This window comes from Teichococcus aestuarii (assembly GCF_003116135.1).
In the GTDB taxonomy this organism is placed as follows: domain Bacteria; phylum Pseudomonadota; class Alphaproteobacteria; order Acetobacterales; family Acetobacteraceae; genus Pseudoroseomonas; species Pseudoroseomonas aestuarii.
Window position 1 is genome coordinate 443,733 of sequence record NZ_PDOA01000002.1, and the last position, 57,404, is coordinate 501,136.

The window sequence follows — 57,404 nt, forward strand, 5'->3', positions numbered from 1 at the left end:
TCGGTCGCCACGCCGGCGATGCGCGAGGGGTCGAGCAGCGCGGCATCCGCCGGCGTCAGCTCCTCGGCCACCAGGATGGCGCCGGCGGGCACCTCCTTCAGGCTGCGGAAGGGGGTGGCGGTGAGGTTGCGCGTCAGGCGGCGGGCGATCTCGCGCACCTCGCCGGCGCGGCGCCTCAGCCCGGCCTTGTCGTCGTCCTTGGCGGCGAGGATGATGGCGGCGATCGCCTCCGCCTCGTCCTGCACCGCCGTCTCGGCCGCCAGCAGCTCCTCGCCGATGCGGCGGCGGGCGCCGCGCAGCAACCGGCTCTCGCCCAGCATCATGGCGTAGGCGTCGAGCAGCGGCTCCAGCTCCTCCTGCGCCTCCTCGGGCAGCACGCCGAGGCGCGCCTTGAGCTTGGCCACCTGCTTGCGGCTGGCGGTGACGGCGGCGGCCAGGCGCTGCCGCTCCTCCTCCACCTGCGCGGCCACGATGGCGCGGCGCGGCGCCACGGTGGGCTCCTCGCTGGTGTCGTAGACCGCGCCGATGGCGACGCCGGGGCTGATCGGGATGCCCCGGACGGTCATCTCGCGCTGGCGGCGCGGGGCGCGGCGCGGTGCCTCGGCGGCCTTCGGCGCCTCGGGCTTCTCGGTTCTCTCTGTCTTCTCAGTCTTCATGGAAGCCGGCCTCGATCAGGCCGGCCACTGCGTCGAGAGCTTCCCTGGCATCCCACCCTTCGGCTTCCACCACGACCTCGCTGCCTTTGCCGGCACCCAGCATCATCAGCCCCATGATGGAGCATGCGGGCACCGCCTGACCATCGCGCGCGACGGTCACGCAGGCGGAAAATCGCTCGGCGAGGGAGACCAGCTTGGCCGCCGCCCGCGCGTGCAGGCCGCGGCTGTTGGTGATCCGCAGCGCGCGCCGCAGCGCCATGGGGTTGCCGGAGGGCGCCGCGGCCGCCGCGGGCGCGGCGCGGAACATGTCGGACGGCGCATGGGCGGCGGCGGGGCGGGGGGAAAAGGTCACGTCGGCTTCCTTGACTGGGGTCCGGGGCGTCACGTCCCGGGGGTCATGCCCTGGCCCTGCTGCGCCATCTCGCCGGGGGGGGCGCAGCGGGCAGGGGTGGCACAGGCGATATAGTGACGCCCGGCGCGGATCGCATGCTCCACGGCGGGGCCCAGCGGCTCGGCCCCGCGCACGCGGGCGAGCTTGACCAGCAGCGGCAGGTTGACGCCGGCGATCACCTCGATCGCCCGCGTGCCGCTCTCGGACTGCGCCACGGCGGTGGCGAGGTTGGAGGGCGTGCCGCCGAACATGTCGGTCAGGATCACCACGCCGTCGCCCTGGTCAACCCCGTCGACGCAGCCGAGGATGCCGCGCTTGCAGTCCTCCATGTCGTCCTCCGGGCCGATGCAGACCGTCGCGACCTGCGTCTGCGGCCCGACGACATGCTCCATGGCCCGGCGGAACTCCTCAGCCAGGCGGCCATGGCTGACCAGTACCAGCCCGATCATCAGGGATACGCCATCATGCTGTGCAAGGAGGGGCCTCCCGACCCGGATATGTCGATGGCGCCTGGGCGCCGGTTGGGGCATCCTGCCCCGTGGATGGCGCGTTGGCGGCCGCGGCGTGGCGGCCGGCGGCATCCAGTTCGCGGTGGCTGAGGTCGACCCGCCAGCCCTGGGCGGTCAGATGCGCCGAGAGCAGTTCGGCCAGCAGCACGGAGCGATGCTTGCCCCCCGTGCAGCCGAGCGCGACGGTGAGGTATTTCTTGCCCTCTGCCGCGTAGCGAGGCAACAGCGGGTCCAGCAGCGCCGTCATGCGTTGCCAGAATGGGCCAAATTCGGCATCGGCCTTGATATAGGCAGCCACCGCCGCGTTGTGACCGGTGTGCGGCCGCAGCAGCGGGTCGTAATGCGGGTTGCGCAGGAAGCGCACGTCCAGCACCAGGTCCGCCTCGCGCGGCAGGCCGCGCGGGTAGGCGAAGGACATCACCGAGACGGCCATGCCGTGCCCGTCCAGCACGCGGAAGCGCCGCTCCACCAGGCGGCGGAGGTCGGGCAGCGGCAGGTCGGTGGTGTCGATGACGAGATCGGCCGCGTCGCGCAGGCCGCCGAGCAGCGCCTCCTCCCGCGCGATGCCGTCTGCCACCCGGCTGCCGAGCGAGCCGCCCGGCGCCAGCGGGTGGCGCCGGCGCGTCTCGGAGAAGCGGCGCAGCAGCACCGGCGCCTCGGCGGTGACGTAGAGCAGCTGCGGGGCGATGCCGGCGCTCTCCCGCAGGCGTTGCAGCAGGCCGAGCAGCCCCTCCGAGTCGAAGCCGCGGGTGCGGGCGTCGACGCCGGCGGCGATGGGCATGGTGCCGCCCTCGCGCACCACCTCCTCCAGCACCGAGAGGGGCGGGTTGTCGATGCTCTCGAAGCCCAGATCCTCCAGCACCCGCAGAATCGAGCTTTTGCCGGCGCCGGAGAGGCCGGTCACCATCACCACCGGCCGGCTGGCGCTCATGCGGCGAAGGCCCCGGCGCGCTGGCGCAGCCGCGCCTGGGCGGCGGCGAGGGCCAGCTCCAGCTTGGCCGGGGTGGAGGCGTCGAAGGCGTGCAGCGAGAGCGCCGGCAATTCGCCGCCGGGCGCCGCGAAGCCGCGCGGCTCCGGCAGGCGCGGGATGGCGGCGCGGGGGGCGAGGTCCACCACCAGCCGCAGCGGCGCCGCCCCGTGCGGCAGGCCCTGGAACAGGCCGACGCCGCGCACCTCCAGCAGCCCGGCCAGCGGCGGCGGGGCGCTGGCGCGGGCACCTTCCGCCGTCTCCTCCAGCACCACCTGGTCATCGGCCACGAGCTGCCAGCCCCGCTGCATCAGGCGCAGGACGAGGTCGGATTTGCCGGACCCCGAGGGGCCGAGGAACAGCACGCCCGCCCCCTGGAATGCCACGCAGCTCCCGTGCAGCATCATCCGCCGGTGCCTCCCTGAAATCTGCTGAAATATGGCAGGATCGAGGCGGCTGTAAAAGGCCGACCCGATTAGCACCTACGGTTGCGGTGGCGGCCCGGTTTCGGGTGCCCGCGCCGCCACTCCATTGCTGTCGCTCCAGCCCGGTGCCACGCTGCGGCGCCATGAGCGACTCCTCCCTGCCCGGACGGGCCCTGCCGCCCGATGCCGCCGCCATCCAGGCCGCCGCGGCCCGCATCGCCCCGCATATCCGCCGCACGCCGCTGCTGCGACTCGCCGCCGCCGACCTCGGCACGCCCTGCGACGTGACGCTGAAGCTGGAGCTGCTGCAGGCCGCCGGCTCCTTCAAGCCGCGCGGCGCCTTCAACCGCATGCTCTCCCACCCGCTGCCGGCGGCGGGGGTGATCGCCGCCTCGGGCGGCAACCACGGCGCGGCGGTGGCCTATGCCGCCCGCGCGCTCGGCGTGAAGGCGGAGATCTTCGTCCCCGAGATCACCGGCCCGGCCAAGCTGGCGCGCATCCGTGCCTATGGCGCCACGCTGGTGCAGGGCGGCGCCACCTACAACGAGGCGCGCGACGCCAGCGAGTCGCGCGCCGCCGGGACGGGCGCGCTGATCGTGCACGCCTACGACCAGCCCGAGGTGCTGGCCGGCCAGGGCACGCTGGCGATGGAGCTGGAGGAGGATGCGCCGGAGCTGACGCACATCCTGGTGGCCACCGGCGGCGGCGGGCTGATCGGCGGCATGGCCGCCTGGTATGGCGAGCGCGCCGAGGTGGTGAGCGTGGAGCCCGAGGGCTGCCCCACCCTGTTCACCGCGCTGCGCGAGGGCGCGCCGGTGCCCGCCCCGGTGGGCGGCGTGGCGGCCGACAGCCTGGGCGCGCGGCAGGTGGGCGGGCTGATGTTCGAGGTGGCGCGCCGCAACATCGGCACCGCGCTGCTGGTGCCGGATGCCGCCATCCTCGCCGCGCAGAAGACGCTGTGGGATGTCTGCCGGCTGGTGGCCGAGCCGGGCGGCGCCACGGCGCTGGCGGCGCTGCTCTGCGGCGCCTTCGTGCCGCCGCCGGGCGCGCGGGTGGGCGTGGTGGTTTGCGGCGCCAACACCGACCCGGCCAGCCTGGCGTGATGGGCGGGGCACCACCCCCGGCGGCCACGATCCGCCCCGCCCGGGCGGCGGACCTGCCGGGGATGCTGGCGCTCTACCGCCACCTGAACCCGGAGGACCCGCCACTGTCGCCGGAGGCCGCGGCCCCAGCCTGGGCGGCCCTGCTGGCCCGCGCCACCGTCTTCCTGGCGGAGGCGGAGGAATTTCCAGTGGCCTCCTGCACGCTGGTGGTGGTGCCGAGCGTGCTGCGCGGGCTGCGGCCCTACGCGCTGGTGGAGAATGTCGTCACCCATGCCGGCTGGCGGCGGCGCGGCCTGGGCCACGCGGTGCTGCACGCCGCGCTGGCGGCGGCGCGGGCGGAGGGCTGCTACAAGGTGATGCTCGCCACCGGCTCGAAGGAGCCCGGCACGCTGCGCTTCTACGAGACGGCCGGCTTCGCCGCCGGCACCAAGACCTTCTTCGAGTGGCGCGACCTGCCGCCGCGCCACGGCGCCTGAGGCTGGGGCCGCCTCACCCCAGCGGCAGCCGTACCACGAAGCGCGCCCCCGTCACCCGGCCGGCCTCGTCGCGCTTGTTCTCGGCGCTGATGCGGCCGCCCAGCCCTTCCACGATCTGCCGGCTGATCGACAGGCCGAGGCCGGAATGCTGGCCGAACTCCTCGCCCTCCGGCCGCTCGCTGTAGAAGCGGGCGAAGATGCCCTCGAGCTTGGCCTCGGGGATGCCGGGGCCCTCATCCTCCACCATGAACTCCATCATCGCGCCGGTCGGGCGGGCGCGCATCGTCACGCGGCCATTGGGCGGCGAGAAGGAGAGGGCGTTGCCCAGCAGGTTGCGGATCACCTGCACCAGCCGCCCCTCGACGCCGCGCACCACCAGCGGGCCGGGCGCCATGTCCAGCTCCACCGACGGGCCGTCGGCGGCGCGGGTGGTGTTGTGCAGCTCGGCCAGCGCCGAGAGGATGGGGGCGATGTCCACCGGCTCCGAGGCGGTGCGGGAGAGCTCCGCGTCGACGCGCGAGGAATCGGCGATGTCGGCGATGAGGCGATCCATCCGCACCGCGTCATCGGCGATGATGGCGAGCAGGCGCTTCTGGTGCTCGGGGTTCTCGATGCGGCGCAGCGTCTCGATGGCGCTGCGCACGCTGGTCAGCGGGTTGCGCAGCTCGTGCGCCACGTCGGCGGCGAAGCGCTCGTTCTGGTCGATGCGCGCCCACAGCGCGGTGGCGGAGGATTGCAGGTCCCGCGCCAGGATGCCGATCTCGTCGGAGCGCTCCATCAGTGGGGCGGGCACCGAGCCGGCGCGCCCCTTGCCCTGGCGCATCGCCGCCGCCGCGCCGGCCAGCGCCAAGATCGGCGAGGCGATGGTGCGGGCGAGGTAGAGCGAGGCCGCGACCGTCAGCACCAGCGCCAGCAGGAACAGGCCGAGCACCGAGGAGCGGATCTCCAGCAGGCGCTGGTCCACCTGCCGCGCCTCGCGCGTCAGCAGCACGATGCCGACGCTCTGGCTGCCGCGCCGCGCCGGCACGGCCACCGAGACCAGCAGCCGCCCCTCCCGGGTGCGGCGGATATAGGGGCGCACGCCGCCTTCCAGCGCCAGGCGCAGCTCCTCCCGCCGGTCGGGGCCGAGGGCGGGCTGCCAGTCGAAGGAGGGGGCGTCGGGGCCGACATCGACGAACACGGCGTCGTCGGCGCTGCGCGGGCCGTAGACCGAGCGCGGCAGCAGGGCGAGGATGCGGTCGTACAGCCCGGCGATGGTGCCGGCGAAGGCGCTGCGCTGCTCCGGCGGCGGCAGCGGCTCGGTGACGATGGCGCCGCCCTGGCCCTCCCGCACCCGGCTGTCGGCCACCAGCAGGCCGGTGGTGTCGAACAGCTTGGCCTGGGTGTTGGGGCTGGGCTCCACCAGGCGGCGCAGCAGGGGGCGGGCGGTGTCGGGCACCAGCACGGCGCGGTCGTCCTGGATCCGCACCGCCGCCTCGGCGATGCCGCCGGCATAGATGCGCGCCTGGGTGCGCAGCGCCTCCACCTCGGCCGAGAGCAGGCCGTTCTGGTACTGGTCGAGGTAGAGCAGCGCCGCCGCCAGCAGCGCCGGCGCCATGATATTCAGCAGCAGGATCCGGCGCAGCAGCGGCGAGACCCGCCGCCGCGCGGCGCGCGGCGCCTGGAGGCGGGGCGGGGCGGGCAGGGCGGCGGTGCCGCCGGGAGGGCCGCTGGCGTCGGGCAAGGATCAGGCTTCCTTGTAGCGGTAGCCGATGCCGTAGAGGGTCTCGATCATCGAGAAGTCGTCGTCCACGGCGCGGAACTTCTTGCGCACCCGCTTCACGTGGCTGTCGATGGTGCGGTCGTCCACGTAGATCGCCTCGCCATAGGCGGCGTCGATCAGCTGGTCGCGGTTCTTCACCATGCCCGGGCGCTGCGCCAGCGCCTTCACCAGCAGGAACTCCGTGACGGTGAGCTGCACCTGTTCGCCCTTCCAGAGGCAGGTGTGCTTGGTCTCGTCCAGCGTCAGGTCGCCGCGGGTGATGACGCCGGAGGGCGGCGCGCCGCTGCCCTCGGCGCGGCTGGCCTCGTTGCGGCGCAGCAGGGCGCGGATGCGCTCCAGCAGCAGGCGCTGGCTGAAGGGCTTGGTGATGTAGTCGTCGGCGCCGAGGCGCAGCCCCATCAGCTGGTCCAGCTCCTCGTCCTTCGAGGTGAGGAAGATCACCGGCATCGAGGAGCGCTGGCGCAGCCGCTGCAGCAGCTCCATCCCGTCCATGCGGGGCATCTTGATGTCCAGCACCGCGAGGTCCGCCGGGCGGGAGAGCAGGCCCTGCAGGGCGCTCTCGCCATCGGTGTAGGTGCGCACCTGGAAGCCCTCCTGCTCCAGCGTCATGGAGACCGAGGTGAGGATGTTGCGGTCGTCATCGACCAGGGCGATCGTGGCGGGCATGTGGTCTGGCTCCTGCGGCCTCCCGTGTCGAGGCATTGTCCCTGCGGATGCGGCCGGGATGCGCCGGGATTGTGGCACGGGCCGGGCCGCCGCATGCGCATTAGGAGGCGAGGGGGATGAACGACAAGCCCGAAGCCGCGCGCGCCGCCGCCATCCGGCAGGCGCGGGCGCTGCTGCGCGGGGCGCGGAGCGCGACTCTGGCGACGCAGCAGGAGGGCCAGCCCTTCGCCAGCCTCGTCACGCCCGCCATGGCGCCGGATCTTTCGGTGCTGCTCTGGCTCTCCGGCCTCTCCGAGCACACGCGGCAGTTGTCGCGCGAGCCGCGCTGCGCGCTGATGGTGCAGGGCCGGGCCGAGGGTGCCAACCCCCAGACCGCGCCTCGCGCAACTGTGACGGGGCTGGCGGAGCGCGTCTCGGGGGATGAGACGGCCGCCCTGAAGGCACGCTGGCTGGCTTTGCACCCCTACGCGGCGCTCTACGCCGGCTTCGCCGACTTCGCGCTCTGGCGCATCCGGCCGCAGGCGGCGCTGCTGGTTGGCGGCTTCGCGGCGGCCACGCGGCTGCGCGGCAGCGAGTTGCGGCCCAGCCCCGCGGCGGTGGCGGCGATCGCCGCGGCAGAAGCCGGGATCTGCGCGCACATGAACGAGGACCATGCCGAAGCCATTGAAATCATTGCCGTCCATTTGTGCGGCGGGGAGGCTGGGCCGTGGCGCATGGTGGCCGCCGACGTGGATGGCTGCGACCTGGCGCTGGGGGAGCGCGTGTGCCGCCACGACTTCCCGGAACCCGTGGCGGACCTTGCCGGAATGCGCGCGGCGCTGGTGGAGGCCGCCCGGCGGGGGCGCGTGGCACGAGGCCAGCAGGCAGGAAACGGGTCGTGATCTTGTCATATAATATGACGACAACACTTACATTGACCAATTGCTAGGCAAGCTTCTAGGTTCTCTCCACCACCCGGTTCGCAGAGCATGTGGCACGCGGTTGTGCGGGATGCCGCGCGGCCCGGGGGCCTTCAATGGCTACTGCCCCACGGATCTTCCGCTGGAGGAAAAGCGCCTTGATCTTGGAGAATGCTGCCAGATGACAGCGTCGAACCCCGCCCTGGAGGCTCTCGCCGGCACCGGCGTGACCGCCACCCCCGAGGTCCATGCCAACCTGACCGCCGCCGGGCTGTACGCCCAGGCGCTGCGCCGCGGCGAGGGCCGGCTCTCGGCGGATGGTGCCTTCATCGCGGTGACGGGCCAGCACACCGGCCGCTCGGTGCAGGACAAGTTCGTGGCCGACGACCCCGAGGTGACCAGCGAGATCTGGTGGGGCAAGGTCAACCAGAAGCTGGACCCCGCCAAGTTCGAGGCCTTCACCGCCGATGCGCGCGCCTGGCTCGGCAGCCGGGAGGAGCTGTTCACGCAGGACCTCTACGCCGGCGCCGACCCGGAGCACCGCATCCGCGTGCGGCTGGTGACGACGAATGCCTGGCACGCGCTGTTCGCGCGCAACATGTTCATCCGCCCGCCGGTCGAGGAACTGGCCTCCTTCACGCCGGACTTCACCATCCTGCACGCGCCGGAGATGGAGGCGAAGCCGGAGCATGGCGGCCGCGCCGGCTCCACCACGCTGATCGCGCTCTCCTTCGCCAAGAAGGTGATCTGCATCGCCGGCACCAGCTACGCGGGCGAGATCAAGAAGAGCATCTTCACGGTCATGAACTGGCTGCTGCCGGCCAAGGGCGTGCTGCCGATGCACTGCTCCGCCAATGTCGGCAAGGCGGGCGACACGGCGCTGTTCTTCGGCCTCTCCGGCACCGGCAAGACCACCCTCTCCTCCGACCCCGAGCGCGCGCTGATCGGCGATGACGAGCATGGCTGGTCGGACAAGGGCGTCTTCAACTTCGAGGGCGGCTGCTACGCCAAGGTCATCAAGCTCAGCCAGGAGGCCGAGCCGCAGATCTGGAACGCCTCGCACCGCTTCGGCGCCGTGCTGGAGAACGTGGTGGCCGATGAGCGCGGCAACCTCGATCTCGACAATGGCTCGCTGACCGAGAACACCCGCTCCTGCTACCCGATCGAGTTCATCCCCGGCACCGCGCCGGGCGGGCAGGCCGGGCTGCCGAAGAACGTGGTGATGCTGACGGCCGACGCTTTCGGCGTGCTGCCGCCGATCGCCAGGCTGACGCCGGCGCAGGCCATGTACCACTTCATGTCCGGCTACACCGCCAAGGTGGCGGGCACCGAGAAGGGCCTGGGCAAGGAGCCGCAGGCCACCTTCTCCACCTGCTTCGGCGCGCCCTTCCTGCCGCGCCACCCCGAGGTGTACGGCAAGATGCTGGCCGAGCTGATCGCCAAGCACGGCGCGCAGGTGTGGCTGGTGAACACCGGCTGGACCGGCGGCAGCTACGGCACCGGCCACCGCATGAGCATCAAGCACACCCGCGCCCTGCTGCGCGCGGCGCTGGACGGCTCCCTGGCCCAGGCGAAGTTCGAGACCGACCCGTTCTTCGGCCTCGCCGTGCCGCAGGACGTGCCGGGCGTGCCGGCCGAGGTGCTGAACCCGCGCGAATCCTGGGCCGACAAGGCGGCCTACGACAAGACCGCGGCGCACCTCGTCTCGCTGTTCGAGAAGAACTTCGAGACCTTCGCCGGCACGGTGAGCGACGAGGTGAAGGCGGCGGCGCTGCGCGCGGCGGCCTGAACCTGCCGATGTGAGCCTGCCGATGTGAGCCTGGCGAACTGACAGGGCGGAAGGGGCGGGGGAAGCGATTCCCCCGCCCCTTCGTCTTTTCCGGCTTCTCCCGGCCCCGATTCGCGCGGCCCCGATTCGCCCGGCCCGGCTTCTCCCGGGCCCGGAATGCCGGCTCAGGCCAGGGCCTTGTCCCATTTCTCCGCCACCAGGGCATGGCCATAGGCCTGCTCCGGCACGCTCTCCCGCAGGCTCCAGCCCGCCGCGGCGTAGAGGCCGCGCGCCTCCGTCAGGCAGGAATAGGTCCACAGCACCATCGCGCGGTGGCCGGCGGCACGGGCGAAGGCCTCGGCCTCGCCCAGCAGGCGGCGGCCCAGCCCCTGGCCGCGCGCGGCCGGCTCCAGCAGCAGCAGCCGCAGCTTGGCGACGCCCGGCGCCTCCGCCACCACCGCCACGGAGCCCAGGAACTGCGCGCCCCGCTCGGCCACCCAGATGCGCTCCCGCGCCGGGTCGAAGCGCGCCAGCATCTCCGCCACGATGCCGGCCACCGCTCCCTCGAAGCGGATGTCCCAGCCCCGCTCCTCGGCATAGAGCGCGGCGTGGCGGGCGATGATGGTCCCGAGATCCCCCGGCCGGTGCGGGCGCAGCGTGACGGGGAGCGCCTCCTCCGGCTCCAGCTGCGCCAGGATCTCGGCCATGGCGGCCAGCAGGCGCGGGCGGTCGGCGGCGGGGCGGGCGGCCAGCAGGGCGGTGGCCCGGGCGTCGGCGGCGGTGTCCAGCGCGGCGAAGCCCGCCAGGCCGCCGGGCGTCAGGAACAGCCGGTGCTGCCGCCCATCCGCCGGGTCGGGGCGGCGCTCCAGCCAGCCGCGTGCCTGCAGGCGGCGCAGCAGGCGGGAGAGGTAGCCATCATCCAGCCCCAGCCGGGCCGCGAGCGCGGCGGCGGCGCTGCCGGGCTGCTGCGCCAGCTCATAGACCAGGCGCGCCTCGGCCAGGGGCAGGTCGCCGCCGGGCAGCGGGCCGAGCGCCTGCGCCTGCCGCGTGACGGCACGGTGGAAGCGGCGGATGAGGGTCTCGGGCAACATGCCTGACAGAGGCAGGAATATGCCTGCCTCTGTCAAGCATTCCGGAGGGAGGAGATATCCTGGCCTTGGCGGGCCGGTGGCCGCCCGGCGCCGGGAATCCCGGCCCGCATGCCGCTCCGTGGCAGGGGCGGGCGGGCGGCGCCGTGATTTTTCCGTAGCATCCGGCCCGCCGACCGTTCATAACCCGGCGCGGGCCGCCCCACCGGGCCGGCCCGGACCCGCGAGCGTGCGGGAAAGAACAGCGGCTGCGCCAGGCGCGACCCCATCCGTTTCGAGGGGCGTGGCGGCGTTTCCGGCCACATGGTGCGTCCCGCGGTTCCGCCGTGCGGCCACCCCATGCCGCCCGAGACGCCGAGAGCCTTCCATGGGGAAGGCGGAGACCTGGTCTGGCACTGCAATTCCCGCATCGCTCTTTCGGCACTCCGCCACGGCCATGGGCCCGGGCGGGGAGAGGCAGGACCCGCAGCCATCCATGCGCGGGCCGCGATGCTAAGGACGATCCATGTTCGACAACTACTTCCGCAAGGACATCGCCTGGGGCGGTAAGACGCTCACCCTGGAGACGGGCAAGGTCGCCCGCCAGGCGGACGGCGCGGTGATGGCGCGCCTCGGCGACACCATCGTGCTCTGCACCGTGGTCGGCGCGCGCAGCGTGAAGCCGGGGCAGGATTTCTTCCCGCTCACCGTGAACTACCAGGAGAAGGCCTTCGCGGCGGGCAAGATCCCGGGCGGCTTCTTCAAGCGCGAGGGGCGCCCCTCCGAGGCGGAGACGCTGATCTCCCGCCTGATCGACCGCCCGATCCGCCCGCTCTTCCCCGAGGGCTTCCGCAACGAGGTGCAGGTCATCGCGACGGTGCTGTCGCATGACATGGAGAACAGCCCGGACATCGTGGCGCTGGTCGGCTGCTCGGCCGCGCTGACGCTCTCCGGCATCCCGTTCTTCGGCCCTGTCGGCGCCGCGCGCGTCGGGCTGATCGAGGGCGCCTATGTCCTCAACCCGACGCTGGAGCAGATGAAGTCCTCCAAGCTCGACCTCGTGCTCGCCGGCACCGCCGAGGGCGTGCTGATGGTCGAGTCCGAGGCGCATGAGCTGTCCGAGGACGACATGCTGGGCGCCGTGACCTTCGGCCACAAGGGCTTCCAGCCGGTGATCGAGGGCATCATCGAGCTGGCCGAGCGCGCCGCCAAGGAGCCCTGGGACCTGCCGGAGGAATCGGCCGAGACCGCCGCTCTGAAGCAGAAGCTGGCCTCCCTGGGCTCCGCCCCGATCGGCGAGGCCTACAAGGAGACCCAGAAGCTCCTCCGCCAGAAGAAGGTGGGCGAGGCCAAGAAGGCGATCCTGGCGCAGCTCTCCGAGACGGAGGCCGAGGCCGCCAAGGGCCTGCTGAAGGAGCTGGAGGCGACGGTGGTGCGCGACGCCATCCTCGACACCGGCATCCGCATCGACGGCCGCGACACCAAGACCGTGCGCCCGATCGTGGCCGAGGTCGGCGTGCTGCCGCGCGCCCATGGCTCGGCGCTGTTCACCCGCGGCGAGACGCAGGCCTTCTGCGTGGCGACCCTCGGCACCGGCCAGGACGAGCAGATCATCGACCAGCTCGCGGGCGAGTACCGCGAGAACTTCATGCTGCACTACAACTTCCCGCCCTACTCGGTGAACGAGACGGGCCGGATGGGCAGCCCCGGCCGCCGCGAGATCGGCCATGGCAAGCTGGCCTGGCGCGCCATCAAGCCGCTGCTGCCGGAGAAGTCCACCTTCCCCTACACGATGCGCGTGGTCTCCGAGATCACCGAGTCGAACGGCTCCTCCTCGATGGCCACCGTCTGCGGCACCTCGCTGTCGCTGATGGATGCGGGCGTGCCGCTGAAGCGCCCCTGCGCCGGCATCGCCATGGGCCTGATCAAGGAGGAGCGCGGCTTCGCCGTCCTCTCCGACATCCTGGGCGACGAGGACCACCTCGGCGACATGGACTTCAAGGTGGCCGGCACGGAGGAGGGCATCACCTCCCTCCAGATGGACATCAAGATCACCTCGATCACGCCCGAGATCATGCGCATCGCGCTGGAGCAGGCCAAGGGCGGCCGGCTGCACATCCTGGGCGAGATGGCCAAGGGCCTGACCGGCGCCCGTACGGACGTCGCCTCCAACGCGCCGAAGATCACCGTGATCAACGTGCCGAAGGACAAGATCCGCGAAGTCATCGGCACCGGCGGCAAGGTGATCCGCGACATCGTCGAGACCACCGGCACCAAGATCGACATCGAGGATGACGGCACAATCAAGATCGCGTCGACCAGCCCCGAGGCGACCCAGGCGGCGATCGACCGCATCCGCGGCATCACCGCCGAGCCCGAGATCGGCGTGATCTACAACGGGACCGTGGTGAAGACCGCCGAGTTCGGCGCCTTCGTCAACTTCCTCGGCGCCAAGGACGGGCTGGTCCACATCTCCGAGCTGGCCAATGAGCGCGTCAGCAAGACCACCGACATCGTCAAGCAGGGCGACAAGGTGAAGGTGAAGGTGCTGGGCTTCGACGACCGCGGCAAGGTGAAGTTGTCCATGCGGGTTGTGGATCAGGCCACGGGTGCCGACATCAGCGATCAGGTCGGTGCCCGCCGTCCGCGTGACGAGGGCGAGGCCGAGGGCAATGGCGAGGGCCGGCAGGAGCGCCGCGAGCGCCGCCCCCGCCGCGACTGAGGACCGGTCCGGTTCCCCCTCTTGCGCGCAACGGCCGCTGGCCGTTGCGCGTTTTCAAACGCCGGGGCTGCGAAAGCGCCCCCGGCGCGCTATATGACGATATCGTGATAAACAGCTTCTGGGACGGTAGGCTGCGGTGAAGGCGATCAACGCGATCCGGATGGGCGGTGTGGACGTGCTTCCGCTGGTGGAAGGCGGCAAGGGCGTGGCCGTGTCCACGGGAGCTTCCTGCGGGGAATGGGCGGGCGCCGGTGGCGTCGGCACCTTCTCCGGCGTGAATGCCGACAGCTACGATGCCGAAGGCAACGTCATCCGGCAGGTCTATCATGGCCGCACCCGGCGCGACCGGCACGAGGAACTCGTGGCCTACGGCATCTCGGGTGGCATCACCCAGGCGCGCGAGGCCTATGAGCGCTCGAACGGCCAGGGCCGCATCCACATCAACGTGCTGTGGGAGATGGGCGGCGCCGAGCGCGTGCTGCGCGGCGTGCTGGAAGGCGCGCGGGGGCTGATCAACGGCGTCACCTGCGGCGCCGGCATGCCCTACAAGCTGGCCGACATCGCCCGCGAGTTCGGCGTGTTCTACTACCCCATCGTCTCCTCCGGCCGGGCCTTCGCGGCGCTGTGGAAGCGCAGCTACTCCAAGGCGGCCGAGCTGCTGGGCGGCGTGGTCTACGAGGACCCCTGGCTGGCCGGCGGCCATAACGGCCTCTCCAACTCCGAGGACCCGAACAAGCCCGAGGCGCCCTATGCCCGCGTGCTGAAGCTGCGCGAGCAGATGCGCGCCTTCGGCCTGGGCGACGTGCCGATCATCATGGCCGGCGGCGTCTGGTGGCTGGAGGAGTGGGAGGACTGGATCGACAATCCGGAGCTCGGCCCCATCGCCTTCCAGTTCGGCACCCGTCCGCTGCTGACCAAGGAAAGCCCGATCAGCGAGGCCTGGAAGCAGCGCCTGCTGACGCTGAAGCCCGGCGACGTGCTGCTGCAGCCCTTCTCGCCGACCGGCTTCTACTCCTCCGCCGTCCGCAACGACTTCCTGCGCGACCTCGAGGCGCGCAACGAGCGGCAGGTGGCGATCAGCCCTGAGCCGGTGGGCGAGCACACCGCCGAATACGGCGTGGGCCCGCGCAAGCGCCTCGTCTGGCTGGCGCCGGGCGACCTGGAGCGCGTGCATCACTGGGAGGCGCAGGGCTACACCGAGGCGCTGCGCACGCCGGACAACACGCTGGTCTTCGTGACGCCCGGGAACGCCCGCGAGATCCTGAAGGACCAGACGGACTGCATGGGCTGCCTCAGCCACTGCCGCTTCTCCAACTGGACGCAGCACGGGCCGGACTACAGCAACGGCAAGAAGGCCGACCCGCGCAGCTTCTGCATCCAGAAGACGCTGCAGGACATCGCGCATGACGGCGAGATCGAGCACAACCTGATGTTCGCCGGCCACAACGCCTATCGCTTCGGGCAGGACCCGTTCTACTCGAACGGCTTCATCCCCACTGTGCGGCAGCTGGTCGAGCGGATCATGTCCGGCCGCTGAGAAGGCAGTTCACCACCTTGTTACCGCGCTCCCGCCTGTGCGGGAGCGCAATCCTTTCGCGGGCGGAAGCATAATGCCGCTTCCGTTCCGTATGAGGCAGGGGAAGCTGCTGTGCCGAAGCTGATCGAATCCATCCTGAGCCACCCGCTGGTCGAGATCCTGGCCAGGGTGGTGCTCTGCTTTCCCTTCTGGGGCAGCGGGCTCAGCAAGCTGCTGGACTTCCAGGGCGGCGTCGCCGAGATGGCGCATTTCGGCCTGAACCCGCCGGTGCTGTTCAACATCCTCGTCGTCATCACCCAGCTCGGCGGTTCGGCGCTGGTCATCCTCAACCGCTGGACCTGGCTCGGCGCCGGGGCGCTGGGCGTGTTCACGGCGCTGACCATCCCCCTGGTGCATCATTTCTGGCTTCTGGAGGGGGAGCGGGCCATCATCGCCTTCCACACCGCGGGCGAGCATGTCGGCATGATCGGCGCGCTGGTGGTGGTCTCCATCCTGGCCGCGCGGCCGCGCAGCCGTTCCTCCTCCTCCTCCCGCATGGCGGCCCTTCCCGCCGAGTGAGTGCCCTCCGCCTGATGCCGCCGACCCGCACCGCAGCCCTGCCCGCCCCGTTGCCTCGGCCCTAGACGTCCCGCATGGCACTTCTCCCCTGGGATGCCGCCGGCTACGCCGCGTGGCTGGAGCGCCACGGCCGTCTCACCGGGGCCGACCGGCAGGCGATCGCGGCGCAGGTCGCGCGCATGGGGGAGCGTCCGCGCTTCCTGCTGGTGCCGCTGCTGCGCGCCGGAGAGAGCCCCGCCGACTGGGCGGAGACGCTGCGCGGCGCGCTGTCCCAGCTCTACCCGGAATGGCGCCTCTGCCTGCCCGGCGCGGCCTGGCTGGAAGGGCTGCCGGAACCCCCGCCGCGGCCGGAGCAGGTGCTGGCCGTGCCCCTGCCTGCCGCCGCCGAGGCGCTGCCCGCCGCTTTCCTGCAGGCCGCGCTGGCGGCGGCGGAGGATGACGAAGCCTTCGTGCTGCCGCTTCCGCGCGGCGCGGTGCTGGACGAGACGGCGCTGCACGAATTCGCGCTGCTGCGGCTGCGCCACCCCGACAGCGCCCTGCTCTATGCCGACGAGGACCGTCTGGATGCGGCGGGGCGCCGCGTCTCTCCCCGCTTCAAGACGGGCTTCGACCCGGAGCTGATGCTGGCGCGCGACGCGCTGGGCCTGCCGCTGGCCTTCCGGCTTCCGCTGCTGCGGGGCCTGGGCGGGCTGCGGCGCGAGGCCGGCCCGCTGGGCGTCGCCCTGCACGATCTGGCGCTGCGGGCCATGCGGCGCGTGCCGCAGGAGCAGATCCGGCATGTGCCGGCGGTTCTCTGCCACCGCCGCCTGCCGGAGGACGCCCCGGCGGAATGGGAGGGCGAGGCCGCCCGGCGCGTGGTGCGGGAGCATCTCGCCGCCTGCGGCCACCGGGCGGCGCGCCTGCGCCCCGTGCCGCAGGCGCCGCAATGGTGCGCGGTGGACTGGCCGCTGCCCGCGCGGCCGCCGCTGGTCTCCGTCATCATCCCGACGCGCGACGGCGCCGGCCTGCTGGCCCGCAGCGCCGATGCCGTGCTGCGCCGCACGGACTATCCTGCCCTCGAGCTGCTGATCGTCGACAATGGCAGCACCGGGGCCGAGGCCCTGGCGCTGCTGGCGCGGCTGCGCCAGGACCCGCGCGTGCGCGTGCTGGATGCCCCCGGCCCGTTCAACTACGCCGCGCTGAACAACGCGGCGGCGGCGGCGGCGCGCGGCGAGGTGCTGCTGCTGCTGAACAACGACACCGATGTCTATGCGCCCGGCTGGCTGCGCGCCATGGTGGCGCAGGCGCTGCGGCCCGAGGTGGGCGCGGTGGGGGCCAAGCTGGTCTATGCCGATGGCCGCCTGCAGCATGGCGGCGTGGTGCTCAGCCCGGGGCCGATGCTGGCGCACCAGCTCCGCCTCGCGGAGCCGGAGGAGACCGGGCCGCAGGGCGAGCTGATCCTGGCGCGCTCGGTGCTGGCGGTGACCGGCGCCTGCCTGGCCATCCGGCGGCAGCTCTATCTCGCGATGGGCGGCCTGGATGCCGGGGCGCTGCGCGTCGCCTTCAACGACATCGACCTCTGCCTGCGGCTGGGCAGCGAGGGCTACCGCATCGTCTGGACGCCCGAGGCGACGCTGATGCACCTCGAATCCGTCTCGCGCGGGGACGATGCGAGCGACCCGGAGCGCCATGCGCGCTTCCTGCGGGAGCTGGGCGTCATCCAGTCCCGCTGGGCCGTCGAGCTGGCGCGCGACCCCTACCACAATCCCAATCTGCTGTTCTCCTGGCAGGGCAGCGGGCTGGCCTCGCCACCTAGACGCTCCCGGCCGTGGCTGGCATAGCGAACCCGTTTACCTCCCTGGCCGCACGGCTGCCGCACAAGGCCGCCGGTGGGGCCGCCGCAGGGGCCGCTGCGGCGGCCGAAGCGGCTCCCAGGGCATCATCCGGAGTAGATTGATGGACAACCGAACGCCCGGCACTGCTGGAGCGCGTGGGGGTCACGAGGCCGCCCCGCTGGCTGCCCAGCTGGCTGCGCTGACGGATCCTTCCCTGGATCCGCTGTTCTGGCAGGCGGAGCGGATCGGCGAGGCGAGCGCCTGGTGGCAGCACGTGCCCTTCGCGCACTGGCTGGTCCGGCAGGCGGCGCCGCGCAGCCTGGTGGAGCTGGGCGCGCGCGACGGCATATCCTACTCGGCCTTCTGCCATGCGGTGCAGCGCGGCGGCCTGCCCACGCGCTGCTGGGCCGTGCAGCGCGAGGAGGAGGACCAGGGCGCCACCTCCTGCGGCGGCGCGGAACGCGGGAATTTCCGCAGCTTCCACGATGCGCGCTTCCTGGCGTTCTCCGGCCTGCTGCGGATGGCGGCCGACGCGGCGCTGCCGCGCTTCGCGGACCGCTCCATCGACCTGCTGCACATCGACGGGCTGCGCACCCAGGAGGCGGCGCGCCACGATTTCGAGGCCTGGCTGCCGAAGATGTCGGAACGCGGCGTGGTGCTGCTGCACGGCACCAACGTGCTGGAGGAGGAGGATGCCGGCGTCTGGCGCCTGTGGGCCGAACTGCGCGGTCGGTACCCCGCCTTCGAGTTCCTGCACGGAGGGGGGCTTGGCGTGCTGTGCGTGGGCGAGGCGCCGCCGCCGGCGGTGCTGGCGCTGACCGCGCTGGCCGACCCGGCCGAGACGGCGCGGCTGCGTGGCCGCTTCGCCTGGCTGGGCGAGCGCTGGGAGGCCGAGACGCGGGAGCGGCTGGCGACGGAAGCGCGGCACGAGGCCGAGCGGCAGGCCGCGGCGCTCGAATCCCGCCGCGCCCAGGCCGTGCAGCGCGCCGAGGCGGCGCGGGCCGAGCTGGAGGCGGAACGTGACCGCGCGGAGCAGCGGACGGAGGCGGCGCGGTCGGCCTCCATGACCGCGGCCTTCAGCCATGTGGAGGCGGCGCAGGCCGAGCTGGAGGCCGCCCGCCGCAAGGCGGAGCAGGACGCCGCCGCGCGGGAGCAGCTGCTCTCCCGGCTGCTGCGGGCCGAAGGCGAGCTGCACGCCACCCAGGCCAGCCTGCGCCTGCTGACGCAATCCACGCTCTGGCGTGCCGCCGCGCCGCTGCGCAGCGCCGCCGGGCGGCTGCCGCCCGGCATGCGGCGCGGCGTGCGCGGCGCGATGAAGCTCGCCTGGTGGTCGGCCACGCTGCAGCTGCCGCGCAAGCTGCGGGAGCGGCGGGAGATCATCGCGGCGCTGGCCGCCATGCCGCAGCCGGCGCCGGCTGCGTCCGCGCAGGCCCTGGCGTTCACCGCCCCCACCGCCTCGCAGGGCGCCGCCCTGGCCGACCTCAGCGGCATGGGCGCGCTGCGCGTGGTCTGCATCTCGGGCGAGGCCAGCACGCCCGGCCATCTCTACCGCGTCGAGCGTCCCGCCGCCGCCGCCCGCCGCGCCGGCGCGCAGGTCTGGGTGGTGCGGATGGAGGATATCGAGGCCAGCCTGGCCGAGATCGGCATGGCGCAGGTGCTGTGGATGTGGCGCGTGCCGCTGAACGAGGCGGTGGCGCTGGCCATCTCCACCGCGCGCCGCAACGGCGCCCGCGTGGTGTTCGACGTGGACGACCTGCTGATCGACCCGCGCCTGGCGCGCTCCGACAAGATCGACGGCATCCGCAGCCAGAAGCTGCCGGAGGAGATGGTCGCCAACCATTTCCACCAGGCGCGGCAGGCGATGCTGGCCTCCGACCTCTGCACCACCAGCACCGAGGAGCTGGCCTGGCACATGCGCGACGCCGGCATGCCGGTGCGCGTGCTGCCCAACGGCTTCGACCACGACACGCTGGCCGTCTCCCGCCGCGCCGCCCGGCACTGGGCGAAGGAGCGGGACGGGCTGCTGCGCATCGGCTACGCCTCCGGCTCGCGCACGCACCAGAAGGACTTCAAGCAGTGCGCCGCCGCGGTGGCCGGGGCGCTGCGCCGCTTCCCCGAGGCGCGGCTGGTGCTGTTCCGCTTCGCCCAGAACATCCCGACCATGGAAGGCACGCCGACGCTGGACGTGGAGGAGTTCCCCGAGCTGGCGGGCCTCGAGGACCGCATTGAGTGGCGGCCCATGGTGCCGCTGCCGCGGCTGCCCGAGGAGGTGGCGCGCTTCGACGTCAACCTCGCGCCGCTCGAGGTCGGCAACGACTTCTGCGAGGCGAAGAGCGAGCTGAAGTATTTCGAGGCGGCGCTGGTGGACGTTCCCACCATCGCCTCGCCCACCGGCCCTTACCGGCGCGCCATGAAGCATGGCGAGACCGGCTACCTGGCCGGCACGCCGGAGGAATGGTCCTCGGCGCTCGAGGCCCTGCTGGGCGATGCCGCGCTGCGCCGCCGCATGGCCGCCGCGGCGCAGCGCGACGTGCTCTGGGCCTATGGCCCCGAGCAGCGCAACGCGGCCGTGGCGGATGTGCTGGAGATGCTGCGCGGCGGGCGCTCCGCCGCCCTGGCCTTCCGCCGCAGCTGCGAGCCGCTGCCGCTGCCCGTCGCCCCCGCCGTGCCGGAGCACGAGGTGGTGTATGAGCACGATGCGCTGGGCGCCGCCGCCGTCACCGTCATCGTGCCGCTCTACAACTATGCCCGGCACGTCGCGGAGGCGCTGGACAGCGTGGTGGCGCAGACCCTGCGGCCGCTTGACCTGGTGATCGTCGACGATGCCTCGACGGATGATTCGCGGGCCGTGGCGCTGCGCTGGGCGGCGGCCAATGCCGGCCGCTTCAACCGCCTGGTGGTGGCGCGCAACCTGAAGAATGCGGGGCTGGGCCTGACCCGCAACGTGGCCTTCACCCTGGCCGAGACCCCCTGGGTGCTGCCGCTGGACGCCGACAACCGCCTGCTGCCCGATTGCGCCGCCGCCTGCCTGCGCACCGCCGATGCCTCGGGGGCCGCCTTCGCCTACCCCATCATCCGCAAGTTCGGCGATGGCGAGGGGGTGATGAACCTGCCGCCCTACGACCCGGTGCGGATGGCCAACGGCAACTACATCGACGCCATGGCGCTGATTTCGCGCGCCGCCTGGAACTGGGTGGGCGGCTACGACCACATCCCCGGCGGCTGGGAGGATTTCGACTTCTGGTGCCGCCTCATGGAGCGTGGCCTGCATGGCGAGCAGGTGCCCGGCGAGCCGCTGGCCGAGTACCGCGTGCACCACACCTCGATGATCAACACCGCCAACAGCTCCACCGCCCGGGTCGAGGCGATGATCGCCGAGCTGACGCGGCGGCACCCCTGGCTGACCATCATCTGGCCGCTGAAGGTGCCGCGCCCGAAGGCCTGACGGGGAAGCGGCGAGGGGGAGCGGCGAGGGGCCGGGGAAGGGCGTTCCCCGGCCTCCGCTCAGGGCGGCGTCATCAGCCCCACCACCGCGCCCGTCATGCAGCAGGCGAGCGTGCCGGCGGCCAGCGCCGGCAGGCCGAGGCGCAGGATGTCCGCCTTCCGCTCCGGGCACATCGCCGTCATGCCGCCGAGCATGATGCCGACCGAGCCGAGATTGGCGAAGCCGCACAGCGCGTAGGTGAGGATCAGCCGGCTGCGCGTGTCGAGCCCGAGGCCGCCGCCGGTGGCGAGGTCGAGATAGGCGACGAACTCGTTCACCACCAGCCGCACGCCGAGGCTGGTGCCGACGGTGGCCAGGTGCTCCGGCGGCACCCCCATCAGCCAGGCGACGGGGCGGAAGCCCAGCCCCGCCAGCGCCTGCAGCGACCAGCCGGTGAGCGGCTCCACCGCCATGTTCGCCAGCGCCACCAGCGCCACGAACACGATCAGGCACGCCATGACGCCGAGCAGCAGGCTCAGCCCGTCCGCCGTGCCGCGCACCAGCGCGTCGAGCGTGCTCTCGTAGAGGCGGGGGGCGGCGGTGGCCGGCGCCTCGCCAGGGGTGGGCGGCTCGGTGCCGGGCGGGCGCATCATCGCCGCCACCAGCACCGCGGCGGGGGCGCTGACCAGGCTGGCCACGAGCAACTGGCCCGCCGCATCCGGCACCACGGGCGCCAGCAGCGTGGCATAGACCACCATGGTGTTGCCCGAGATGGTGGCCAGCCCCGCCGCCATCACCATGAACAGCTCCGGCGTGGCGAGCCGCGCCAGCCAGGGGCGGATCAGCAGCGGCGCCTCCACCATGCCGATGAACACATTGGCCGCCACCGAAAAGCCGCAGGCGCCGGAGAGGCCGAAGGCGCGGCGCAGCACCAGGGCGAGGCCGCGCACCACCAGCGGCAGCACCCGCCAGTGGAACAGCACCGCCGAGAGGGCGCCGACCACCAGCAGCAGCGGCAGCGCCTGGAAGAACAGGATGAAGCTGCCGCCCGGCCGCACCTCGTCGAAGGGCAGCGGCGCGCCGCCGAGATAGCCGAACACCAGGCTGGTGCCCGCCTGGGTGGCGCGGCTGAGCGCGGCGAAGGCATCGCCCAGCCGGTCGAAGGCGGCGCGCAGCGGCGGCAGGTGCAGCAGCAGCGCACCCAGCGTCACCTGCAGCGCCAGCCCGGCGCCGAGGATGCGCCAGGGCACCGGCCGGCGGCAGCCGCCCAGCACCCAGGCGAGCCCGGCCAGGGCCAGCAGCCCCAGCCCCGATTGCAGTTGCAGCAGGCTCATGCGGGGCGCGCGGCCTCGTCCGGCAGATCCGGGAAGGGGGCAGGGGCGGGGGCGGGCAGCGCCTCCGGCTCGTCATCCATCTCGACCGCGGCGATGCGGGCGCCGGCGCGGGCGATCTTCTCCGTGCTGATGTCGATCTGCCGGATGTCGTCCTGCGCCTGGTTGAAGTGTCCCTTCAGCTTCATGACCCTTTCGTTCAGCCGCGCCACGTCGCTGGCCAGCTTGCCCACCTCCTCGCGGATGCGCCCCGCCTGGGCGCGCATGCGGATATCCTGCATCAGCGCCCGCATCGCCGAGAGCATGGCCCAGAGCGTGGTGGGGGAGGCGACATAGACGCGCCGCCGCTGCGCCTCGTCCACCAGCGCGCCGAAGCCGGTGTGCAGCTCGGCGAACACTGCCTCGGAAGGGACGAAGAGGATGGCGGCCTCCGCCGTCTCGCCGGGGATGAGGTATTTGCGGGCGATGTCCTCGACATGCCGGCGCATGTCGGCGCTGAACTGCCGCGCGGCGACGCTGCGGGCGGCGGCGTCCTCCGCGTCGCGCAGCCCCTGCCAGGCCTCCAGCGGGAACTTGCTGTCCACCACCACCGGGCCGGGCGGGTAGGGCAGGTGGATCAGGCAGTCGCAGCGCGTGCCGTTCGAGAGGGTGTGCTGCCAGGAGAAGCTCTCCTGCGGCAGCCGGTCCTCGATGAGCTGGCGCAGCTGCATCTCGCCGAAGGCGCCGCGCGACTGCTTGTTGCCGAGGATGCCGGCCAGCGCGTTCACCTGCGCGCCCAGCGCCTCCATGTTCTGCCGCGCCGCGTCGATCACGGCCAGCCGCTCCTGGATCTGCCCCGCCGTCTCCTGTGCCTGGCGCGCCGAATCGGTGAGGTTGCGCAGGAAGCGCTCGTTCTGCTGGGCGAGCGCCGCGTCCAGCCGCTCGTTCTGCGCCGCCATGGCCTGCCGCAGCCCGGCGGTGGCGGTGGCCATGCGCTCGTTCTGCGCCAGCAGGCTGGCATCCAGCCGGCGGCTGGTCTCGTGCAGGCGCTCGGCCAACTGCCGGTCCTGCTGCGCCAGGCGGTCTGTGGTGAGGGCGGCGAGGCGCTCCTGCGTGGCGGCCAGCGATTCCAGCTTGCCGGCCAGCAGGGCGAAGCCTTCCAGGCCGGTGGCGGCGGGCGGGGCGGGGCGCCGCAGCAGCATCATGCCCAGCAGCCCCAGCGTGATCAGGACGGACAACAGGGCGACGGGTACCAGCCAGTCGGACATCGCGCTCTCCAATGGTGCGGGCATCCTACAGGCAGGGCCGGGAAACGGAGAGGCTTGACGGTGATCTCCAAAGAGAGAAAATTTCTCTCATGAGAGAAGATTCGCCGCCCGACCCGCTGGAAGCGCGCCTGGCCGCCTGCCTCGCCCGGCTGCGCGCCGAGCAGGGCTGGGGGCTGGAGACGCTGGCCGAGCGCACCGGCATCAGCCGCGCCACCCTCTCCCGGCTGGAACGGGGCGAGGCCAGCGCCACGGCGGGCATGCTGGGCCGGCTCTGCGCCGCCTATGGCCGCCCGCTCTCCTGGCTGATGCGGACGGTGGAGGAAGCCCCCGCCGCACTGGTGCCGCCCGCCGCGCAGACGCTGTGGACCGACCCGGAGACGGGTTTCCGCCGCCGCTCCGTCTCGCCCCCCGCCGAGGGGCTGCGCGGCGAGCTGCTGGAGGGGGTGCTGCCGCCCGGCGCGCGCATCGACTATGCCCGCTCGCCCCTGCCGGGGCTGGAGCACCACCTCTGGCTGCTGGAGGGGCGGCTGGTGCTGACGGTCGAGGGCGTGGCGCATGCGCTGACGCCGGGCGATTGCCTGCGCTACCGGCTGCACGGCGCCAGCGCCTTCGCCTGCCCCGCCAGCGGCCCCGCCGCCCGCTACCTCCTGGCCATCATCCAGCCCTGAAAGCCCCGCGCATGATCGAGGAACTGACCGCCGACACCCTGCCCGCCGCGCTGCCCGAGCTCGCCGCGCTGCTGGAGGCCTGCGTGGCGGATGGCGCCAGCATCGGCTTCCTGCACCCGATGCCGGCGGGCGAGGCGGCGGCCTGGTGGCGCGGGCTGGAGGGCAGCCTGCGCGACGGCTCGCGTCGCGTGCTGGTGGCGCGGCGGGCGGGGCGGATCGCCGGCACCGGCGCGCTGGCGCTGGCCGGGCTGCCGAATGGCCGGCACCGGGCCGAGGTCTCGAAGCTGATGGTGCACCCGGAGATGCGGCGGCAGGGCATTGCGCGGGTGCTGATGCTGGCGCTGGAGGATGTGGCGCGCGCGGAAGAGCGCCCGCTGCTGGTGCTGGACACCAAGGCGGGCGATGCCGGCGAGCCCTTGTACCGCGCCCTGGGCTGGCGGGAGGCCGGGTCGATCCCGGGCTATGCCCTGCGCAGCGGGGGCGGTGCGGATGCGACGGTGTTCTACTACAAGACGCTGTAGGAAGTTCTTTTTTGGAAAAAAGAACCCAAAAACTTTTGTCAGTTTGGCGGACGCTGTCCGGTGGCGTGACGCCAAACTGACAAAGTCTTTTTGCTTCTTTTTCTTCAGAAAAAGAAGGTTCTCTTCCTCAGTGCCGGAAGTGGCGCATTCCGGTGAACACCATCGCCAGCCCCGCCTCGTCGGCCGCCGCGATCACCTCATTGTCGCGGATCGACCCGCCCGGCTGGATGACCGCCGTGGCGCCGGCGGCGGCCGCCGCCTGCAACCCGTCCGCGAAGGGGAAGAAGGCGTCGGAGGCGACGACCGAGCCATGCGCCAGCGGCGCCTCCAGCCCGGCGGCCTTGGCGGCCTCGGCCGACTTCCAGGCGGCGATGCGGGCGGAATCCACCCGGCTCATCTGCCCGGCGCCGATACCCACGGTGGAGCCGCCCTTGGCATAGACGATGGCGTTGGACTTGACGTGCTTGGCGACGCGGAAGGCGAAGATCAAATCCGCCATCTCCTGCGCCGTGGGGGCGCGCTTCGTCACCACCTTCAGCGCCGACTCGGCGATGCGCCCGGCATCGCGCGACTGCGCCAGGAAGCCACCCGAGACGGAGCGGATGACGCGGCCGGGCGAGGCCGGGTCGGGCAGGCCGCCGGTCAGCAGCAGGCGCAGGTTCTTCTTGCGGGCGAAGATGGCGCGGGCGGCCTCGTCGGCGTCCGGTGCCACCACCACCTCGGTGAAGATGGCCGAGATGCGCTCGGCCGCTGCGGCGTCCAGCGGGCGGTTGGCGGCGACGATGCCGCCGAAGGCCGAGACCGGGTCGCAGCGCAGCGCCAGGTCCCAGGCCCGGGCCAGGCTCTCGCCTTCCGACACGCCGCAGGGGTTGGCGTGCTTGACGATGACGATGGCGGGCTTCTCGAACTCGGCGACGCATTCGAAGGCGGCGTCTGTGTCGTTCAGATTGTTGAAGGACAGCTCCTTGCCCTGCACCTGCGTCGCGGTGGCGATGCCGGGGCGGTTGGAGCCGTCCGTATAGAAGGCGGCCTGCTGGTGCGGGTTCTCGCCGTAGCGCAGCGTCTGGCGCAGCACGCCGGCCATGGCGAGGCGGGGCGGGAAGTCCTGCTCCAGCTTCGCCGCGAACCAGGTGGAAATGGCGGTGTCATAGGCCGCCGTGCGGGCGAAGGCCGCCGCCGCGAGGCGCTTGCGGGTGGCAAGGCTGGTGCCGCCCTGCGCCTCCATCTCGGCCTGTACCTCCGCCATCTGCTCCGGCGCGGTGATGACGGCGACATCCTCGTGGTTCTTGGCCGCCGCGCGGGTCAGGGCCGGGCCGCCGATGTCGATTTCCTCCACCGTCTCCTCGTGGGAGGCGCCCTTCGCCACCGTGGCCTCGAAGGGGTAGAGGTTGGAGACCAGCAGGTCGATCGGCGCGATGCGGTGCTCATCCATCTGCGCCACGTGCTTCGGGTCCGCGCGGCGGCCGAGCAGGCCGCCATGGATCTGCGGCACCAGCGTCTTGACGCGGCCGTCCAGGATCTCGGGGAAGCCGGTGTGGTCGGAGACGTCCACCACCGCCACGCCGTTCTCGCGCAGCAGGCGGGCGGTGCCGCCGGTGGAGAGGATCTCCACGCCGCGCCCGGCGAGGAAGCGGGCGAAGTCGAGCAGCCCGGTCTTGTCATGCACCGAAATCAGGGCGCGGCGGATGGTCACGATGTCGGCCATGTGCGGTCCAACCTTCCTGCAGTCTCGTCGCGCGGGGCTTAGACCGTTGCGCCGCGCCGCTCAACCGAAGGCTGCGCAGGGCTGACCCATCCTTTGCGGGCGAAGCCGGTGGTCATCCTGGCCTCGCCTTCTGCCGGAAATCGCACGCCTGGCCTGGCCCGGGAGAGGGAACTGATGAAGGAGGCGGGCCGCTAACGCGGGAATGCCTGCCCGTTCAGGGCGCCGGAAAGCGTGGCGGCCGAATCGCCGGCCGAGGCGAAGCGCCGGACGACGGCATGTGGCGAATTGGCACAAAGCCGCAGCCTGCATGAAGCCTTGGCCGATTTCACAGGAGGGGCAAGGCCGGCCTGGCTCTGCAGCAGGAGCGGCAGGCTGTGCTGCGACCCTTCCTGACATGAGAGATGCGGCGCAATGCCCTCGACGCCAGCAAGTCGAAAGCATTTTCTCCTGATCTTAAGCCGACTATTAAAATCGGCTGTTGTCCGAAACAAAAATTTGGCTGTTCGCCGGATCAACAAGACGCGTCGGGTTTTGCTTGGCTAGAATTTTCAATCGGAAGGCAATTTTCGCGCCGAAAAATCAAACGACAGGAGATATCACGGGAATAATATTGGCGAGAACTTAAGTGCAGATCAGGATTTTATTTATAATCATGTAATTAATATCCTCTTCTGAATTCGGAACAAATTTGAGTCCAGGAATTAGAAACTATAACGATAGAATTTAAGAGAATTTTTACTGTATTTTTTGTTTGAACTTGAGCTGTGGCCGACATAGGGTAGGCACCAACTCCTGGTTGATAACAAATTATCGAGTCAGGAGAAGACGGAAAATCTCTGTATCTATAATTGTTACTTGAATATTGTTCGTATCTTTTCGACGTGTGCATGTCGAACATGCCGCGCATGCGGTTTCTTTTGCCGGAAGCGGTGGAGGGTTTCCTCGCCCAGCTCAAGTCGGTGCTTCAAGCCTATCCTTGCGTGATTAAGCGGATCGCAGAAAGACAGAATTGATCTTCGAGGCCGTATAATAAAATTTCGTCATTACAACAACAAGGTGCGGGCGAACGCCTGAGCCGAGTAAACCTGCGGCTCGGTTCAGGTATTCGTCGGGCCAATTCGGGTTCTGGTCCAACCGGTTCCCGTAAGAACGGCGTATCAGAGGGTGTTTTATCAGGAGAATTGGATGTCTCCAGGTAAAGCGTCCGATTCTTGGTCCTTCCAGGAGATAGAACAATGTCTGAGGCGTTTGCTGCAGATTATTTCGACGAACAGTACTACCTGAGCACCAATCCGGACGTCCTCCTTGCCATCACGTCCGGCCATTTCAACAGCGCCTACGAGCACTTCCAGCAGTTCGGCCAGTTCGAGATGCGCGCCCCGAACGTCATGTTCGACGCGGCCTCATACCTGCTGAACAACCCGGACGTGCTGGCGGCCGTGAGCCAGGGCCTGATCCCGAGCGCCTGGCATCACTTCGTGAATTTCGGCGTGAAAGAGGGGCGCAGCGGCGGCTCCTTCGAGGGCCAGTTCAGCGAAGAGGCCTATCTGGCCGCCAACCCTGATGTCGCCGCCGCCGTCGAGAACGGGGACTTCGTCAGCGGCTACGCGCACTACCTGCTGTTCGGCGCCAATGAAGGCCGCCCCGCCTTCAACACCGATGGCAGCACCGTGACGCCGGGCGAGACCTTCTATCTCACCGCGGGCAAGGACACCTTCACCGGCACCTCCGGCGAGGATACGTTCGTTGCCGAGGGCTACAGCCCGACCGACAGCAGCCAGCAGACCCAGATCAACGCCCTCGACTCGATCGATGGCGGCGCTGGCACGGACACGCTGAACATCGCGGTCGCCGGCACTGCCAATTCGCGCCTGGCCGGCACCGTCTCGAATGTCGAGATCATCAACATCGACAATACGGAGGCCGCCGCCGCCGCCGCCCACTCCGGCGGTTCCGTCGATGCCTCGAAGTTCAGGGGCGCGACCCAGATCTGGCAGATCGGCGACGCCGCCACCGTGATCAACCTGGCCGAGACCACCACGGCCGGCTTCCGTGACCAGGACGACGACGTCACTGTCATCGCCGCCGACGACGCCACCTCGGTCATGCTGGCGGTCGACAATGTCGATGCGGGCAGCTTCGACTTCGACGAAGTCTCCGGCGAGTCCCTCGCCTCCGTCACTCTCAGGGGGACCGTCAGCGAGGATTCCAGCGACACGCCCAGTCTCGACATCATCGCGGGCACCGATGTCGAGGCTGTCACCATCGACACCGAGATCGATGTCTCTTTGGATGTGAACGAGGCCGGTGCCTCGACCAGGAGCGTGAATACGGTCGACGCCTCCGCCTCGACCGGCGCGATCGAGTTCTCTGCCGACTCCGCCACCACCTCGGTGCTGACCGGCAGCGGCGATGATGAGCTGTCCCTCAACACCGCCACGGCCCGCGGCGGCGCCGCCGCCTCGCTGAATTCCGGCGCCGGCGACGACACCATCCGGGTCTCCACCACCGGCACCGGCACGACCACCGTGAACGCCGGCGAAGGCAGCGACAGCGTCAGCATCTCCGGCCGCGGCACGGGCGTGCTGACGGTCAACCTCGGCGCGGGCGACGACAGCTTCGAAAGCAGCGTCGCCATCAACGGCAGCGATGTCATCGATGCCGGCGCCGGCACCGACACGCTGCTGCTGAGCCTGGTCGGCTCCGCCAACATCGGCGCGTTCCGCGGCTTCGACGTGTTCGACGTGAAGGACCTGGGCAAGACCCTCGATGTCGGCATCCTGGCGCAGAACAACAGCGTCACCGACTTCGTGGGCAGCGGCAGCTCCAACGCCGGTGTCCTGCAGAACATCGGCAGCGGCATCGGCTTCCGCGCCACGGGCGACATGGGCACGGGCGACACCCTGAGCCTGACCCAGGCGACCGCCGGCAGCCTGACCGTGACGCTGGACGCCGACGAGACCGGCACCGCCGACACGACCATCGATACCGCCGGGATGGCGATCAACGCGACCAACGCGAGGACGCTGAGCGCGGTGTTCGACGCCGACTACCTGGCCGGGATCGACGGCGAGACGACATCGGGCGACAACGTCTCCACCATCGCGCTGACGAGCGCGGCGACCAGCCTCTCCATCATGTCCGGTGGCGACAACGCCTCGAACGTCGTCACCTACACCGACAGCGCGACCACCGATGTGCTGGCCTCCGTCTCCGTCACCGGCGACCGCGCCCTGGACCTGAGTGGCGTGACCAGCACCGCCCTGGCCTCGGTCGATGCCTCCGGCCTGTCCGGCGCCCTGACCTTCAGCCTGGCTCAGCTGAAGGATGGCGGCTCGCTGGCCCTGGGCGGCGGCAATGATCTCATCACCGTCACCAACGCCTCCACCACCGGCGCCTTCGAGTCGATCTCCGGCCTGGGCGCGAATGACCAGCTGGTGCTCGCCGCCGCCTCCGTGGCGGCCGACGTGGACAGCACCGGCACCTACGCCCTCGCCGGTGGCGTGCTGGCCTTCGAGGGGACGGGTCCGTCCACCTTCGACGAGGCCCTGGGCATCGTGGATGGCGCCCTGGCCCTGAACGCCGCCGCCGTGTTCGAGTATCTGAGCGACAGCTACCTGTTCGTCCAGGGCACGACGGACACGCTGGTGAAGCTGACCGGCCTGACCAGTGTGGACAGCCTCACCGAGAGCGCCACCAGCGCCGACCACTTCATGATCGCCTGATCAGCGTGGTCACGCCCCGCCTTCGGGCGGGGCAGCCTGGAATGACAGAAAACCCCGCCACGTCGCTGTGGCGGGGTTTTCTCATTTCTGCTCGGCGTTGCGTCCGGAAGCCCGCTCCTGCCGGCGGCCTCTCTCCGGGAATGCCGCCGGGCGGCGGCCTGCCTCAGTGCGCCTCGCCCCAGTTGGCGCCGTGGCCGATCTCGGCCTTCAGCGGCACGCGCAGCTCGGCCACGCCTTCCATCACCCGCCGCACGCAATCGGCGGTGGCCGCCACCTCCGCCTCCGGCACCTCGAAGAGCAGCTCGTCATGCACCTGCAGAAGCATCCGCGCCGAGAGGCCCGCCGCCTTCAGGGCGGCGGGCATCCGCACCATGGCGCGCTTGATGATCTCGGCCGCACCCCCCTGGAAGGGGGCGTTGATGGCGGCGCGCTCGGCATTGCCGCGGCGCGCCTGCTCCTTGGCCTGGATGCCATCGATCCACAGCTTGCGGCCGAAGGGGGTGGTGACGTAGCCGGTCTCCCGCGCCTCGGATTTCAGCCGCTCCATCTCCTCCAGGATGCCGGGATACTGGGAGAAATAGGCGTCGATGATGCCGCGCGCCTCGCCCGGCCCGATGCCGAGCCGCGCCGCCAGCCCGAAGGCGGACATGCCGTAGATGATGCCGAAATTGATGGTCTTGGCGCGGCGCCGCGCCTCGCGGTCCACCTTGCCCGGCTCCAGCCGGAAGATGTCGGCCGCCGTGCGGCTGTGGATGTCCTCGCCCTTCTCGAAGGCGTCGCGCAGGCTCGGCACGTCGGCCAGGTGCGCCAGCAGCCGCAGCTCGATCTGCGAGTAGTCGGCCGCCAGCAGCACATGCCCCGGCTCGGCGACGAAGGCGCGGCGGATGCGCGCCCCCTCCTCCGTGCGGATCGGGATGTTCTGCAGGTTCGGCTCGGTGGAGGAAAGCCGGCCCGTGGAGGTGATGGCCATGGAGAAATCGGTGTGGACGCGCCCGTCGCGCGGGTCGATCTGCGCGGCGAGGCCCTCGACATAGGTCGATTTCAGCTTGGCCAGCTGGCGCCAGTGCAGCACCTGCCGCGGCAGCTCGTGGCCACGCGCGGCGAGGTCCTCCAGCACGGCGGCATCGGTGCCCCAGGCGCCGGCCTTGCCGCGCTTGCCGCCCGGCAGCTTCTGCTCGTCGAACAGGATTTCCCCGAGCTGCTTCGGCGAGCCGACGTTGAAGGGCTTGCCGGCGAGTTCATGGATCTGCTGCTCCAGCGCCACCATGCGCTGCGAGAAATCCTCGCCGATGCGGGCCAGCTCGGCGCCGTCCACCTTGATGCCGGCCAGTTCCATGTCGCGCAGCACGGGCACCATGCGGCGCTCCACCTGCTCGTAGAGCGCCAGCGCCCCGGCGGCGCGCAGGCGGGGCCGCAGCGCCTGCCACAGCCGCAGCGTCACGTCCGCATCCTCGGCGGCGTAGGCGGTGGCCTTGTCCAGCGGCACCTGGGAGAAGGGCACGCGGGCGCGCCCCGTGCCCGTCACCTCGTCATAGGGGATGGGGCGGTGGCCGAGATGGCGCAGCGAGAGCTCGTCCATGCCGTGGCCGTGGCGGCCGGCATCCATGCTGTAGGAGATCAGCATGGTGTCATCGAGCGGGGCGACGGTGGCGCCGCCATTCTCGGCGCGGCCCAGCACCTCCAGATCGTACTTGGCGTTGTGCAGCACCTTGAGGACGGAGGCGTTCTCCAGCAGCGGGCGCAGCGCGGCGATGGCCTGGTCCTGCGTCATCTGCGGCGGCGGCTTCGGCGCCTCCTCCAGCAGGTCGCCCGTGCCGGCGGCGGGGCCGTGGCGGAGCGGGATGTAGCAGGCGCGGCCGGGCGCCACGGCGAGCGAAATGCCGACGAGGTTGGCGTGCAGCGCGTCCAGGCTGTCCGTCTCGGTGTCCAGCGCCAGCACGCCGGCCTCGCGCGCGGCGGCGATCCAGGGCTCCAGCGCGGCCGGGTCGGTCACCGTCTCATAGGGGCCGAAGGGGGCGGCGTCGGCGGCGGGGGTGGCCTCGGGCGCGGCGGCCGGGGCCTCGGGGAGGGCGTGGCGCGGGCGGCTGACGGGGGCCGAGTCGCCGCCCGAATCGCCATCCAGCCCCATCCGGTGCAGCAGGGAGCGGAAGCCCTGCTCGCGCAGGAAGCCGGCGAGGCGGCCGGGCTCGGGGGCGCGGGCCAGCAGCCCGTCCACCGGCACGGGCAGCGGCGCGCCGGCGTCCAGCGTCACCAGCTTCTTGCTAACGCGCGCCAGCTCGGCATTCGCGATCAGCGCCTCGCGGCGCTTGGGCTGCTTGATCTGCGGCGCGGCGGCGAGCAGCCCTTCCAGGTCGCCATATTCGGCGATCAGTGCGGCGGCGGTCTTGATGCCGATGCCGGGCACGCCGGGCACATTGTCCGTGCTGTCGCCGGCCAGCGCCTGCACGTCCACCACCTTGTCCGGCGTCACGCCGAACTTCTCGAACACCTCCGCCTCGCGGATCGGCTTCTGCTTGATCGGGTCCAGCAGCTGCACGCCGGGGCGGACCAGCTGCATCAAATCCTTGTCCGAGGAGACGATGGTGACCTGCCCGCCCGTCTCGACAAACGCCTTGGCATAGGCGGCGATCAGGTCGTCCGCCTCGTAATTCTCCAGCTCGACGCAGGCGACGCCGAAGGCGGCGGTGGCCTCGCGGATGAGGGAGAATTGCGGCACCAGCTCGGGCGGCGCCTCGGGGCGGTGCGCCTTGTACTGGTCGTAGATGGCGTTGCGGAAGGTGACGCGCGAGGCGTCGAACACCACCGCCAGATGGGTGCCGACATGCCGGGTGAGGAACTGGCCGAGCATGTTGGTGAAGCCGAACACGGCGTTCACGGGCACCCCGTCCGGCCGCGTCATCGGTGGCAGGGCGTGGAAGGCGCGGAAGATGTAGCCCGAGCCATCCACCAGGATCAGGTGCGGCACCGGCTCCGGGGTGCCGGCGGGGGCTTCGGGCGTGGCGGCGGCCGCCAGCCCGTCAGTGGTGGTCGTCGCCACCCGCGCCGTCCTGCAGCACATAGGTGCGCGAGCAATAGGGGCAGGTCACCTGCGTCGCCTCGATGCGCAACGAGACGGCCGGGTGCCCCAGCGCGCCGCCGCCGCCATCGCAGGTGACGACCCGGCTGTGGGCCGGCAGGATTTCCTCCGGCGTCACCCCGGGGGTGGCTTTCGGGGTGTAGCCCGTCAGGTTCGCGTCGCGCATCGTGTGGCTTCCGTCGCTGGCCAAGGTCCTGTGGAACATAGGGGCAGGCGGCGCCGGCCGCCAGTCGGCGGGCGCGCGGGGCGGTGGCGCGGCGCTGGACGCGGCCGCCCCGCCCCCGCTATGCCGGGGGCCGATGCCACACCGCTCCGGCTGGATGGCCGCCGCCCTCGCCGCCCTGTGCCTGCCGGGCCTCGCCGGCTGCGCCCCGCGCGTGGTGCCGGCCGGCCCGCCCGTCGCCGCCCCCGCTTTGGCGGAGGATGCCATCCTGGCCGCCGATGGCGCCCGGCTGCGGCTGCACCACCGCGCCCCGCCGGAGGGTATGCCCGTGCGCGCCGTGCTGCTGGCCCTGCACGGCTTCAACGACCATGCCGGCAACCTGCTGATCGACGGCTTCGGCCGCCTGGCGGAGGCCGGGGTGCTGACCTACGCCTATGACCAGCGCGGCTTCGGCGCCTCGCCCGGCCGCACCCTCTGGCCGGGGGCGGCGACGATGGCGGAGGACGCGGCCCTGGCCCTGCGCCTGCTGCGCGCGCGCCACCCCGGCCTGCCGCTCTACCTGATGGGGGAGAGCATGGGCGCCGCCGTGGCGGTGCTGGCGGCGGCGGGGCCGGCGGCCGATTCGCCGCCCGACGGGCTGCTGCTGATGGCCCCCGCCTTCTGGTCCTACGCGGCGATCGGGCCGGTGGCGGAGGGCGCCTTCTGGCTGCTGGCGCACAGCCTGCCGGCCCTGGCCTTCCCGCCCAGCGCCGGCAACATCTCGGCCAGCGACAACACCGAGGCGCTGCGCCGCTTCGGCCGCGACCTGCTGACCATCAAGGACACGCGCATCGACGCCGCCTGGGGCCTGCTGGCGCTGATGGACACGGCCAGCACGCGGCTGGCCGGCTGCTGCGCGCCGCCCACCCTGGTGCTGCAGGGCGCCAGGGACCGGGTGGTGCCGCCCTCCGTCACCCGCGGCGTGCTGCGCGGCATGCGGCCGGAGACGCGGCTGGCGCGCTACCCCGAGGGCTGGCACCTGCTGCTGCGCGACGGCATCCGCGACACGGTGGCGCAGGATATCCTGGCCTGGATGGAGAACCCCTCCGCACCCCTGCCCTCGGGCGCGGATGCGGCGGGCGCGGCCTGGCTCGCGCAGCCGGAGTGACGGCGCCCTGGTGAAGGGGCTTCCTCAGGCGCGCAGCAGGTTGGCCAGCACGATCTCCCGCCAGATGCGGAGCGGCGTGGCGCCCTGCTCCGGCTGGTTGTAGAGGCCGCAGAAGCAGGCCATGGCGAGCCCGGCGGCGGGCATCAGGTAGAGGCGCTGCCCGCCATTGCCGTTGGCGCCGAGCCAGGGGCGGGGCCCCCCGAAGGCGGGCACGAAGCCACCGCCCTGGTACCAGAGATGGCTGTAGCGCAGCCCGTCGCCGGTGGGGATGCCGGGGCGGTTCATCGCCTCCAGCCACGCCGCCGGCACCACGCGCTGTCCTTCCCACATGCCGCCCTGCAGCACCACCTGGCCGATCCGCAGCAGGTCCGGCGCCGTCAGCCGCAGGCCGGAGGCGGCGGAGGGCACGCCGTCCCGCCCCGCCGCCCAGCCGCCGGGCTCGATGCCGAGGGGGGCGAACAGCGCCTCCCGCGCGAAATCGGGCAAAGGCTGCCCGGTGCCGCGGGCGATCAGCGCGCCCAGCAGCGCCACCGCGCCGCCGGAATAGGTCCAGCGCTCCCCGGGCGGGTGCTCCACCGGCCGGTCCAGCGCGAAGCGGTAGCGGTCCGCCGCGTTCTCCATGGCGATCTCGCTGTTCGCCGGGTCGGTATAGGGGCGCGATTCGTCCCATCGCAGCCCCATGGTCATGTCCAGCGCATTGGCCACGCGCAGGCGCTGCCGCGACGGGTCGGCGGCAAGGTCGGCGTATTCCGGGAACTGGGCCAGCAGCGGCGCCCCGGGCGGCGGCACCGCGCCGCGCCCGAGGGCGATGCCATAGAGCAGCCCCACCACGCTCTTGGTCACGGAGCGGAGGTCGTGCGGCACGGCGGGGCCGAAGGCGACCTCGCCGAGCGGCTGGCCCCAGCTTTCGTCGGCGCCCTGGCCATAATGCGCCAGCACCACACGGCCATGGCGCGCCACCAGCACCGCGTGCACGCCGCGCAGCAGGCCGGACCGCAGCCCGGCCGCCAGCTTCTCCGCCAGATCCGGCGCGAAGCCGGCCCTGGCCAACTCCGCCCTGGCCAACTCCGCCCTGGCCGGGGCCGCCATCACGCCGAGGCCCAGCGCCGGCAGGGCGCGGCGGGAGAGTGGAAAGCCATGCATCGCATCCTCACGCTGGTGGCGGAGAGGAGAAAGAACATTGCGGAATAGAAATCAAGACGTTCCGGGCGCCGGCCGTCCCGGATATGGCGCCACGCGACCGGCGGAACCCTGGCCGCTTCATGTGCAATCCGATACGTCGCGGCCCGAAGGACAGAGGAAACGCCACGTTTTGAACCGCTTGCCGGGGGCGGATTGACCCCGGCCCGGCGCTTTGAAACGCTGCCGGCCGATTCCCGTCCAAGGAGATACGCCGGTGGCCCGCACGCTGATTCGCGCCTCGCACATCATCGCCTACCAGAATGGCGGGCACCGCCACCTGAAGGATGGCGTCGTGGTGATCGAGAACGACACGATCCTGCATGTCGGCCAGGGCTATGAGGGGCCGGTGGACGAGACCATCGACGCCGCCGGCCAGGTGGTGACGCCGGGCTTCATCAACACCCACGCCCATCTCTCGGAAAGCCCGCTCGACAAGAGCTTCGTCGAGGACCGGGGGCCGCGGCAGTTCTACCTCTCCGGCCTGTTCGAATTCCTGACGGCGCGCGACGGCGCCATCACCGAGGAAGCCCGCCGCGCCTGCATCGCCTACTCGATGCCCGAGCTGCTGCGCACCGGCACCACCACCATCATGGAGATCGGCGGCCATGGCGACGTGGTGGCCGAGCATGCCGAGCGCGTGGGGCTGCGCGCCTATATCGGCCAGGGCTACCGCTCCGGCCGCTGGCTGACCGCCAATGGCCGCACCGTGGAGTACGAGTGGCTGCCGGATGACGGGCTCGCCGGGTTCAACGCCGCCGTCGATTTCATCGGGCGCGTCGAGGGCCGCGCCAATGGCCGCATCAAGGGCTTCCTGACGCCGATGCAGATCGACACCTGCTCGGAGGCGCTGCTGCGGCGCTCGGCCGACGCGGCGCGCGACATGAAGGTGCCGCTGGCGCTGCACGTCTCCCAGTCCGTGCCCGAGTTCCACGAGATGACGCGGCGCAACGGCTGCACGCCCATCGAGTGGCTGGAGAAGATCGGCTTCCTGTCGGAGCGCTGCATCCTCGGCCACTGCATCATCCCGGGCGAGAGCTCCTGGGCCAACTACCAGGCGGACGACATCGGCATCCTGGCCGATACGGGTGCCAACGTGGCGCATGCGGTGTGGGTCTTCGCCCGGCGCGGCATCGCCATGGAGAGCTTCGCCCGCTACCAGGCGCGCGGCGTGAACATGACCATCGCCACCGACACCTGCCCGCAGAGCATGATCGAGGCGATGCGCTGGACCTCGGTGGTCTCCAAGATCGTCGACCGGCGGACGCAGGTGGCCACCGCGGCCGACGTGTTCAACGCCGCCACGCTGAACGGCGCCAAGGCGCTGGGGCGCGAGGATCTCGGCCGCATCGCCCCCGGCGCCAAGGCCGACCTGCTGCTGTGGAAGGGCGACAGCCTGTTCATGACGCCGCTGCGCGACCCGATCCGCAACCTGGTCTTCTCCGCCACGGCCGAGGACCTGGACACCACGATCATCGACGGCCGCGTGGTGATGCGCGGCGGCGTGGTGCCGGGCTACGACCCGGTGGAGCTGGGCCGCGCCGTGCAGCAGGGCGCCGAGGCCATGTGGGCCGGCATGAAGAGCCGCGACTGGGCGGGGCGCGACATCGAGCAGCTCTCGCCCTCGAGCTTCCCCGCCTTCCAGGGCTGAAGGCGCCGCCCGGCCGGGCGGGAACCCTTCTCCGGCGCCGCCGTTCCTTTGTCCGGGAACGGCGGCGCGGGAAGGGGCCTGGATGTTCGAGAGCATGCCGCTGTGGCTGCAGGCCGGGTTCTGGGGGCTCCTCGGCGGCTCCTCGCTGGTGATCGGGGCGGCGCTCGCCTACCTCGTCCGGCTGCCCGCCCGGGTGACGGCCGGCATCATGGCCTTCGGCTGCGGCATCCTGATCTCCGCCGTCGCCTATGAGCTGGTCGAGGAAGGCTTCCGGCAGGGCGGCATCTGGCCCGTCATCGGCGGCGCCCTGGCCGGCTCGGCCGCCTACACGCTGGCCAACTGGCTGGTGTCGCGCCGCGGCGGCCGGCACCGCAAGCGCTCGGGCGAGCAGCAGAAGGCGGTGAGCGGCGGCGGCATGGCGATCGCCATCGGCTCGCTGCTGGACGGCATCCCAGAATCGGTGGTGCTGGGGGTGGGGCTGCTCGGCGGTGGCGGGGTGAGCCTGCCCATGCTGGCGGCGGTGTTCCTGTCCAACTTCCCGGAGGGGCTGTCGAGCGCGGCCGGCATGCGCCGGGCGGGGCGCGGCAGGGGCTATGTGCTGGGCCTCTGGGGCGGCATCGCCCTGCTCTCGGGCCTGGCCGCCCTGCTGGGCGCGGCCCTGCTGGGCGATGCGCCGCCGGCCCTGACCGCCACGGTCAACGCCATCGCCGCCGGGGCGCTGCTGACCATGATCGCCGACACCATGATCCCGGAGGCGGTGGAGGGCGAGCGGGGCGGGACGGGGCTGCTGGTGGTGGCGGGCCTGCTCGTCGCCTTCGCCCTGTCCCAGCAGGGCGGCTGAGCGGCGCGAAGGGGGCCGGGGGCTGGCCCCGGCCCGGCCGGCTCAGCGCGGCGCGGCGTTGAACTTGTCGAACAGGGCGTTCGCCGCGTCGACGCAGGCCTGCACCGGCTCCTTGTCCGAGCACTGGATGCGCACGGCCGTGTCGCCCCGGCGGAAGGAGAAGCTGGCGCCGGGCGGCGGCGGGCGGTGCATGCCGTGCATGCCATGCATCATCATGCCCCGCATCCGCTCGTGATGGGGGCCGGCCTCCGGGCCACGGCCCGGGCGCGGCCCCTCCGGGCGGCCGCCGGGCCCGGCCGGCCCGGCCTCGGCCGCCGGCGGCGGCGCGGGCGGGGCGGGCTGCGCCACGGCCAGGGCCGCCCCGCCCAGGAACACCGCGCCCACGCCCAGCATCAGCAATCCACGCATGTCCTCATCCTCTTCCGTGGTGGCGGCCCGGCAGAGCGGGGCCTCCGTGGCTTCTTGATAGGCCGGCCCCGCGTGACCGTGCCGCTCGCTCGGCAACCAAATGTGGCTGGCAGGTGTGGCGGGCAAGTGTAGCGGGCGGAGGCGGCGGCCGGCCTTCGGGGAGAACCATCCACCGCCGCATTGGTTGTTGCCTCGAGGCTTGCCGCCACCACAGAGGAGGCCATCCGCATGACCGAGGATCGCACGGTGCTGACCACGCGTCAGGGCCACCCCGTCCATGACAACCAGAGCCTGCGCAGCGTCGGCGAGCGCGGGCCCGCCACGCTCGAGAACTACCAGTTCATCGAGAAGATCACGCATTTCGACCGGGAGCGCATCCCGGAACGGGTGGTGCATGCGCGCGGCGCCGGCGCGCATGGCTATTTCGAGGCCTATGGCCGCATCGGCGACGCGCCCGCCAGCCGCTACACCCGCGCCCGCGTGCTGACGGAGACGGGGGTGCGGACGCCGCTCTTCGTCCGCTTCTCCACCGTGATCGGCGCCAAGGACAGCCCCGAGACGGCGCGCGACCCGCGCGGCTTCGCGGTCAAGTTCAAGACGGTGGAGGGCAACTGGGACCTGGTCGGCAACAACCTTCGGATCTTCTTCATCCGCGACGCCATCAAGTTCCCGGACATGATCCACGCCTTCAAGCCGGACCCGGTGACCAACCGGCAGGAGGCCTGGCGCTTCTACGATTTCGTGGCGCACCACCCCGAGGCGCTGCACATGGTCACCTGGGTGAAGAGCCCCTGGGGCATCCCGGCCACTTTCCGCGAGATGGAAGGCTCCAGCGTCAACACCTACAAGCTGGTGAACGCCGAGGGCGTCGCGCATCTGGCGAAGTTCAGCTGGGTGCCGAAGCAGGGCGTGCGCAACCTGACCAGCGCCCAGGCGGCCGAGATCCAGGCGAAGGACACCGGCCACGCCACGCGCGACCTCTACGACGCCATCGCGCGCGGCGACCACCCGGAATGGGAGTTCTGCGTCCAGCTGATGTCCGACGACCCGCATGACGAGCTGGATTTCGACCCGCTGGACGACACCAAGCGCTGGCCGGAGGACAAGTTCCCGCTGCTGCCAGTGGGCCGCATGGTGCTGGACCGCGCGCCGGAGGATTTCTTCGCCGAGGTCGAGCAATCCGCCTTCGGCACCGGCGTGCTGGTGGACGGCATCGACTTCTCGGACGACAAGATGCTGCAGGGCCGCACCCTGTCCTACTCGGACACGCAGCGCTACCGCGTCGGCGCCAACTACCTGCAGCTGCCGATCAACGCGCCGCAGGAGCAGGCCCGCGCCCATACCAACCAGCGGGACGGCATGATGGCCTATCATGTGGACCGCGGCGGCCAGAACCGGCACGTCAACTACGAGCCGAGCATGATGGGCGGGCTGCGGGAGGCGCCGAAGCCGGAGAAGGAGTACCTCCAGTGGGTGGAGGGCCATCTCGGCCGCTACCAGACCACCCGCACCACCGATGACTACCGCCAGGCCGGCGAGCGCTACCGCTCCTTCGAGGATTGGGAGCGCGACGACCTGATCGCCAACATGGTGGCCGACATGAAGGAATGCCCGGAGCCGATCGCGCTCCGCATGGTCTGGCACTGGTGGCATTGCGACGAGGATTACGGCCGCCGCGTGGCGGAAGGGGCGGGTATCGACCTGGAGAAGGCGCTGGCCCTGCCGCCCCTGCCCAACCGCCCGGCGCCGGGGGAGCGGCTGCCCCGCCCCACCTACAGCAGCGGCAAGGCCGAGGGCACGCCGCGCAGCGAGGCGGCGGAGTAAGCGGAGCGGGAGGGGCGCGGCCCCTCCCGGCGCCCGCTCACTTCTCGCCCGCTCACTTCTCGACGAAGGCCTTCTCGATCACGTAGTGGCCGGGGCGGCTGTTGGCGCCCTCCTCGAAGCCCATCCCCTCCAGCAGCGCCTTGCTCTCGGCCAGCATCTCCGGGCTGCCGCACAGCATCACCCGGTCCTCGGCCGGGCTGAAGGCGGGCAGGCCGAGATCGGCGAACAGCCTGCCGGAGCGGATGAGGTCGGTGACGCGGCCCTGGTTGCGGAAGGGCTCGCGCGTCACGGTGGGGTAGTAGAGCAGCTTGCCCGCCACCAGCTCGCCCAGCGCCTCGTCCCGCGGCAGCGCCTCGATCATCTCGGCATAGGCGAGTTCCTTCACCTCGCGCACGCCGTGCAGCAGCACCACGCGCTCGAACCGGTCATACACCTCCGGCTCGCGGATCAGCGACAGGAAGGGGGCGAGGCCGGTGCCGGTGCCGTAGAGCCACAGGGTGCGGCCCGGCAGCAGCGCGTCCATCACCAGCGTGCCGACCGCCTTGCGGCCCACCAGGATCTCGTCGCCCGGCCGGACATGCTGGAGGCGGCTGGTCAGCGGCCCGTCCGGCACCTTGATCGACAGGAATTCCAGCCCCTCGTCCCAGGGCGGCGAGGCGACCGAATAGGCGCGCACCAGCGGCTTGCCCTCCGCCATCAGCCCCAGCATCACGAACTGCCCGGCGGTGAAGCGCAGGCCCGGGCTGCGGCTGCAGCGGAAGGAGAAGAGGCGGTCCGTCCAGTGGTGCACCTGCGCCACCGTCTCGGTGGAATAGGCGGGGTGGGCGGATTTCCAGGCGGGTCGGGTTTCGGCGTTCATCGGCGATGACATGGCCTTCTCAAGGCGCCAGGCAAGTCACGGAGGGCCCCAGGGGGTCGCCTTGCGGGCAGGGGCGGGACCATGACACGGCTTGCATGCGGCCGCGGTTGCGGTGAGCCTCCGCCTATCATGAGCACGCCACCCGACGCCACACCCCAGGCCGCAACCCTGCCTCCCGGCCCGCCCCTGGACCCCCCCCTGGGCCCCGAGGTCGACCCCACCCCCCGGCCGCTGCCCGCCCGGGTGCCGCACCGCGGCGCCTCGGTCACGCTGGAGCCGCTCGGCATCCGCCACGCGGAGGAGCTGTGGGAGGCCACCCAGGGCGCCGGGGAGAGCTGGGCCTATCTCGGCTACGGCCCCTTCGCCGATTTCGCCGCCTTCCGGAAGTTCCTCGGCGGCTTCGCCACCACCCACGACCCCATCGCCTGGGCGGTGCGGCCGCATCTCTCCGGCCGGGCGCTGGGCTGGCTGACGCTGATGGAGATCCAGCCCGCCAACGCCGCCATCGAGCTGGGCCACATCTGGTTCTCGCCGCGCATGCAGCGCACGCGCGCCGCCACCGAGGCGATGTTCCTGCTGATGCGCCACGCCATGGACGACCTCGGCTACCGGCGGCTGGTGTGGAAGTGCAACGCGCTGAACGCGCCCTCCCGCCGCGCCGCCGCGCGCCTCGGCTTCACCTATGAGGGGGAGCACCGGGCGCATCTGGTGGTGAAGGGGCGGCGGCGCGACACCGCCTGGTTCTCCATTCTCGACGAGGAGTGGCCGGCGCGGCGCGACGCCATCGCCGCCTGGCTGGCGGAGGAGAATTTCGACCATCGCGGCACGGCCCGCAGCAGCCTGCGCGCCGCCCCCGGCTGAACCGGCGGAAGCGGGGCGGGAACCCGCGGCCGGTTTTCCCGTTTCGGAGGGGAGAATGATGGCCGGACCGGGCCGGCCCCCAATTCCTTCGCCCCGAGGAGCGGACCCATGCCGAACAACCACGATCCCGATCAGATGCGGGCCGCCCTCCAGGCCATCCGGCAGGGGCGGCCAGCGGCAGAGGGCAGGGGCGCGCCGCCCGCCGCCGGGGAAGGCGGGGGCGGCAGGCCCCCCCGGGGCGAGGGCCGCAGGGCGCGGCGGCCGGGCGAGATCCCGGCGCGGGGCTGGGCCAGCATCCTCAAGCGGGCGGTGCTGCAATCCAACGACGACCGGGTGATGACCGAGGCCGCCGGCATCACCTTCTATGCCCTGCTCTCCATCTTCCCCTCCCTCACCGCGCTGGTCTCCGTCTATGGCCTGTTCGCCGACCCCGTGACGGTGTCGAACCACCTGCAGCAGCTCGGCGGCTTCGTGCCGGAGGGCGGCATGCAGATCATCAACGAGCAGCTGCAGCGCCTGACGGGCGGCGAGCCGAGCAAGCTGGGCTTCGGCCTGATCTCCGGCCTGGTGCTGGCGCTGTGGAGCGCCAACAAGGGCACCAAGGCGATGTTCGACGCGCTGAACGTCGTCTATGACGAGCCGGAGAAGCGCAGCTTCATCCGCCTGACGCTGGTCTCGCTGGCCTTCACCCTGGGCGCGCTGGTCTTCATCCTGATCGCGATGGGCGCGGTGGTGGTGCTGCCGGTGGTGCTGCGCTTCGCGGGCCTGGAGAACAGCACGGAATGGCTGCTGCGCCTGGCGCGCTGGCCGCTCCTGCTGCTGGTCATCACCTGCCTGCTGGCCACGCTCTACCGCTTCGGCCCCAGCCGGGAGAAGGCGCGCTGGCGCTGGGTGAGCTGGGGCGGGGTGTTCGCGGCGGTGGGCTGGGCCGCCATCTCCGCGGGCTTCTCCTGGTATGTCGGCAATTTCGGCAATTACGACGCCACCTATGGCTCGCTCGGCGCGGTGGTCGGCTTCATGACCTGGATCTGGCTCTCCGCCATGATCGTGCTGGTCGGCGCCGAGCTGAACGCCGAGATGGAGCACCAGACGGCGCGCGACACCACCACCGGCCCCGAGCAGCGCATGGGCCGCCGCGGCGCCCGCATGGCGGACACCGTCGCCTGAAAGGATGCGGCCTGAGGCGGCACCTGCCGGCGGTTGACGCGGTTTCGTCATCCCGCCGTCAAGCGCCCGCAACAGGGCGGCCCTAACAGCGCCCGCATCGATCCCCGACGGAGTGCTTCCGATGCGCGCAATGCTGTTGGCCGCCACCGCCCTGCTGGGCCTGGCCGGCGCCGCCCAGGCCCAGCCGAAGCTGGAGGCCCGCCTGGCCGGTCATGCCATGCTGCCCGCCTTCACCATGACCCTGCCGCCGGCCGATGCCCCGCGCGACGCGCTGGTCTCCGGCAAGTTCACCGGCGCGGCGCGGGCGGAGCGGCCCGGCAGCATCCCCGGCACCACCGGCCCGGCGCCGGAAGGCCGCCCCACCGGCATCAGCCTGCCCTTCATCGGCCAGCCGGTGCAGGGCTTCTCCGGCATCAAGCCGGTGGAAGGCGAGCCGGGCGCCTACTGGGTGCTGACCGACAACGGCTTCGGCTCCAAGAAGAACAGCCCCGACGCGCTGCTGATGTTCCACAAGGTGCGGCCCGACTTCCGCGCCGGCAGCGTGGCGGTGGAGCGCACCGTGTTCCTCTCCGACCCCGACCGCCGCGTGCCCTTCCGCATCGCCTATGAGGGCACGGAGGCGCGCTACCTGACCGGCGCCGATTTCGACCTGGAGAGCATCCAGCCCATCCCCGGCGGCCAGGGCTTCTGGATCGGCGAGGAGTTCGGCCCCTACCTGATCCGCGTCGACGCCGAGGGGCGGGTGCGGCAGGTGGCCGAGACGCGGTTGGAGGAGAAGGTGATCCGCAGCCCCGACCACCCGGCGCTGACGGTCGCCGCCAGCCCCACCGCCGGCGTGCCCTTCCAGGTGCAGCGCTCGGGCGGCTACGAGGGCATGGCCATGCTGCCCGATGGCAGCCGCCTCTGGGCGCTGCTGGAGAAGCCGGTGCTGACCGCCGAGGGCAAGCCCGAGGGCGCCTTCCTGCGCCTGATCGAGTTCGACACGCAGAAGGCCGAGTGGACCGGCCGCAGCCTGAAGTACCGGCTGGAGGCCGGCGCCACCGCCATCGGCGACTTCAACTTCATCGACGAGCGCCGCGCCCTGGTGATCGAGCGCGACAATGGCGAGGGCGACCCCTCCCTGGCCTGCGCCCAGGGGCAGACACCGGGGCAGACGCCGGGGCAGACACCGGGGCAGACGCCCCCGGGCTGCTTCGCCAGCCCCGCCCGGCACAAGCGCATCTATCTGGTCGACCTCGGCGCCGCCGATGCCGAGGGCTTCGTGAAGAAGCTCGCCTATATCGACCTGATGGACATCCGCGACCCCGAGGGCGTCGCCCGCCAGCGCGGCGACCGCGCCGCCGATGCCCCGCGCGAGCGCTTCGGCTTCCCCTTCTTCACCATCGAGGACGTGGCGATGGTGGATGCCGAGCACATCATCGTGGCGAACGACAACAACCTGCCCTTCAGCGCCGGCCGCCACCTGACGCAGGCGGATGACAACGAGTTCATCCTGCTGCACGTGCCGGAGCTGCTGCGGACGCGCTGAGTCCGGCGCCCTCCGGCGGGCGGGCGAGAGTCCTTGTGCTTCTTTCGCCCGCCGGAGAGCTTGCCCCCGTCCGGCGGCGCCCTTACGCCTGCGTCAGGATGGCCCGCCTCCCGCCCCTTCCGGGGGAGGGCGGGCCCGCAACCCGAGGAGCCCCGGCGGGGCGGAGACCCTGGATGCCGTTGCGCGACGCGACCCCCGATGACCTGCCGGCGGTCACCGCCATCTATGCCCACCACGTCCTCACCGGCACCGGCACGCTGGAGACGGAGCCGCCGGACCCGGCGGAGATGGCCCGGCGCATGGCGCAGATCCAGGGCGCCGGCTGGTCCTGGCTGGTGGCCGAGGAACAGGGCGAGGTGGTGGGCTTCGCCTATTTCCGCGCCCTCGGCGCGGAGGCCGGCTACCGCTACGCCGCCGAGGACGCGATCTATGTGCGCCACGACGTGCACGGGCAGGGCCTCGGCAAGTCGCTGGTCGCGGCGCTGCTGGAGCGGGCGGAGGCCGCCGGCTTCCGGCAGTTCTTCGCGGTGATCGGCGATTCGGAGAATGTCGGCTCGATCGGGCTGCATCTCTCGCTCGGCTTCCGGCAGGTGGGCATCATGCGCAGCGCCGGGCTGAAGTTCGGCCGCTGGCTGGATGTGGTGACGATGCAGCGCAGCCTCGGCGCCGGGGACCGCACCCTGCCCGAATAAGGCGCGCGCCCCCTCTTTCACACGGCCGTGCCCGGCCCTGGAAACGCCGCCCCGCCGCCCGCATTGAAGAGGGGCAGCGGACGGGGAGGGGGCTTTTGCTCGATCAGCTCGACATGGCGGCACGGCGGGTCGTCGCCTCCGTCACCTGGGCGCCGAACTGGGCCGTGAGCCTTGCCGTGCTGGCGGTGGCCGCGCTGACGGCGCGGCTGGTGCACCGGCTGGTGTTCCGCCTGCTGACGCGCCTGGTGCAGGAGCGGGATCTGTTCCTCCGCTCCCTGGTGTCGCGCACCGCCGGGCCGGTGCGGCTGGGGCTGGCGGTGTTCGCCCTGTCCATCGCCGCCGGCATCGCGCCGCTGACGGCGCAGCAGGCCGGCATCCTGCGGCATGTCCTGCTGGTCTGCTTCATCGGGCTGGTCGGCTGGGTGATGCTGACGGCGCTGCGCATCTGGACCACCGTCTATCTCCGCCGCTTCAAGCTGGACGCGGAGGACAACCTCCTCGCCCGCAAGCACGCCACCCAGTCGCGCATCCTGAAGCGGGTCGCCGCCTCGCTGATCGTGGTGGTCACCGCCGCGGCGGCGCTGATGACCTTCGACGGGGTGCGGCAATACGGCGTCTCGCTGCTGGCCTCGGCCGGCGCCGCCGGGCTGGTGGTCGGCTGGGCCCTGCAGCCAGTGCTGAAGAACCTGATCGCCGGCATCCAGCTCGCCATCACCCAGCCGATCCGGCTGGAGGATGCGGTGATCGTCGAGGGCGAGTGGGGCAACATCGAGGAGATCTCCGCCACCTACGTGGTGGTGCGGCTGTGGGACTGGCGGCGGATGGTGCTGCCGCTGGCCTATTTCATCGAGCAGCCCTTCCAGAACTGGACGCGCGAGGGCGCGGCGCTGATCGGCACGGTGATGATGTATGTGGACCACACCGCCCCGGTTCCCGCCATGCGCGCCAGGCTGGAGGAGGTGGCCCGCGCCTCCCGCCTGTGGGACGGCCGCGTGGTGAGCCTCCAGGTGACGGACTTCAAGCAGGGCACCATGGAGGTGCGCCTGCTGGTCAGCGCCAGCAATGCCGGCCGCGCCTTCGACCTGCGCTGCGAGGTGCGGGAGAAGATGATCGGCTGGCTGCAGGCCGAGCACCCGCACGCCCTGCCGCGCCAGCGCGCCGAGATCGACCGCCTGCCGCCCGGCGCCGCCTGGCACGACGCGCCCCGCCGCGCCCCGCAGGAAGCCTGAGCGCGCCACCCCTGTCCCGCGCGGCTGTCACGCGGCGGTGAGCGCAGGCTGGGCGGGCGGGATGCTACAGCAGGGGCCGCGGCGCAGGGCGCGTGAAGGCGACTCCGGCCGGGCGCGGCCCGGGGAGACGGGGTTCCAGCCCCTGGCGCCGCGGGAGGAACGACAATGCTCGAGACTGTCCAGGACAGCCGCCGCGCCCTGCTCGGCGTGGCCGCCTTGGCCGCGCTGGCCCCCGCCACGGCCAGCGCGCAGCGCATCTACGGCCCCGGCGCCCCGCCCACCCGCTACCCGGATGCCGACATCGTGGCGCTGGACGAGAAGCGCTTCACCGCGCGCCTCGGCAACAGCAGCATCCGCCGGCTGCACACCGGCATGGGCTGGGCGGAGGGGCCGGCCTGGCACGCCACCGGCCGCTTCCTGATCTGGTCCGACATCCCGAACGACGAGTGCCTGCGGCTGACGGAGGAGAACCTGCACGTCTCCCGCCGCTTCCGCAGCCCCTCCGGCTATTCCAACGGCAACACCTTCGACCGCGAGGGACGGCAGATCGCCTGCCGCCACTTCCACCGCGACGTGGTGCGCTACGAGCCGGACGGCCGGCTGACCATCCTGGCCGCGCAGGGCCCGGACGGCCCCTTCAACGCGCCCAACGACGCCGTGGTCCACCCCGGGGACGGCGCCATCTGGTTCACCGACCCTGGCTATGGCGCGCTGATGGACTACGAGGGCAACCGCCTGCCCGAGGCCGCCAACTCCCCCCGCCCGCTGATCAAGGAGGCGGTCTACCGCATCGAGCCCGGCGGCGGCCGCGTCGAGAAGGTGGCGGACCAGCCCTTCAAGCCGAACGGCCTGTGCTTCAGCCCGGATTACCGCACCCTCTACGTGGCCGACACCGGCCGCAGCCACTACCCCGAGGCCAAGAGCATGGTCTGGGCCTTCGACGTGCAGGGCGCCCGCCTCGCCAACCCGCGCACCTTCTGCAGCATGGAGATGGACGGGAAGACCGGCATGGCGGACGGCATACGCTGCGACGAGGCGGGCAATCTCTGGGTCGGCGCCGGCTGGGTGGGGGATGGCTATGACGGGGTGCATGTCTTCGCCCCCGACGGCCAGCGCATCGGCCTGATCAAGCTGCCGGAGATCTGCGCCAATCTCTGCTTCGGCGGCACGCGGCGGAACCGCCTGTTCATGACCGCCGGCCAGTCGCTCTACATGGTGCCGGTGGAGACCCGCGGCGCGCATTTCTGCTGACAGGCAGAAAGAAGAAGGGGGGCGCGGGGGGAATTCATTCCCCCCGCCCTTCGAGCCGGAACCGCGCCTGAGCCACACTGTCGCTGTCCAGCGCCGCCCGGATGGCGGCTTCTCCCTCCCCGGTCCTGACCACGGCGAGGATGGCATCGAACCAGGGCGCTTCGCCCCGGGTGCGGGCGAGGAACAGCCGGTCCAGCGCGATGGCCACGGGATTGCGCGGCTGGCAGCAGGCGCAGCCGATGGGGTGCGGCGTGGCGGGCGGCGCGGCGAAGCGCTCGACACGCGCCGGGCTTTGCGGCAAGGGGGCGCCGTCCTCGGCCAGCACCGTGGCCCCTGGGGGGGCGTCGGCGGCATCCAGCAGGCGGACGGGGGTTCGGGCATCGACGGACCAGCGCATGGCGCTAGACATAAAGAAGTCTTTATGTCATCCGCAAGCCCATGGAGACCCTGCTGGCGCAATTGCGCGCCACCGCCGAACCGACCCGCCTGCGCCTGCTGGCCCTCTGCGCCCGCGGCGCCTTCTGCGTGTCCGAGCTCTGCGCCATCCTCGGCCAGAGCCAGCCGCGCCTCTCCCGCCACCTGAAGCTGCTGGTCGAGGCCGGGCTGCTGGAGCGGCTGCCGGAGGGCGCCAATGTCTATTTCCAGCTCTCGCCCGAGGCGGCGCTGATCCGCCAGGTGCTGGCGCGGCTGCCGGAGGAGGAGCCGGTGGTGGCCGCCGACCGCCGCGCCGCCGCCCGCATCGCCGCCGAGCGGGCGCGCGCCGCCTCCGAGGCGTTCCGCCGCGACGGCGCGGACTGGGACGAGATGCGCGCCCTCGACCTGCCGGCCGCCGCCATCGAGGACGCGCTGCTGGCGCTGCTGCCCGCAGGGCTGGGCCGGGTGGCCGATATCGGCACCGGCACGGGCCGGCTGCTGGAGGTGATGGCGCCGCGCGCGGCCGCCGTGCTGGGGCTGGATGCCAGCCGCGAGATGCTGGCGCTGGCCCGCGCCCGCCTTGGCGAGCGGAACCTCGCCAACGCCAGCGTGCGGCTGGCCGACATGTACCGCCTGCCGCTGCCCGATGGCGGCTTCGACGCCGCCACCTTGCAGATGGTGCTGCACTATGCCGAGGACCCCGCCGCCGCGCTGGCCGAGGCGGCGCGCATCCTGCGCCCCGGCGGGCTGCTCGTGGTGATCGACCTGGCGCCGCATGGGCGGCAGGACGTGCTCTCCGGCCTCGCGCATCGCTGGCCCGGCTTCGACGATGCGGGGCTGGCCGGCTGGCTCGGCGCCGCCGGCTGCGCGCCGCTGCCGCCGGTGGAGATCGCCGGCCCGCTGCCGGTCCGGCTCTGGCCGGCGCGCCGGCTGGCCGTGCCGGTCGCCGCGCTGCCCGAAACCACCCTGACCTTCTGACACGAAAAGGCCCCCCTCCATGGCCCGTCCGCCCCTGCTCGAAGCCCTGCGCGACCGTGTCCTGCTCTGCGATGGCGGGATGGGCAGCCGTGTCCAGGCGCTCACCCTCGATGTCGAGAAGGATTACTGGGGCAAGGAGAACTGCACCGAGGTGCTGTGCCTCTCCCGCCCCGAGCTGGTGCGCGAGATCCACCGCGGCTACTACGAGGCCGGGTCGGACATGGTGCTGACCAACTCCTTCGGCGGCTCGCCGATCACGCTGGAGGAGTTCGAGCTGGGCTCGAAGGCCTTCGAGATCAACAAGCTCTCGGTCGAGCTGGCGCGCGAGGCGGCGGAGAGCTTTTCCGATGGCCGCGACCGCTGGGTGATCGGCGATATCGGCCCCGGCACCAAGCTGCCCTCCCTCGGCCATATCGACTACGACACGCTGGAGCGCGCGCTCACCGAGCAGTGCCGCGGCCTGATCGCCGGCGGGGCGGACGCGCTGCTGACCGAGACCAACCAGGACACGCTGTTCATCAAGGCGGCCGTGAATGCCGCCAAGATCGCGCTGCGCGAGGCGGGCCGCGACATCCCGATCTTCGTGCAGGTGACGGTGGAGACCACCGGCACCCTGCTGGTGGGCGCCGACATCGCCGCCGCCACCACCGTGGTGCAGGCGCTGGACGTGCCGCTGATCGGGCTGAACTGCGCCACCGGGCCGCAGGAGATGGCCGAGCATGTGCGGTATCTCGCGCAGAACTGGCCCGGGCTGATCTCGGTGCAGCCCAATGCCGGCCTGCCCGAGCTGGTGGACGGCCAGACCCACTACCCGCTGGCGGCGGCCGAGATGGCCTCCTGGATGGAGCGCTTCGTCACCGAGGATGGCGTCAACCTGATCGGCGGCTGCTGCGGCACCTCGACGCCGCATATCCAGGCGCTGGACGCCATGCTGCGCCGGGTGGGTGGCGGGCGCTTCCGCCCGGCGCCGGTGGCGCGCAAGGTCCACTGGGTGCCGTCGGTCGCCAGCCTCTACGGCGCCACCACGCTGCGGCAGGAGAATTCCTATTTCTCCATCGGCGAGCGCTGCAACGCCAACGGCTCCAAGGCCTGGCGCGAGCGGCAGGCGGCGCATGACTGGGATGCCTGCGTCGCCATCGGGCGCGAGCAGGTGGGGGAGGGCTCCAACTCCCTCGACATCTGCACCGCCTTCGTCGGCCGCGACGAGATGGCCGAGATGAACGAGGTGGTCCGCCGCTTCACCGGCAGCGTCAACGCGCCGCTGGTGATCGACTCGACCGAGACGCCGGTGATCGAGGCGGCGCTGAAGCTGCATGGCGGCAAGCCGATCATCAACTCGATCAACTTCGAGGATGGCGAGCAGGCGGCCGAGGACCGGCTGAAGCTGGCCAAGAAGTTCGGCGCCGCGGTCATCGCGCTGACCATCGACGAGACGGGCATGGCGAAGACGGCGGAGGACAAGCTCCGCATCGCGACAAGGCTGGTGGAGTTCGCCTGCGGCAAGCACGGCCTGCCGCAGAGCGACCTGCTGATCGACCCGCTGACCTTCACCATCGCCACCGGCAACGAGGACGACCGCAAGCTGGGCGAGTGGACGCTGGAGGGCATCCGGCTGATCCGCGAGCGCTTCCCGGACATCCAGATCATCCTCGGCCTGTCGAACATCTCCTTCGGCCTGAACCCGGCCTCGCGGCACGTGCTGAACAGCGTGTTCCTCGACCACGCGGTGCGCGCCGGCATGACCGGGGCCATCGTGCATGTCAGCAAGATCAAGCCGCTGCACAGCATCCCGCCCGAGGAGGTGAAGGTCGCCGAGGATTTGATCTTCGACCGCCGCAGCGAGGGCTACGACCCGCTGCAGAAGCTGCTGGAGATGTTCGCCGGCCGCAAGGCGGCGGATTCGGCCAAGAAGGTGAAGGCCGAGACGGTGGAGGGGCGGCTGAAGGACCGCATCGTCGATGGCGACCGCAAGGGGCTGGACGACGAGCTGGCCGACGCGCTGGCCAAGGGCATCGCGCCGCTCGACATCATCAACGGCATCCTGCTCGACGGCATGAAGGTGGTGGGCGAGCTGTTCGGCGCCGGCAAGATGCAGCTCCCCTTCGTGCTGCAATCGGCCGAGACGATGAAGGCGGCGGTGGCCTGGCTCGAGCCGCACATGGAGAAGATCGAGGGCCAGGAGAAGGGCACCATCGTGCTCGCCACGGTGAAGGGCGACGTGCACGACATCGGTAAGAACCTGGTCGACATCATCCTGACCAACAACGGCTACAAGGTCGTCAACCTCGGCATCAAGGTGCCGCTGAACGACATGGTGGCGGCGGTGCGCGAGCATAAGGCGCACGCCATCGGCATGTCCGGCCTGCTGGTGAAGTCCACCGTGGTGATGCGCGAGAACCTCGAGGAGATGTCGCGCCTCGGCGTCGAGGTGCCGGTGCTGCTGGGCGGCGCCGCGCTGACGCGCAACTTCGTCGAGGATGACTGCGTCCGCGCCTATGCCAACGGCAAGGTCGCCTATGCGCGCGACGCCTTCGACGGCCTGCACCTGATGGACAAGGTGATGGGCAATGATTTCGACGGCTACCTGGCCGCGCTGCAATCGAAGCGCAGCGGCAAGTCGAAGAACAGCACCCGCACCCTCGGCACGGCCGACCCGCGCGGCTTCGCCCCCGTCGATGTCAACTACGCCGAGGCGCGGCGGCGGCGGCTGACGGCGGAGGAGCCGGTGCCGGTGCCGCCCTTCTGGGGCGCGCGGGTGATGGAATCCGACCCCAAGGCCATCATCCCCTTCCTCAACGAGCGCAGCCTCTACCAGTTCCAGTGGGGCTTCCGGAAGCAGGGGCGCAGCCTGGAGGACTTCATCGGCTGGGCGAAGCAGGAGCTGCGCCCGGTGCTGAAGCGCATGCTGGCCCTGGCCGAGCAGGAGAAAATCCTGCGGCCCCAGGCCATCTACGGCTACTGGAAATGCGCCGGCCAGGGCAACGACGTCATCCTGTTCGAGGAGGACGGGGTGACGGAGGCGGCTCGCTTCACCCTGCCGCGCCAGCCCAAGGAGGATGGCGACTGCATCGCCGACTTCGTGCGCGACATCGGCGACGGGCCTTCGAGGCGCGACGTCATCGGCCTGCAGGTCGTCACCGTCGGCCAGAAGGCCAGCGACATCGCCCGCGAGTGGTTCGAGGGCAACCGCTACCAGGACTACCTCTATCTGCACGGCCTCTCGGTGGAGATGGCCGAGGCGATGGCGGAATACGTCCACAAGCGCATCCGCGCCGAGCTGGGCTATGCCGGCGAGGATGACCGCGACATGGAGAAGATGCTCTCCCAGGGCTATCGCGGCGGCCGCTACTCCTTCGGCTACCCCGCCTGCCCGCGGCTGGAGGACCAGGCGCCGCTGCTGAAGCTGCTGAAGGCCGAGCGCATCGGCGTCTCGATCTCGGACGAGTGGCAGCTCCACCCGGAGCAGTCCACCAGCGCCATCGTGCTGCACCACCCGCGCGCCAAGTATTTCTCCGTGTGAGAAGCGGGGCAGGGCGCAAGCCGGGGCGGGGCCGCGCCACAGCCCCGCCCTTTTCGGGTTTCCCTTCCCGGCGCTCCCTGGCCTAGAACGCCCTCGACTGGACACAGCGCAGGATGAGCGGAATGAGCCGTGCGACGACCCTCGCGACGGGCAGCGTGGGCGTGGCCCTGGCGGTGCTGGGGCTGAAGGCGCTGGCCTGGTGGCTGACGGGCAGCGTGGCCCTGTTCGCCGATGCGCTGGAATCGATCGTCAACGTCGCCGCGGCCGTCGCGGCGCTGCTGGCCATCCGCCTCTCCGCCACGCCGCCGGATGCCAACCACCCCTATGGCCACGCCAAGGCCGAGTATTTCTCGGCCGTGCTGGAGGGGGTGCTGATCGTCGTCGCCGCCCTGCTGATCCTGAACGAGGCCTGGGGGGCGTGGCAGGCGCCGAGCGCGCCCACGGTGCCGGCCATGGGGCTGGCCATCTCCACCCTGGCCACCGCCATCAATGGCGGTTGGTCCTGGCTGCTGTTCCGCAACGGGCGGCGGCTGCGCTCGCCGGCGCTGCTGGCCGATGCGCGGCACCTGCTGTCGGATGTCATCACCTCCGCCGGGGTGGTGGTGGGGGTCGGCGCCGTGGCGCTCACCGGCATCCTGTGGCTCGACCCGCTGCTGGCGGCGCTGACGGCGGTGAACATCCTGTTCTCCGGCTGGCAGCTGATGCGCGAGAGCGTCGGCGGGCTGATGGACGAGGCGGTGGAGCCGGGGCTGCTGGCGCGCATCCGCCACCTGGTCTCCACCGAGGCGGCCGGCGCCATCGAGGCGCACGACCTGCGCACGCGGCATTCCGGCAGCACCACCTTCGTCGAGTTCCACCTCGTCGTGCCCGGGGACATGCGGGTGGCCGAGGCGCACGAGATCTGCGACCGGATCGAGGCGGCGCTGAAGGCGGAGCTTGGCAGCGCGGTCATCACCATCCATGTGGAGCCGGAGATGAAGGCCAAGCACCAGGGGGTGCTGGTCCTCTAAAGTCTTTTCCGTTCGTACTGGCTCACGGAAAAGGCTCTAGATCGTTGTTTTCACGAGCATCTTCACGCGATCAGGCGAAGCAGCCTGCTCGCGATCTGCTCTAGCGTTTTCCCGGGAGGGCGGCATGGTCAGGCTGGACAGGATCACCACGCGCGGCGGCGATGGCGGGCAGACCTCGCTCGGCGACGGCACGCGGGTGACCAAGGATTCGCTGCGCATCGAGGCGATCGGCGCGGTCGACGAGGCCAATGCCGCGATCGGCCTGCTGCGGCTGCACACCGAGGGCGGGCCGGACGCCATGCTGGCGCGCATCCAGAACGATCTGTTCGACCTCGGCGCCGATCTCTGCGTGCCGGGGGATGGCGCGGCGGAAGAGGGCGGCCGCGCCCGGCTGCGCATGGCCGACAGCCAGTGCGCCCGGCTGGAGGCGGAGGTGGCGACGATGAACGAGGACCTGCCGCCGCTGCGCTCCTTCATCCTGCCCGGCGGCACGCCGGCGGCGGCGCATGCCCATCTGGCGCGCACCGCGGCGCGGCGGGCCGAGCGGGTGGTGGTGGCGCTGATGGCGGCCGAGCCGGTGAACCCGGCGGCGCTGCGCTACCTCAACCGCCTCTCGGACCACCTCTTCGTGCTCTCCCGCGCGTTGAACGCGGGGGGTGATGTGCTCTGGGTGCCGGGGGGAGAAAGGTAAGGGTTCTTTATTTGGAAAAAAGAACCAAAAAACTTTTTCGAGTTGGCGTTGCGCCCTGAGTGACAGCGCCGCGCCAGACTCGAAAAGTCTTTTTGCTTCTTTTTCTTCAGAAAAAGAAGAAGCCTTTTCTAGAACATCCACCCCAGCGCCTGCGCGCCGAACCAGCACAGCACCGCCAGCACGCCGGTGGCGAACAGGCAGCCGGCCAGGGTGATGCCCAGCCCCACCCCCACCACGCGGCTGTCCTGCTCCACCACGCCCAGCGCCATGATGATGGTGCCGAAGGCGGGCGGCCCGTTGGTGCCCGGCCCAGGCAGGATCAGCATGAGGGCGGAATAGACCGTCATCCACCCCACCAGCCGCTCGGCGAAGGGGGTGGTGAACCAGCCGGGGCGAGGCCGCACGAACCGCTCCACATGCCGCAGCCCGGTGGAGGAGGCGGAGGCCAGGCGCAGCAGGTCGGTGCGCTTCACCGTGCGGCCGGCCAGGAAGCGCGGCAGCTTCGGCACCCGCCAGCCCAGCCCCATCTGCACGCCCAGGATCAGCATGGGCAGGCCGAACACGCTGGCCATGCCCGGCAGCAGGCTGGGCAGGCAGAGCAGCAGGATCAGCAGCCCGAAGGCGCGCTCGCCGAAGGCCTCCGCCATCTCGCCCAGGCTGATCCGTTCGCCGGGGAAGGTCGCCGCCACCTCCGCCACGATGCGGGAGATGGGCGCGGACTCGTCATGCGCCGTCGCGGCCGGGGCGGAAGCCGGGGCAGGCGGCATCGTATCGAGCATCAAGGAAGCCTTGTCCTGTTGCTGGCGGTCGCGCGCTGTCTCAGTGCCGGCGCGGCGCGGACGCTTTCCGGGGGCGCCTGGCAGGGCATTCCGCTGCGGCGCCTGCTTCTGTCCCGACTGGGCCGGAAAGGCCAGCTTTTCCGTTCATCCTCGCTCCTTGCGCCGGTGGGGGCCGCCCGGATGCGGCCGTCCCGCGGCATGACGCCGTGTTAATCTTCGCGAAGATGAGGGTGGCGGGGGAGGGCTTCAACGCCCGCGCCCGGGCCGGTTGCGCTTTTCCCCGGCCCGGCGATGCTGGCCCGGCCCATCCCCCGCCCTCCAGGAGGCCCCGCCGATGCAGCCTGTCGATCTCGCCCTCTGCCTGGCGGTGGATGTCTCCGCCAGCGTGGATTTCGACGAGTTCGGGCTGATGGTGGGCGGCCTCGCCGCCGCCTTCCGCGCGCCGGACATCGCCGAGGCCTGCACGGCCGGGCCGCGCGGGGCGGTGGCGGTGTCGCTGCTGTTCTGGTCCTCGGCGCAGGAGGTGGCGGTGCCCTGGGCGCGCATCGCCGGCGCGGCGGAGGCGGAGGCGCTGGCGGAGGCGATCGGCAACGCGCCGCGCCTGCCGGGGCCGGGGGCCACCGCGCTCGGGCCCGGCATGGCGGCGGGGCTGGCGCTGCTGGCGCGCTTCGGGGGGGAGGCCGGGCGGCTGGTGCTCGATGTCTCGGGCGACGGCGCCCACAACCAGGGCCGCCCGCCCGGCCCGGTGCGGGATATCGGGGTGGGGGCCGGCGTCACCATCAACGGGCTGGCCGTGCTGAACGAGGAGCCGGAGCTGCTGGCGCATTACGAGGCGGAGGTGATCGGCGGCCCCGGTGCCTTCGCCATGAGCTGCGCCGACTATGCCGATTTCGCCGACGCCATCCGCCGCAAGCTGCGGCGGGAGATCCTGGGCGGCACGCTGGTGGCCTGAAAGCGCGCGCTTCCCCTTCCATTTCGGCTGGCCAGGGTGCAGCCTGGGGGTGGCTGTTTGTGCAGAGGCGCGGGTCGGGCCCGCCGGCTTCCGGATGGCCTTCCCCGAAGAGTTCGTCAGGACCGTCCACATGCTGTTGCTCATTCCCGGCCCCGTGCAGACCCGCCCCGAAGTGCGGGCGGCCATGGCCGTGGACATCGCCCCCTGGGACCGCGACTTCGCGCCCGAATACATCGCCATCCGCGAGAAGGTGCGGGACCTGGCCGGCGGCGTGGCCGGGCGGCATGTCTGCCTGCCCCTGCAGGGCGCCGGCCACTTCATCACCGAGGCGGCGGTGCGCACCTTCGTGCCGCCCGGCACCGGCAAGCTGCTGATCCCGATGAACGGCGCCTATGCCGAGCGCATGGCGCGGCTGGCGCGGGAGGCCGGGCGCGCCGTGGTGGCGCTGCCCGCGCCCGACACGCAGGGCGTGGCGCCGGAGGCGGTGGCCGCGGCGCTGGCCGCCGACCCGTCCATCACCCATGTCGGCGTGGTCTATTCCGAGACGGGCAGCGGCATCGTCAACGACGTGCCGGCGATCGGCGCGGTGGTGCGGGCGGCGGGGCGGCGGATGATCGTCGACGCCGTCTCGGCCTTCGGCGCGCTGCCCTTCAGCCTCAGCGAGCAGCCGGAGGTGGATGCCGTCGTCTTCACCTCCAACAAGTGCATCGAGGGGCTGCCGGGCATCGGCTTCGCCATCTCCCCGGTGGAGCGGGTGGAGGCGGCGCGCGGCAACGCCCAGTCCTGGTCCTTCGACCTCGCCGATGTGTACGACACGGCGCAGCGCGCCGGCTGGGGCAGCTTCCGCTTCACGCCGCCGGTGCAGGCGCTGCACGCCTTCGGCGTGGCGCTGGACATCTACCTGGCGGAAGGCGGCCAGCCCGCGCGCCTCGCCCGCTACCGCGAGAATTGCCGCATCCTCTACGAGGGCGCGCAGCAGCTCGGCCTGCGCCCCTACCTGGACTGGGAGCACCAGGGGCCGATCATCGCCCTGTTCCACCAGCCGCAGGTGCCGGGCTTCGACCTGCAGCGCTTCGTCGAGGCGCTGAAGCGGCGCGGCGTGCTGATCAGCAACTTCTACAACACCGAGGCGCCGACCATGCGCATCGGCTGCATCGGCCATGTCGGGCCGGACGAGATGCGCTTCGCGCTCAACGCGCTGCGCGGGGCGCTGGAGGAGATGGGCGTGCGGCGGCGCGACGCT

General features: G+C 71.6%; 46 protein-coding genes (2 of these 46 cut by a window edge). 28 read left to right on the forward strand and 18 right to left on the reverse strand.

Features of this window, described 5'->3' with window-relative positions; translation table 11 throughout:
• From ptsP to CR165_RS05045, 5 genes are all read right to left on the reverse strand, one after another.
• Nucleotides 1–656, reverse strand: the 5' end (the start) of a protein-coding gene (gene ptsP / locus CR165_RS05025) for a phosphoenolpyruvate--protein phosphotransferase (protein WP_109515846.1). It extends 1,204 nt beyond the left edge of the window; the window shows 656 of its 1,860 coding nt (coding positions 1–656); the start codon lies at nt 654–656; its stop codon lies off the left edge, out of view.
• Nucleotides 646–915, reverse strand: coding sequence for an HPr family phosphocarrier protein (locus tag CR165_RS05030; protein WP_245906150.1), 270 nt, complete (start codon nt 913–915; stop codon nt 646–648). The genes ptsP and CR165_RS05030 overlap by 11 nt, the downstream gene beginning before the upstream one ends.
• 122 nt (nt 916–1,037) lie before the next feature.
• Nucleotides 1,038–1,496: a PTS sugar transporter subunit IIA gene (locus CR165_RS05035; protein WP_109515847.1), complete on the reverse strand. Its 459-nt coding sequence runs from the start codon at nt 1,494–1,496 to the stop codon at nt 1,038–1,040.
• 13 nt (nt 1,497–1,509) lie between these two features.
• Complete coding sequence (rapZ, locus tag CR165_RS05040) at nt 1,510–2,487, reverse strand: RNase adapter RapZ (protein WP_181378003.1); 978 nt, start codon at nt 2,485–2,487, stop codon at nt 1,510–1,512.
• Nucleotides 2,484–2,930 carry an HPr kinase/phosphorylase gene (locus tag CR165_RS05045; RefSeq protein ID WP_109515848.1) on the reverse strand — a complete coding sequence of 149 codons (447 nt, stop codon included), beginning with the start codon at nt 2,928–2,930 and terminating at the stop codon, nt 2,484–2,486. The genes rapZ and CR165_RS05045 overlap by 4 nt, the downstream gene beginning before the upstream one ends.
• Before the next feature lie 161 nt (nt 2,931–3,091).
• Here CR165_RS05045 and CR165_RS05050 point away from each other — a divergent pair, with 161 nt between their 5' ends.
• A complete protein-coding gene (locus tag CR165_RS05050) occupies nt 3,092–4,051 on the forward strand; it encodes a threonine/serine dehydratase (protein ID WP_109515849.1) in 960 nt (319 codons plus the stop codon).
• On the forward strand, nt 4,051–4,527 hold the full coding sequence (locus tag CR165_RS05055) for a GNAT family N-acetyltransferase (RefSeq protein WP_109515850.1): 477 nt from the start codon (nt 4,051–4,053) through the stop codon (nt 4,525–4,527). The genes CR165_RS05050 and CR165_RS05055 overlap by 1 nt, the downstream gene beginning before the upstream one ends.
• 13 nt (nt 4,528–4,540) lie before the next feature.
• Here the strand turns inward: CR165_RS05055 and CR165_RS05060 are convergent, their stop codons facing one another.
• A complete protein-coding gene (locus CR165_RS05060) occupies nt 4,541–6,250 on the reverse strand; it encodes a sensor histidine kinase (RefSeq protein WP_109515851.1) in 1,710 nt (569 codons plus the stop codon).
• A gap of 3 nt (nt 6,251–6,253) precedes the next feature.
• Nucleotides 6,254–6,955 carry a response regulator transcription factor gene (locus CR165_RS05065; protein ID WP_109515852.1) on the reverse strand — a complete coding sequence of 234 codons (702 nt, stop codon included), beginning with the start codon at nt 6,953–6,955 and terminating at the stop codon, nt 6,254–6,256.
• A 116-nt stretch (nt 6,956–7,071) separates the two neighbouring features.
• Between CR165_RS05065 and CR165_RS05070 the strand changes: the two genes are divergently transcribed.
• Both CR165_RS05070 and CR165_RS05075 read left to right on the forward strand, forming a co-directional pair.
• Nucleotides 7,072–7,836: a HugZ family pyridoxamine 5'-phosphate oxidase gene (locus CR165_RS05070; protein WP_109515853.1), complete on the forward strand. Its 765-nt coding sequence runs from the start codon at nt 7,072–7,074 to the stop codon at nt 7,834–7,836.
• Between the two features lie 199 nt (nt 7,837–8,035).
• Nucleotides 8,036–9,643 (forward strand): phosphoenolpyruvate carboxykinase, encoded by a 1,608-nt coding sequence (locus CR165_RS05075; RefSeq protein ID WP_109515854.1) that lies wholly within the window; start codon nt 8,036–8,038, stop codon nt 9,641–9,643.
• 164 nt (nt 9,644–9,807) lie between these two features.
• Here CR165_RS05075 and CR165_RS05085 read toward each other — a convergent pair whose 3' ends face one another.
• On the reverse strand, nt 9,808–10,710 hold the full coding sequence (locus CR165_RS05085; protein ID WP_245906122.1) for a bifunctional helix-turn-helix transcriptional regulator/GNAT family N-acetyltransferase: 903 nt from the start codon (nt 10,708–10,710) through the stop codon (nt 9,808–9,810).
• A 505-nt stretch (nt 10,711–11,215) separates the two neighbouring features.
• On the opposite strand from CR165_RS05085, the gene pnp reads away from it, so the two are divergent.
• From pnp to CR165_RS05110, 5 genes are all read left to right on the forward strand, one after another.
• Nucleotides 11,216–13,411: a polyribonucleotide nucleotidyltransferase gene (gene pnp / locus CR165_RS05090; RefSeq protein ID WP_109515856.1), complete on the forward strand. Its 2,196-nt coding sequence runs from the start codon at nt 11,216–11,218 to the stop codon at nt 13,409–13,411.
• Between the two features lie 136 nt (nt 13,412–13,547).
• Nucleotides 13,548–14,948: an NAD(P)H-dependent flavin oxidoreductase gene (locus CR165_RS05095; RefSeq protein WP_109515857.1), complete on the forward strand. Its 1,401-nt coding sequence runs from the start codon at nt 13,548–13,550 to the stop codon at nt 14,946–14,948.
• A gap of 111 nt (nt 14,949–15,059) precedes the next feature.
• On the forward strand, nt 15,060–15,506 hold the full coding sequence (locus CR165_RS05100; protein ID WP_109515858.1) for a DoxX family protein: 447 nt from the start codon (nt 15,060–15,062) through the stop codon (nt 15,504–15,506).
• 74 nt (nt 15,507–15,580) lie between these two features.
• Nucleotides 15,581–17,326 carry a glycosyltransferase gene (locus tag CR165_RS24390; RefSeq protein WP_146201825.1) on the forward strand — a complete coding sequence of 582 codons (1,746 nt, stop codon included), beginning with the start codon at nt 15,581–15,583 and terminating at the stop codon, nt 17,324–17,326.
• A gap of 115 nt (nt 17,327–17,441) precedes the next feature.
• Complete coding sequence (locus tag CR165_RS05110; protein WP_181378004.1) at nt 17,442–20,765, forward strand: glycosyltransferase; 3,324 nt, start codon at nt 17,442–17,444, stop codon at nt 20,763–20,765.
• A gap of 59 nt (nt 20,766–20,824) precedes the next feature.
• Here CR165_RS05110 and CR165_RS05115 read toward each other — a convergent pair whose 3' ends face one another.
• Nucleotides 20,825–22,078 carry a NupC/NupG family nucleoside CNT transporter gene (locus CR165_RS05115; protein WP_219929683.1) on the reverse strand — a complete coding sequence of 418 codons (1,254 nt, stop codon included), beginning with the start codon at nt 22,076–22,078 and terminating at the stop codon, nt 20,825–20,827.
• Entirely contained in the window at nt 22,075–23,322 is a 1,248-nt protein-coding gene (locus CR165_RS05120; RefSeq protein WP_109515860.1) for a DNA recombination protein RmuC, read from the reverse strand. Before CR165_RS05120 ends, CR165_RS05115 begins: the two co-directional genes overlap by 4 nt.
• Before the next feature lie 89 nt (nt 23,323–23,411).
• Here CR165_RS05120 and CR165_RS05125 point away from each other — a divergent pair, with 89 nt between their 5' ends.
• Nucleotides 23,412–23,990: a helix-turn-helix domain-containing protein gene (locus CR165_RS05125; RefSeq protein WP_109515861.1), complete on the forward strand. Its 579-nt coding sequence runs from the start codon at nt 23,412–23,414 to the stop codon at nt 23,988–23,990.
• Nucleotides 23,991–24,001: 11 nt separating this feature from the next.
• Entirely contained in the window at nt 24,002–24,511 is a 510-nt protein-coding gene (locus CR165_RS05130; RefSeq protein ID WP_109515862.1) for a GNAT family N-acetyltransferase, read from the forward strand.
• Nucleotides 24,512–24,638: 127 nt separating this feature from the next.
• Here the strand turns inward: CR165_RS05130 and purH are convergent, their stop codons facing one another.
• Nucleotides 24,639–26,216 carry a bifunctional phosphoribosylaminoimidazolecarboxamide formyltransferase/IMP cyclohydrolase gene (gene purH, locus CR165_RS05135; protein ID WP_109515863.1) on the reverse strand — a complete coding sequence of 526 codons (1,578 nt, stop codon included), beginning with the start codon at nt 26,214–26,216 and terminating at the stop codon, nt 24,639–24,641.
• Between the two features lie 1,235 nt (nt 26,217–27,451).
• Between purH and CR165_RS05140 the strand changes: the two genes are divergently transcribed.
• The gene (locus CR165_RS05140) at nt 27,452–29,941 is read left to right on the forward strand and encodes a beta strand repeat-containing protein (protein WP_109515864.1); all 2,490 of its coding nucleotides are present in this window, start codon (nt 27,452–27,454) and stop codon (nt 29,939–29,941) included.
• Nucleotides 29,942–30,104: 163 nt separating this feature from the next.
• On the opposite strand, the gene polA is transcribed toward CR165_RS05140, so the two are convergent.
• Nucleotides 30,105–32,999: a DNA polymerase I gene (polA, locus tag CR165_RS05145; protein ID WP_109515865.1), complete on the reverse strand. Its 2,895-nt coding sequence runs from the start codon at nt 32,997–32,999 to the stop codon at nt 30,105–30,107.
• The gene (locus CR165_RS05150) at nt 32,959–33,207 is read right to left on the reverse strand and encodes a zinc-finger domain-containing protein (protein ID WP_408887527.1); all 249 of its coding nucleotides are present in this window, start codon (nt 33,205–33,207) and stop codon (nt 32,959–32,961) included. Before CR165_RS05150 ends, polA begins: the two co-directional genes overlap by 41 nt.
• A 109-nt stretch (nt 33,208–33,316) precedes the next feature.
• Between CR165_RS05150 and CR165_RS05155 the strand changes: the two genes are divergently transcribed.
• A complete protein-coding gene (locus tag CR165_RS05155; RefSeq protein WP_109515867.1) occupies nt 33,317–34,327 on the forward strand; it encodes an alpha/beta fold hydrolase in 1,011 nt (336 codons plus the stop codon).
• Nucleotides 34,328–34,351: 24 nt separating this feature from the next.
• Here CR165_RS05155 and CR165_RS05160 read toward each other — a convergent pair whose 3' ends face one another.
• Entirely contained in the window at nt 34,352–35,470 is a 1,119-nt protein-coding gene (locus CR165_RS05160; protein ID WP_109515868.1) for a serine hydrolase domain-containing protein, read from the reverse strand.
• Nucleotides 35,471–35,723: 253 nt separating this feature from the next.
• Here CR165_RS05160 and CR165_RS05165 point away from each other — a divergent pair, with 253 nt between their 5' ends.
• Together CR165_RS05165 and CR165_RS05170 are read left to right on the forward strand one after the other, a co-directional pair.
• Nucleotides 35,724–37,157, forward strand: a complete 1,434-nt coding sequence (locus CR165_RS05165; RefSeq protein ID WP_109515869.1) for a chlorohydrolase family protein — start codon at nt 35,724–35,726, stop codon at nt 37,155–37,157.
• 82 nt (nt 37,158–37,239) lie between these two features.
• Nucleotides 37,240–37,998, forward strand: coding sequence for a ZIP family metal transporter (locus CR165_RS05170; RefSeq protein ID WP_219929684.1), 759 nt, complete (start codon nt 37,240–37,242; stop codon nt 37,996–37,998).
• A gap of 42 nt (nt 37,999–38,040) precedes the next feature.
• Here CR165_RS05170 and CR165_RS05175 read toward each other — a convergent pair whose 3' ends face one another.
• On the reverse strand, nt 38,041–38,406 hold the full coding sequence (locus tag CR165_RS05175) for a hypothetical protein (RefSeq protein WP_146201826.1): 366 nt from the start codon (nt 38,404–38,406) through the stop codon (nt 38,041–38,043).
• Nucleotides 38,407–38,634: 228 nt separating this feature from the next.
• Between CR165_RS05175 and CR165_RS05180 the strand changes: the two genes are divergently transcribed.
• The gene (locus CR165_RS05180) at nt 38,635–40,230 is read left to right on the forward strand and encodes a catalase (RefSeq protein WP_109515871.1); all 1,596 of its coding nucleotides are present in this window, start codon (nt 38,635–38,637) and stop codon (nt 40,228–40,230) included.
• A 52-nt stretch (nt 40,231–40,282) separates the two neighbouring features.
• Here the strand turns inward: CR165_RS05180 and CR165_RS05185 are convergent, their stop codons facing one another.
• Nucleotides 40,283–41,101 carry a ferredoxin--NADP reductase gene (locus CR165_RS05185; RefSeq protein WP_219929685.1) on the reverse strand — a complete coding sequence of 273 codons (819 nt, stop codon included), beginning with the start codon at nt 41,099–41,101 and terminating at the stop codon, nt 40,283–40,285.
• Between the two features lie 117 nt (nt 41,102–41,218).
• On the opposite strand from CR165_RS05185, the gene CR165_RS05190 reads away from it, so the two are divergent.
• The 6 genes from CR165_RS05190 (at nt 41,219) to CR165_RS05215 (ending at nt 47,817) form a co-directional block, all read left to right on the forward strand.
• Nucleotides 41,219–41,950 (forward strand): GNAT family N-acetyltransferase, encoded by a 732-nt coding sequence (locus CR165_RS05190; RefSeq protein WP_109515873.1) that lies wholly within the window; start codon nt 41,219–41,221, stop codon nt 41,948–41,950.
• A gap of 108 nt (nt 41,951–42,058) precedes the next feature.
• Entirely contained in the window at nt 42,059–43,117 is a 1,059-nt protein-coding gene (locus tag CR165_RS05195; RefSeq protein ID WP_245906124.1) for a YihY/virulence factor BrkB family protein, read from the forward strand.
• Nucleotides 43,118–43,238: 121 nt separating this feature from the next.
• Nucleotides 43,239–44,645, forward strand: a complete 1,407-nt coding sequence (locus CR165_RS05200; RefSeq protein WP_109515874.1) for an esterase-like activity of phytase family protein — start codon at nt 43,239–43,241, stop codon at nt 44,643–44,645.
• Between the two features lie 173 nt (nt 44,646–44,818).
• On the forward strand, nt 44,819–45,337 hold the full coding sequence (locus tag CR165_RS05205; RefSeq protein WP_109515875.1) for a GNAT family N-acetyltransferase: 519 nt from the start codon (nt 44,819–44,821) through the stop codon (nt 45,335–45,337).
• A gap of 95 nt (nt 45,338–45,432) precedes the next feature.
• The gene (locus CR165_RS05210) at nt 45,433–46,566 is read left to right on the forward strand and encodes a mechanosensitive ion channel family protein (RefSeq protein ID WP_219929686.1); all 1,134 of its coding nucleotides are present in this window, start codon (nt 45,433–45,435) and stop codon (nt 46,564–46,566) included.
• Between the two features lie 165 nt (nt 46,567–46,731).
• Nucleotides 46,732–47,817 (forward strand): SMP-30/gluconolactonase/LRE family protein, encoded by a 1,086-nt coding sequence (locus tag CR165_RS05215; RefSeq protein WP_109515876.1) that lies wholly within the window; start codon nt 46,732–46,734, stop codon nt 47,815–47,817.
• A gap of 34 nt (nt 47,818–47,851) precedes the next feature.
• Here the strand turns inward: CR165_RS05215 and CR165_RS05220 are convergent, their stop codons facing one another.
• Entirely contained in the window at nt 47,852–48,226 is a 375-nt protein-coding gene (locus CR165_RS05220) for a hypothetical protein (RefSeq protein WP_245906125.1), read from the reverse strand.
• A gap of 29 nt (nt 48,227–48,255) precedes the next feature.
• Here CR165_RS05220 and CR165_RS05225 point away from each other — a divergent pair, with 29 nt between their 5' ends.
• The 4 genes from CR165_RS05225 (at nt 48,256) to CR165_RS05240 (ending at nt 54,430) form a co-directional block, all read left to right on the forward strand.
• The gene (locus tag CR165_RS05225) at nt 48,256–49,209 is read left to right on the forward strand and encodes an ArsR/SmtB family transcription factor (RefSeq protein ID WP_109515878.1); all 954 of its coding nucleotides are present in this window, start codon (nt 48,256–48,258) and stop codon (nt 49,207–49,209) included.
• Nucleotides 49,210–49,228: 19 nt separating this feature from the next.
• A complete protein-coding gene (metH, locus tag CR165_RS05230) occupies nt 49,229–52,729 on the forward strand; it encodes a methionine synthase (protein ID WP_109515879.1) in 3,501 nt (1,166 codons plus the stop codon).
• A 122-nt stretch (nt 52,730–52,851) separates the two neighbouring features.
• Nucleotides 52,852–53,739, forward strand: coding sequence for a cation diffusion facilitator family transporter (locus CR165_RS05235; protein WP_109515880.1), 888 nt, complete (start codon nt 52,852–52,854; stop codon nt 53,737–53,739).
• A gap of 124 nt (nt 53,740–53,863) precedes the next feature.
• Nucleotides 53,864–54,430: a cob(I)yrinic acid a,c-diamide adenosyltransferase gene (locus CR165_RS05240; protein ID WP_109515881.1), complete on the forward strand. Its 567-nt coding sequence runs from the start codon at nt 53,864–53,866 to the stop codon at nt 54,428–54,430.
• Between the two features lie 128 nt (nt 54,431–54,558).
• On the opposite strand, the gene CR165_RS05245 is transcribed toward CR165_RS05240, so the two are convergent.
• Nucleotides 54,559–55,209 (reverse strand): exopolysaccharide biosynthesis protein, encoded by a 651-nt coding sequence (locus CR165_RS05245; RefSeq protein WP_245906152.1) that lies wholly within the window; start codon nt 55,207–55,209, stop codon nt 54,559–54,561.
• Nucleotides 55,210–55,543: 334 nt separating this feature from the next.
• Between CR165_RS05245 and CR165_RS05250 the strand changes: the two genes are divergently transcribed.
• Nucleotides 55,544–56,161: a DUF1194 domain-containing protein gene (locus CR165_RS05250; RefSeq protein ID WP_109515882.1), complete on the forward strand. Its 618-nt coding sequence runs from the start codon at nt 55,544–55,546 to the stop codon at nt 56,159–56,161.
• A 130-nt stretch (nt 56,162–56,291) separates the two neighbouring features.
• Nucleotides 56,292–57,404, forward strand: partial view of a 2-aminoethylphosphonate--pyruvate transaminase gene (locus CR165_RS05255; protein WP_109515883.1) — the 5' portion only. The gene runs 6 nt beyond the window's last position; the window shows 1,113 of its 1,119 coding nt (coding positions 1–1,113); the start codon lies at nt 56,292–56,294; its stop codon lies beyond the right edge, outside the window.

Coding starts and splice junctions, on each gene's coding strand:
- CR165_RS05190 (WP_109515873.1), top strand. CDS start 41,219: ATGAGCACGCCACCCGACGCCACACCCCAGGCCGCAACCCTGCCTCCC.
- CR165_RS05160 (WP_109515868.1), bottom strand. CDS start 35,470: ATGCATGGCTTTCCACTCTCCCGCCGCGCCCTGCCGGCGCTGGGCCTC.
- pnp (WP_109515856.1), top strand. CDS start 11,216: ATGTTCGACAACTACTTCCGCAAGGACATCGCCTGGGGCGGTAAGACG.
- CR165_RS05170 (WP_219929684.1), top strand. CDS start 37,240: ATGTTCGAGAGCATGCCGCTGTGGCTGCAGGCCGGGTTCTGGGGGCTC.
- CR165_RS05180 (WP_109515871.1), top strand. CDS start 38,635: ATGACCGAGGATCGCACGGTGCTGACCACGCGTCAGGGCCACCCCGTC.
- polA (WP_109515865.1), bottom strand. CDS start 32,999: ATGTGCTGCAGGACGGCGCGGGTGGCGACGACCACCACTGACGGGCTG.
- CR165_RS05045 (WP_109515848.1), bottom strand. CDS start 2,930: ATGATGCTGCACGGGAGCTGCGTGGCATTCCAGGGGGCGGGCGTGCTG.
- metH (WP_109515879.1), top strand. CDS start 49,229: ATGGCCCGTCCGCCCCTGCTCGAAGCCCTGCGCGACCGTGTCCTGCTC.
- CR165_RS05225 (WP_109515878.1), top strand. CDS start 48,256: ATGGAGACCCTGCTGGCGCAATTGCGCGCCACCGCCGAACCGACCCGC.
- CR165_RS05050 (WP_109515849.1), top strand. CDS start 3,092: ATGAGCGACTCCTCCCTGCCCGGACGGGCCCTGCCGCCCGATGCCGCC.
- CR165_RS05035 (WP_109515847.1), bottom strand. CDS start 1,496: ATGATCGGGCTGGTACTGGTCAGCCATGGCCGCCTGGCTGAGGAGTTC.
- CR165_RS05240 (WP_109515881.1), top strand. CDS start 53,864: ATGGTCAGGCTGGACAGGATCACCACGCGCGGCGGCGATGGCGGGCAG.
- purH (WP_109515863.1), bottom strand. CDS start 26,216: ATGGCCGACATCGTGACCATCCGCCGCGCCCTGATTTCGGTGCATGAC.
- CR165_RS05125 (WP_109515861.1), top strand. CDS start 23,412: ATGAGAGAAGATTCGCCGCCCGACCCGCTGGAAGCGCGCCTGGCCGCC.
- CR165_RS05195 (WP_245906124.1), top strand. CDS start 42,059: ATGCCGAACAACCACGATCCCGATCAGATGCGGGCCGCCCTCCAGGCC.
- CR165_RS05205 (WP_109515875.1), top strand. CDS start 44,819: ATGCCGTTGCGCGACGCGACCCCCGATGACCTGCCGGCGGTCACCGCC.
- CR165_RS05220 (WP_245906125.1), bottom strand. CDS start 48,226: ATGTCTAGCGCCATGCGCTGGTCCGTCGATGCCCGAACCCCCGTCCGC.
- CR165_RS05235 (WP_109515880.1), top strand. CDS start 52,852: ATGAGCCGTGCGACGACCCTCGCGACGGGCAGCGTGGGCGTGGCCCTG.
- CR165_RS05250 (WP_109515882.1), top strand. CDS start 55,544: ATGCAGCCTGTCGATCTCGCCCTCTGCCTGGCGGTGGATGTCTCCGCC.
- CR165_RS05065 (WP_109515852.1), bottom strand. CDS start 6,955: ATGCCCGCCACGATCGCCCTGGTCGATGACGACCGCAACATCCTCACC.
- CR165_RS05200 (WP_109515874.1), top strand. CDS start 43,239: ATGCGCGCAATGCTGTTGGCCGCCACCGCCCTGCTGGGCCTGGCCGGC.
- CR165_RS05120 (WP_109515860.1), bottom strand. CDS start 23,322: ATGTCCGACTGGCTGGTACCCGTCGCCCTGTTGTCCGTCCTGATCACG.
- CR165_RS05030 (WP_245906150.1), bottom strand. CDS start 915: ATGGCGCTGCGGCGCGCGCTGCGGATCACCAACAGCCGCGGCCTGCAC.
- CR165_RS05245 (WP_245906152.1), bottom strand. CDS start 55,209: ATGCTCGATACGATGCCGCCTGCCCCGGCTTCCGCCCCGGCCGCGACG.
- CR165_RS05215 (WP_109515876.1), top strand. CDS start 46,732: ATGCTCGAGACTGTCCAGGACAGCCGCCGCGCCCTGCTCGGCGTGGCC.
- CR165_RS24390 (WP_146201825.1), top strand. CDS start 15,581: ATGGCACTTCTCCCCTGGGATGCCGCCGGCTACGCCGCGTGGCTGGAG.
- CR165_RS05155 (WP_109515867.1), top strand. CDS start 33,317: ATGCCACACCGCTCCGGCTGGATGGCCGCCGCCCTCGCCGCCCTGTGC.
- rapZ (WP_181378003.1), bottom strand. CDS start 2,487: ATGAGCGCCAGCCGGCCGGTGGTGATGGTGACCGGCCTCTCCGGCGCC.
- CR165_RS05130 (WP_109515862.1), top strand. CDS start 24,002: ATGATCGAGGAACTGACCGCCGACACCCTGCCCGCCGCGCTGCCCGAG.
- CR165_RS05115 (WP_219929683.1), bottom strand. CDS start 22,078: ATGAGCCTGCTGCAACTGCAATCGGGGCTGGGGCTGCTGGCCCTGGCC.
- CR165_RS05185 (WP_219929685.1), bottom strand. CDS start 41,101: ATGTCATCGCCGATGAACGCCGAAACCCGACCCGCCTGGAAATCCGCC.
- CR165_RS05175 (WP_146201826.1), bottom strand. CDS start 38,406: ATGCGTGGATTGCTGATGCTGGGCGTGGGCGCGGTGTTCCTGGGCGGG.
- CR165_RS05110 (WP_181378004.1), top strand. CDS start 17,442: ATGGACAACCGAACGCCCGGCACTGCTGGAGCGCGTGGGGGTCACGAG.
- CR165_RS05070 (WP_109515853.1), top strand. CDS start 7,072: ATGAACGACAAGCCCGAAGCCGCGCGCGCCGCCGCCATCCGGCAGGCG.
- CR165_RS05140 (WP_109515864.1), top strand. CDS start 27,452: ATGTCTGAGGCGTTTGCTGCAGATTATTTCGACGAACAGTACTACCTG.
- CR165_RS05055 (WP_109515850.1), top strand. CDS start 4,051: ATGGGCGGGGCACCACCCCCGGCGGCCACGATCCGCCCCGCCCGGGCG.
- CR165_RS05075 (WP_109515854.1), top strand. CDS start 8,036: ATGACAGCGTCGAACCCCGCCCTGGAGGCTCTCGCCGGCACCGGCGTG.